Below are 57,671 nucleotides of genomic sequence, written 5' to 3'. Positions count from 1 at the left end.
GAACCGGGTAACACGCCCGGAAACACATACGGCGCGACACGCCGAGCGGGTTGTTCTCCACACTTGTGAAACTCGATTTGTTCCCTCTGAGCAGCACCGATGCAGAGTGTGAGATGCGTTGTCCCCAGGTTGTCCCCAAGGGGTGCACAAGGCCGTCCTCCCATTTCCACAATTCATCCACAGATGTGTGCACAGGCGGATTTGGACGGGGCGTTCCCAGTGCCTAACGTCGAGCGCGCGCGTCCGAAGGACGTGTCGGTGGGGCCGGGTAGAAGTGGTGACGAGCGCGGGTGGACAGGGCCTGTCCCCCGCGAAGGTGCCGAGATGGGGAAGGACGGCGTCGCGTGGCTGTAGTGGACGATCGGGGCCATTCCGAGTACCCGGGACCGCCGGAGGAGCCGGCGGGCGACTTCGGCCGCCAGCCCCCGCAGGACATGGTCGCCGAGCAGTCGGTGCTCGGGGGGATGCTGCTCAGCAAGGACGCCATCGCCGACGTGCTCGAAGTACTGCGGCCCGGCGACTTCTACCGTCCCGCCCACCAGGCGGTGTACGACTCGATCCTCGATCTCTACAGCCGCGGTGAGCCGGCCGACCCCGTCACGGTGTCGGCAGAACTCGACCGGCGCGGAGAGCTCCGCCGCATCGGTGGCGCCGCCTACCTGGTGACACTGACCCAGACCGTGCCTACCGCCGCGAACGCGAGCTACTACGCCGAGATCGTCGCCGAGAAGGCCATCCTGCGCCGCCTCGTCGAGGCCGGCACCCGCATCGTCCAGTACGGGTACGCCGGCTCCGAGGGGCAGGACGTCGCCGAGGTCGTCGACCGCGCCCAGGCCGAGATCTTCGAGGTCTCCGAGCGCCGCACCTCCGAGGACTTCGTCCCGCTCGAAGAGCTGCTGCAGCCCACCATGGACGAGATCGACTCGATCGCCAGCCGCGGCGGCATCTCCCTCGGCGTGCCCACCGGGTTCGCCGAGCTCGACGAGATCACCAACGGTCTCCACGCCGGGCAGATGATCATCGTCGCCGCCCGCCCGGGCGTCGGCAAGGCCCTGGCGCTCGACACCGCCCTGCCCACGCCCGGCGGCTGGACGACCATGGGCGAGGTCGCCGTCGGCGACGAACTCCTCGACGCCCACGGCCGTCCCACCCGGGTGCTGGCCGCCACCGACGTGCTGCACGGCCGCCCCTGCTTCGAGGTGGAGTTCTCCGACGGCACCGTCCTCGTCGCCGACGAACAGCACCAGTGGCTCACCTCCGACGGCGGCCCGTCGCGCGTGCGCACCACCGGGGAGCTCGCGGCCTCGCTCTCCGCCGGCCACATCGTCGGCAACGTCGCGCCGCTGCACCTGCCCGTCGCCGATCTGCCCGTCGCCCCGTTCACTCTCGGCGCCTGGCTCGGTGGGCCGTCGGCCGATCCCCACGTGCACATGCGGGTGCAGGGCGAGGGCGGATTCGCCGAGGAACTCATGACGCTCGGCGCGCACATCCCCGGCGCCTACCAGCGGGCGTCGGAACAGCAGCGGCGCGAACTGCTCGCCGGTCTGCTCGACGCCGGCGGCCACGTCGAGGACGACGGCACCGTGCGATTCGAATCGGACTGCGCCCGCCTGCGGGCCGACGTCGCCGAGCTGCTGACCGGCCTCGGCTACACCTGCACCACCGCCGGCTCGACGGTGCGATTCGCCACCGACGACGACGTGTTCGTCCTCCCCAGCAAGGCCAAGGCGCACAAGCAGACCCGCACGACGGTGCCGCGGCAACGTCGCATCGTCGCCGTCCGTCCGGTCGAGTCCGTGCCGGTGCGGTGCGTCGAGGTCGACGGCGAGCACCTGTATCTCGCCGGGCGGTCGATGGTGCCCACCCACAACTCCACGCTCGGCATGGACTTCCTGCGGTCCTGCTCGGTCAAGCACGGCATGGCTTCCGTCATGTTCTCCCTCGAGATGGGCAAGACCGAGATCGTCATGCGGCTGCTCTCCGCCGAGGCGAAGATCAAGCTCGGCGACATGCGTTCGGGCCGGATGACCGACGACGACTGGACGCGCCTCGCCCGGCGGATGAGCGAGATCAGCGAAGCGCCCCTGTTCATCGACGACTCCCCCAACCTGACCATGATGGAGATCCGCGCAAAAGCGCGGCGCCTCAAGCAGAAACACGACATCCGGCTGATCGTCGTCGACTACCTGCAGCTGATGACCTCCGGTAAGAAGGTCGAGTCCCGTCAACAGGAGGTCTCCGAATTCTCGCGTAGCCTCAAGCTTCTCGCGAAGGAACTCGAGGTCCCGGTGGTCGCGATCTGTCAGCTCAACCGCGGTCCCGAGCAGCGCACCGACAAGAAGCCCATGGTCTCCGACCTGCGTGAGTCGGGATCGCTCGAACAGGATGCCGACATGGTGATTCTGCTGCACCGGCCCGACGCATTCGAACGTGACGACCCGCGTGGCGGTGAGGCGGATCTGATCCTCGGCAAGCACCGCAATGGTCCGACGGCCACGATCACCGTCGCGCACCAGCTGCACCTGTCGCGCTTCGTGGACATGGCGCGGGGCTGAGCGGTCCGCCTCGCGGCCCTGCCGACGTCCGACGGGATTCGCGCGCCGATTCGGAACTTGCCCAAGCAATTCACGCGGCAAGTTCCGAATCGGTGGGCAAGTTTCGAGCGCTACCGCACCGGCCGGCTCGTCGACAGTGCGACGGCGCCGAGTACGCCGACGGCGGCGAAGGCGTAGAAGCCCCACGGGTAGGCGATGCCGGCCTCCAGGAGCGCACCGCCGAGGATCGGACCGCAGATGGCGCCGATACGGCCCACGCCGGCGGACCAGCCGAGCGCCGTGGCGCGTGCCTCGGCGGGGTAGGCCGCGCTGGTGAAGGCGTAGACGAGCACCTGGGAACTGAAGACGAAGCAGCCGGCAAGGAACACCAGCACGTAGACGCCGTAGGCGAGGTTGATGCTGAGCGTCGCGAGGAACAGCGCGGCGAGGGTGAACCACACGAGGCCCGCGGTGCGGGCGCCGATCCGGTCGGCGACGCGGCCGGCGACCAGCAGGCCCGCGACGGCACCCGCGTTGAGCACGAGCAGCAGCGACAGCGACGCTCCGAGGTCGTATCCGGCTTCCCGCATGATCGTCGGCAGCCAGGTGTTGAGGCCGTACACCAGGAGCAGCCCCATGAAGGAAGTGACCCAGATGGACACGCTGGTGCGCAGCAACTGCGGCGAGAACAGGGCCCGCACCGGCGACGCCGGCTTCGCGGTGGCCGGGGTGTGGTCGGCATCCGACGGCACGACATCCGTGGACGGAAGTCCGTAGTCGGCAGCGATGCGCTCGGCTTCGTCGTGCCGGCCTCGCGCGGACAGGTACGCGGGCGACTCCGGCAGATAGCGGAACATCAGGGGGACGAGAACGAACGCCGGCAGCGTGCCCGCGACGAACATCGCACGCCACCCGGAGCTCTCCAGCAGGACGAGAGCGAGCAGCGCGGTCGCCACGGCGCCGACGTGGTAGCCGGTCATGACGGTCGTCGACGCGGATCCCTTCTTGCCGGGCATGAATTCGGCGACGATCGCCAACGCGGTGGGCAGTGCCCCGCCGAGGCCGAGGCCCGCGAGGAAGCGCAGGACGCCGAGCATCTCCGGTGACGTCGCGAACGCGCATGCGAGCGTCAGCACCGAGAAGGCGGTGACGGAGAAGATGAGGGTGCGTCGCCGGCCGAGGACGTCGGTCAGGGTGCCGATGGCCAGGGCTCCGAGTGTCATGCCGACCAGGCCGGCGGTCGAGATGACCGTGAGGCTGCCGGCGTCGACGTCCCAATCCGGGTAGTCCAGCAGCGCCGGGTTCACCGCACCGAGAACGACGAGGTCGAAGCCGTCGAGGAGTACCGCGACCCAGCACAGCGCGATGACGAGTCGCGCGGAGCGGGTCGTGTGTCGGGCCGCCTCGGTGGCGGTCCCGTCCGAGCTTGTTCGCATAGTGCACACCTGTTCGTAACCGAGTGATCGTTCGGATTGTGACTGTGTGCACTGCGGTACGTCAACTCCCCTGCGAGACAAGCTCGATCGGGAAAAACGATCAGGCAGAAGCTATTTCACTCAGTGAAAACGACCATTGTGTCGGCGGTCCCGAGGTGGATCAGACAGGCTCAGCCCGGGGTGCGAGAGTGAAAGACGATCTCCGGAACGACGGGACGGAGCGGAATGCGCTGCAGTGGTGCAGTGCGCGAATCCCGGATGGTGGGCGACGGGCGCGCCCGGACGGCCTCGGATGGTGCGGCTCAGGTGGCGGTGGGATGCCGGAACCGCAGTTCCTGCAGGTGAACTCGTTCGGGTTCGATGAGGGAGACGATCGCCGAGCGCATCGGGAAGTCCGTACCGACGTAGCGGTTGCTCATCCGGTCCATGATCGCGACCGCTTCGTCGCCGTGCAGTTCCTCGACGACCCGGCCCCGGACGAGGACCGACCGATACGGGTTGTGCTCGTCGCAGACGGACACGGCGATGCGCCCGTCACGGCGTAGATTGACGACCTTCTGGTTCTCCCGAGCGGAGAAGATCGCCAAGCGATCACCTTCGACCGCGATCCACACGGGAGAGACGTGCGGAGAGCCGTCGGGCATGAGCGTCGCGACGTGTGCCATGTTCCGCGCCCCGAGCAAGGCCCGCACCTCAGCGGACAGTTCGGCCATGAGCGGCAGCCTACTCGCGTGCGCATCGGTGCACAGGCTGTTGCCGCAGGACAGGCGGCCCGGACGGAGGTGCTGCCCCAGCGGAACGACGCGGGGACAGGGGCCACTCCCGCGATACGGACATGTAACACGACCGAGGCCCCGAGCGACGTTCCGTCCGACGCGTCGACACCGCAACCGGGGTCGTCGACACGGACCGAGATCGGATGGGGTGGGACCATGGCACTCGACTGGGCGGTGCGAAACAAGCGAATTGTCGCGGCTGCGGTGGCACCCGTGGCGCTCGGGGCGGCGGCGGTGGTAGCGATCGCCGTCTCGGAACCGTCGGCCCCGTCGACGGCCCCGACGACGCTGACCGCCTCGGTCACCGAGTGCCACGACATGGTCAGCATCGCGGTCGGCGGGCGCAACGACAGCCCGCGTCCCGGCACGCATGCGATGCTCCTCGACGCCGACGGAAACCCCCTGCCCGCGGCCTCGTCCACCGACTTCAGCAGCCCCTGGGTCGACGAGGTCGTCAACGCCCCGCGCGACGACGTGCCGGAGGGCTCGTACTCCGCCGTGTACGTCGAGTACCCGGCGGACATGTCGTCGTACGACGACGCCGTCGAGACCGGCGTGGACAACGCCCAGACCGTGATGCAGGCGATCCGCGAGGCGTGCCCCGACACGAAGTTCGCCGTCGTCGGGTACAGCGAGGGCGCCGATGTGGCGCGCCGGGTGGCGATGGAGATCGGCAACCAGGAGGCCGCCGAGGACGGGTCGTACGAGATCGTCGATCCGGATTCGGTCGTCGGTGTGGTCATCCTGGCCGACGCCGGTCGTCAGGCGGGCGAGGGACCGTTCCCCGGCGCGGAGGACGAGTTCCGCAACCCGGACGGGTTCGACCTCGCCTACCAGTCGGGCCGCAACAGCGCGTCGGGCAGCGGTTCGCTGCCGGGCACCTCGGGAAGCTTCGGGGCGCTGGACGGCAAGGTGGCGTCGTTCTGCTCGGAGGGCGACCTCACCTGTTCCGCTCCGGAGAACATCGCCCTGCTGCAGCTCGCAGTGAACGTGGGCCGGCAGCTGAACGTCGACGCACTCGAGCGCGACGGCCTCACGCCGCAGACCGCGCTGGACGTCGCCACAGTCCTCGGGCGGATCGCCATGGCCGCCTTCGCCGACATCCAGTCGCAGGAGAACTGGATGCAGAGCGACGAGACGTTCCTCGACGTGCTCATCAAGGTGTCGGATCCGTCCTACGAGCCCGTCACCCGCGATGTCGCCTCGGACGGCACGGACGAGGAGATCACCTCGGGTGAGCTGATCGACCTGGCCTACCTGCCGGCGAAGCTCCGCAACGAGGTCATCGGGTTCCTCGCCGACAACGAGAACACCCTCGAGGTGGCGCTGAGCGACCCGTACCAGCAGACCCTCGCTCCCGACACCGGGCACCACTTCGACTACTGGCGCGATTCCGACCCCGAGAACGGAAAGCCCTTGACCTCGGCGCAGTACGCGGCAGCCTGGCTGACGCACCTGGCGAAGCAGGCCGAGAGCGGCGAGCTCGACAAGGCCGAGGCCGAGTCGACCGCCCCGAAGCTGGTCGTCTCGTCGAAGCCGATCGATCCGGCGCCGATCCCGCCGACGGTGGACGAGGACGCGGAGAAGGCCGCCGCCGAGGCCACCACGACCGCCCCGACGACCACCTCGCGGACCCCGGCCGCGACCACCACGACGGCGGCGTCGCCGACGCCCGTCCAGGCCCCCGCGCCCGCCCAGGCGGCGGCTCCCGCTCCGACGGCGACCACGACGTCCCCGGTTCCGTCCCCTGCAGTGCAGTCCCCGGTCGTCGAGCCGCTGCCGCCCGTCGAGTCCACGACGACGGAGTCGAGTGCCGCCGAGACCACGACGCCGGCGGCCACCACCACCGCGACGACCACCACGCCGGTGCCTCAGCCGTAGGCCGGTCGAAGGCTCGCCTCGCGGATCGTCCTGGCCCTGGTCGTCGACGCGACGACCAGGGCCACCGCGGAGAAGGCGGGCAGTGGATGGCCCAGCAGCACCGCGACGGCCAGATCGGCGGCCACTGCGCCCGTCGCCATCGTGAAGACCCACGGCGGCGCGGTGGGCAGTTTCGCCTTCCCGGCCGTCCACGGGGTACGGGCCCAGGGTTTCGCGACCGACAACCACGCCTGGAAGGCGAGCGCCCCGACCATCAGAGCGGTACCCGCGATCATCGGCTCCGCCGGTCCGGACGCGCCGTCGCGGGTGGCGTCCACCGAACTGTTCAGGCCCGCCGACAGCAGGAAGATCCCGAGGTTCACCTGGACCACGGTGAGGACGAACTTGATCGCGACCCACCAGTAGCGCAGGAAGCCCCACGGCGTCGCCGCCGCGAGCAGGAAGCCCGTGAACGCCGACGCGTTGGCCAGCGGGGCGAGCAGCGAGCTGTCGAGGTGCTGCGCCATCGTCGTGCCGGCCACCCGCACCGCGGGATCCACCGCGGTGCTGCTCAGCGTCAGCAGGACGAGCAGCGCGAGGGCCTGGCTCATCCATCCCACGGACGTGACCACGTGCAGCCACACCGTCGCCTGCCGCCACCGCTGCCCCGGACGCTTCGCCATGGGGTCCACTGTCGTCCGGAGCACGCTGGAGCGGATCCGGGATCACCCGGAGAATCCCCCTGAAATTGTCGTGCCCGGGTTCAGCCGTGCTCGATGTACGACTCGAGCTGGTCGCGTTCGCACTGCAGTTCGTCGATCCGGCTCTTCACGACGTCGCCGATGCTGACGATGCCCACCATGCGGCCGTCCACCACGACGGGCAGGTGCCGGATCCGGCGTTCGGTCATGGTCTCGGCGAGGCTGTCCACCGTGTCGGTGGGCAGGCAGGTGGACACCGTCGTGCTCATGATGTCCCGGACGCGGGCGGCGAGCAGGGCGGGGCCGTGGTGGTGGAGCCGGCGCACGACGTCGCGCTCGGAGACGATGCCGATCACGGCGTCGCCCTCCACCACCACGAGGGCGCCCACGTTGTGGCGGGCGAGCGTACCGATCATCTCCTCGACCGAGCGGTCCGGCTCAATCGTGGCCACCACCGGGCCCTTGTTCCGCAGCACGTCCGCGATCCGCATCCGGGCACCCCGATCCATCCGTTCCCACCCGCCGTGACGGCGATCGATGGTTGTCGATCTTATTCCCGCAGGTCGGCGAAATTCTGGGTGGTTATCCAGTCGTGACTCGTGCTCCGAGTCGCGCCCCGGATCGTTATCCGGTGGCGTCGCCCATCACAGCGCCCTCGCGACGCGGGTCCGCGCCGCCGATCCACCCGGACTCGTCCCGGCGCAGCGCGCTCAGGCCGCTGGACTGGGGGAGCACCGCAACCTGATGACCTCGTGCGCGCAGCTCGGCGACGAGGGGATCGCGGGCCCCGTCGTCGCTGCCGTCGATCGCCGGATGCTCGCCGCCGACCCCGGTGACGGGCGTGTTGGCCGCGCCGAAGGCGACCGCCGACACCGCCTGCTGGGGATCCAGACCCCAGTCGAGCATGCCCACGAGGGTCTTGACCACGAACTGGATGATGACGGAACCACCCGGCGAGCCGACGACGATGCGCACGTCGCCGCGGGTGCCGTCGGGGTTGCGGTCGAACACGAGGGTCGGTGCCATCGAACTGCGCGGCCGCTTGCCCGGTTCGACGCGGTTGGCCACCGGGACCCCGGCCTCGTCCACGGGTTCGGCGGCGAAATCCGTCAGCTGGTTGTTCAGCAGGAAACCGTCGACCATGTGGAACGAGCCGAACGCCGATTCGATCGTCGTGGTCATCGAGGCCACGTTGCCGTATTCGTCCGCGATGGAGATGTGACTGGTGCCGTGTTCGCGATCCTGCGCCGGAACGCCCAGGGGCACCGGTCCGAAGTCGCCGGGCTGTGCCGTGCCCATGCTCCGGCCCGGGTCGATGAGATCCGCCCGGGCGCGCAGGTAGTCGTCGTCGAGCAGGGTCTGCGGCGAATTGCCGGGCAGGGGAACGAAGTCCGAGTCCGCCACGTACTTGTCGCGGTCCGCGTACGCGAGCCGCTCGGCCTCGGAGATCAGGTGCACGGCGTCGGCGGTCGGCTCGCCCCCGTTCTCGTCGACCTCGGTCGGTCCCAGCGCGGACACGTCGAAGTTCTCCAGAATGCCCATCGTCGCCGCGACGGCGATCCCTCCCGAGGACGGGTTCGGCATGCCGCAGATCTCGTGCTCCCGGTAGGGCGTGCACACGGGGGTACGCGTCTTCACCTCGTAGCCGGCGAGGTCGTCGACGGTCATCGTCCCGGGGGTGCGGCCCCCCGTGTCGGTGGCGGTGGCGTCGACGATGTCCTGGGCGAGCGCTCCGGTGTAGAACGCGTCGGCTCCGTCGGACGCGATGGTGCCGAGCGTCTTCGCCATGGCCGGATTGACCAGGACGGTGCCCGCGGTCTTGGGTGTGCCGTCGGGGTTCAGGAAGTACGCCCGTGCCTCGTCGTCGACGGCGAGGTCGGGCGCGGCGTCGGCGATCGCCGCGGCCATCCGGTCGCTGATCACCACCCCGTCTTCGGCGAGGGCGACGGCCGGGTCGAACAACCGGGCCCACTCGGTGCTCCCGTGGTCGCGGTGCACCTCCTCGAGCAGGCGCACCACCCCGGGCACCCCGATCGAGCGGCCGCTGGCACGGGCGTCGGGCCGGGGTTCGGTGCGGTCGGTGTCGCTGATCCAGCGCAGGTAGTTCTCGGTGGCCGACATCGGTGCCGTCTCGCGGCCGTCGTACGCCTGCACCTGCCCGGTCTCCGCGTCGTAGTAGAGCAGGAAGGCGCCGCCGCCGATCCCCGACGACTGGGGCTCGACGAGTCCGAGCACCGTCTGCGCGACGACCAGTGCGTCGGCGACGGTGCCGCCGTCGCGCAGCACCTTGCATGCCGCCTCCGTCGAGACCGGGTTGGCAGTGGACACCGCGTACGTCGCGGTCGTCACGGCCGTCATGTCGTCCCGGTAGCCGGTGGCGACCTCGGGGTTGGTGGCCAGGTCCCGCTCACCTGTGGGCGGTGCCGGCGGCGCGGCGGACAGGGGGGTGCCGTTGGGAACCGAGATGCACTCCGCGGTGACCGCCGGGTCGTCACCGGACGACGTGCAGGCGCCGAGCAACGCGACGGACAGGGTCGCGGCGATCGCGACGCGGATCGGGGAGCCCACCTTCGCCGGCGCTGTCATCCCTCCGACGGTAACAGCGGGCCGCCGGTGCCCGAAGTGCTTCCGACGAAATCCGTTTCGGCCGGGCCGTCGCTCCGGGCCACCGCGTCCAGCGGCGAACCGTCCGGTCATCCGCGTGCGGCACGACCGTTGTCCGTGTCCGATCGGCGCGCGGCTGCGGAGCGTATCCGCTATCCCAGCAGCAGGATTCCCGTGAGGGCGATCGCCGAGACCCACACCGTGGATGCGGCGGCGAGGGCGAAGGGGCGCCAGCCCACTCCCCGCAGTACGTCGAGCCGTACGCCGGTGCCGAGCGCGAACATGGCGGCCGTGAGCAATGCGGTCTGCGTGAGCCGGGCGATGTCCAGGACCGGGTCGGGGAGCAGGCCGGTGGCCCGCAGGGCGACACAGCCGAGGAAGCCGAGGAGGAACAGCGGCACCAGCGGCGGTCGCCGCACTTCGGTCTGCTCGCGGTTGCGGCGGCGCGACACCGCCCCGATCCAGGCGACCACGGGTGCGAGCATTGCGACCCGGGCGAGCTTCACGGTCACGGCCACCGCGAGCGCACTCGCGCCCAGCGCCCCGGCGCTTCCGGTGTCCACGGCTTCGCCCGCGGCGACGACCTGCGCCACCTCGTGGATCGCCGCCCCGGCCCACATGCCGGCCTGGGTGGTGTCGAGCCCCAGCGCGGAGGCCGCGAGCGGAAGGCCGGGAATCATGGCGGTGCCGAAGACGACCACGAGCGCGACGGAGGTGACCACGTGTTGCTTGCGGGCGTCGACGACCCCGTCCACCGCGGCGACGGCGGCGGCGCCGCAGATCGAGAAGCCGCAGGCGACGAGCAGGCGCTGGGTCCAGTCGAGCCCGAGGAGTCTGCCCAGTGCCATCGTCCCGGCGATGCCGCCGGCCACCACGGCCACGACGAGGCCGAGCACGCCCCAGCCGAGGGCGAGCACGTCGGTGACGAGGAGTTGCAGCCCGAGGAGCGCGACCCCGATCCGGAGCAATCGGCGAGAGGCCACGGCCAGGCCGGGGCCGGTGGCCGCCGGGAGGGAGGTCGTGTTGGCCAGGAGTGCGCCGAGGACGATGGCGATCAGCATGGGGCTGATGCCCCCGACGAAGCGGGCGGCGACGAGGGCCACCGCTGTCGCCGCGGCACAGACGGCGAGTCCCGGGAGCGGAGCGCGCAGGCGTGCCGCGGCCGGAGCCGAGAGCGCCTGGAGAGAGGTGGCCATGGTCTCCACCCTGGCGGGTGGCGCGCGTCGCGGATAGACGGTGTTTCGGCATCACCTCATATCGATTCGATATTAGCTGATGCTGCAGTAGGCACGGCCGCGCCGCCGCGAAGCGAAATTCATCGCCGGTGTGCGAGCGCCCGCACCGCGACGTCTCCCGCGGTCTGCAGCGCCTGCACGAGCACGATCAACACCACCACCGCGACCATCAGGACCGGGGTGTTGAAGCGCTGGTACCCGTAGACGATGGCGAAGTCGCCGAGCCCGCCGCCGCCGACGACCCCGGCCATCGCGGAGTACCCGACCAGCAGAACCGCGGTGAGGGTGGAACCCGAGATCAGAGACGAAAGCGATTCGGAAAGAAGTACTTTGGTGACGATCTGCCGGTTCGAGGCCCCCATGGCCCGGGCCGCGTCCACCCGCCCACGCGGAACCTCTCGCAGCGCGCTCTCGACGATGCGGGCAAAGAACGGGATCGCGCCGATCGTCAAGGGGACGAGCGCGGCGGTCGGCCCGATCGCAGTCCCGACCACCAGACGGGTCACACCGATCAGCGCGATCAGCAGGACCAGGAACGGCAGTGAACGGAACACGTTGACCACGGCCCCCAAAACGAGATACAGCGGTCGGATCGGGCGCAGCCCGTCCGGCGCGGTCACGTGCAGCAGAACACCCACGAGCACCCCGCCCACGACGGTGAGGAGGAAGGCGACGCCCACCATGTAGAGGGTGTCGAGCGTGGCGGCCCACACCTCGGGCAGGGCGTCGTACCAGCTGAGTTTGTTCATGCCCCTACTCTCGCCACGGCGCCGGTCGTCCACGCGACGGTGACGTCGGGCAGGGTGGCGAAGAATCGGTCCACCGCGTCGCGATCCACGTCACCGTCGAAACGCACGTGCAGCTTGCCGATGTCGGTACCGGCGACACGGTCGACCCGGCCGCCGACGACCGCGACGTCGACCCCGACGTCGCGGGAGAGCCGGGACAGCCACGGCGTGGCGACGGCGGATCCGCGGGCGGTGACGAGCGCGGTCACGTCACCGTTCTGCTCGCCGACACCCGCCGGCAGCAGCGCATCACCGAGGCGGGACCCGGGGTCGGCTACGAGATCGGCCACGGGACCGGATTCGACGATGCGGCCCCCGTCCAGCAGAGCCGCGGACGTGCAGATCCGGCGCACCACGGACAGCTCGTGGGTGACGACGACGATGGTGACGCCGAGGGTCCGGTTGACGGCCGCGATCAGATCGAGCACCTGCTCCGTGGTGATCGGGTCGAGGGCACTGGTCGCCTCGTCGCACAGCAGTACGTCGGGCTCCGCGGCGAGTGCGCGGGCGACGCCGACGCGCTGCTGCTGCCCGCCGGACAACTGCGAAGGGAAGGCGTCCCGCTTGTCGGTGAGCCCGACGAGCTCGAGCAACATCTCGGCCCGGTCCCGGCGCTCCGTCCTCCGTACGCCGGCGACCTCGAGCGGAAACTCGACGTTCGCGCGGACGGTGCGGGAGTGCAGGAGGTTGAACTGCTGGAAGACGGTGCCGATGCGGCGGCGGGACGCGCGCAGCCGGCCTTCGGACAGGTGCGAGAGGTCCTCGCCGCGCAGGAGGATGCGTCCGCTCGTGGGGCGTTCCAGCAGGTTCAGGCATCGCAGCAGCGTGGACTTGCCGGAACCACTGGGGCCGACGATGCCGAAGACTTCTCCCTCCTCGATCTTCAGGTCGATTCCGCGGAGTGCGTCGATCGTGCCGGTGCTACCCGTTGCAGGGTACGACTTGGTGAGTCCGTCGACGACGATCACGCCCCGACCTCGTGGACGGGTACGACTGCGCCGTCGTAGTTCTCGGCGATCCAGGCAGCGACCTCGGGCGACTCGAGGGCGTCTGCGAGGGCGGTGACGGCGGGATCGGACGCATCCTCCGACCGCACCACGAGGATGTTCTCGAACGGGTTGTTGTCGACGGATTCTCGGACGATGCTGTCGTCCGCAGGGTTGAGCCCCGCTTCGAGCGCGTAGTTCGAGTTGACGACCGAGGCCGTGATCGCCGGATCGTCGACGGTGCGCGCGAGCTGCGCGCGTTCGAGTTCGACGAACCTCAGGTTCTTCGGATTCGAGACGATGTTCGCGGCAGTGACCGTCGCGATGTCCGCTTCGGACAGCGGCTTGTCGAGTTCGAGCAGGCCCGCCGACTCCAGGAGGTAGAGCGCGCGCGCGAAATTGGTCGTGTCCTTCGGCAGCGCGATCGTGTCGCCGTTCTTCAGGTCCGCGACCGCGGCGATCTTGTTCGAGTACAGGCCGAGCGGTTCGAGGTGTACGGCGGCGGCCGACTCGAGGTTGTCCACGCCCTTCTGCTGCTGCCAGTCGGCGAGGTACGGGTGGTGCTGGAAGAAGTTGGCGTCGACGTCACCGGCTTCGAGCAACTCGTTCGGGTCCACCTCGCCGGTTACGGGCTTGATGTCGAGGACGACGTCACCGAGCGCACCGGATTGCCGCACGTGTTCCAGGATTTCGACGTGCGGTGTCGCGGAGGCGGAGATCACGAGCGTGTCCTCGCCGGTCCCGGAGGCGGAGCAGGCGGCCAGTCCGGTGGCGAGGGCGACGGCGGAGACCAAGGACAGGTTGCGGCGCAGAGTCATTCGGAGTGTTCGCTTTCGTCGACATCGCCGGGCCGGCCGGCGATGAGGGGGGAATTCGAGAGGTCGGCGTGATGGCGCTCGGTGACGTTGGGGTGTGCCCGCAGTCGTGACTTGAGTGCGTTGAGCCCGTACACGGCGTGCAAGGCGTCACCGTGCTCGTCCGCACCGACGCCGCGGGCCTCGGCGGCGAGTGCGCCAGGCAGTCGCACATGCGGCAACGCCCGATCCAGTGCGGGATTGAGGAAGAACGGTAGGGATATTCGGTCGGTGCCGGGAGCCGGCGGAAGGACCCGGTGCGTCGTCGCCTTCAGGTAGCCGCCGGTGGCCAGTTCGAGGAGCTCGCCGATGTTGACGATGAAGTGTCCGGGCAGGGGTTCGACGTCGACCCAGGTACCGTCGATCTCCACCTGGAAGCCGGTGCTTCCGGGTTCCGGATAGAGCAACGTGAGAACTCCCACGTCCTTGTGACTGCCCACACCCTGTCCGGTGATCGATCGGTCGTGGCCCGGGTAACGCACGATCTTCAGCAGCGGATCGGGGTCCGTGAACGCACCCTCGAAGAAATCGGCTGGTGCGGAAAGGGATTCGGACCATGCGCGGAGGAGTCTACGGCCGACCGTGCCGGACTGCTCGATCCACTGCAGCGCGAGCGGCCGCAGCTGCGGCACCCGGCTGGGCCACAGGTTCGGACCGTGCAGCACCTCCCACGGCCGATGGGGGTCGAACTGTGCCACCGGAGCCCGTTCGGGGCCGATGTCGAGTTGCTCGCGCCAGTCCACATATCCCTGGGTTCGTTCACCCCCGACGCGGGTGTAGCCGCGGAAATGAGGTGAGTGGGAGTTCTCGATCTCCAGCTTCACGGGGTCGGGCAGGGCGAAGAACGCGCGTGCCGCCGCGATCAGCCGGTCGGCGAGGGCCGGGTCGATGCCGTGGCCGGCCAGGTGGAAGAAGCCGACCTCGTGCGTGACCCGGCGCAGCCGGTCGAGCAGGGCGGCCCGGGTGGCGGCATCGCCGTCGAGGCCTGTGAGGTCGACGACGGGCAGGGTGGTCGAGGGAGGCATCGCGGGGAGTCCTTTCGGGCCACGTCGAGCGCCGGGTGCCCGGGAAACGGGCAACGCGGCACCGGCGGCCGGAGGAGATGTCGGTATCGGGAGACGCGGGTGCGTCCGGTGGGACGGCTGTCAGCGACAACAACACGCCGGGGCGTGCGTGCCCACGACGCATGCGATCACGACCTGCGCGTGACTGGTGCCGACCATCTTTCCTCCGATGGGCCGCGGGCGCGGCCCGTTCGTGGCGGGAATCCGCCCTCGGTGCTGCCGGACGGTCACGCTATCCATTGGACGGGTCTCGGACAACCCACGCCCTTTCGGGCGGGTCCGACCTGCACCGATTTCGGATCACGACGATCGCAATCCTGGTCCGCACCCCGGTGCACGGCTACCGTGACGCCGATGCCGAGACGGCGACGTGTCCGGCCGGGCGCAACGGTTCCGATCACCTCGAGGACAACCCTTCGCGGACGCCCACCGGGACGGCAGACTCTGTAGTTCGTGCGCTTCCAGATACTGGACATCATCTTCAACCCTCCGCATCCGGTCACCGGCGACGTCGTCGCTCCCGCGGACCGCCTGAACCGCGTCGTCGAGATGGCGGTGCTCGCCGAGCAGCTCGGCATCGACAGTTACTCGGTCGGCGAACGTCATGCCGGCGACGTGCTCTCGTCCAGCCCGACCGTCGTCCTCGGTGCCATCGCACAGGCCACCGAGCGGATCCTGTTGTCCACCGGCGTGACCGTGCTGTCGGTGCTCGATCCCGTGCGCGTCGCCGAGGATCTGTGCACCGTCGATCAACTGAGCCGGGGCCGCCTCGAGATCGTCATCGGCAAGGGCAACGAGGTGCTCCAGTACCCCCTGTTCGGCCTCGACATCGGCAGGCAGTACGACTACCTCACCGAGAACTACGAACTGCTGCGCCGGCTGCTGCGGGAGGAACACGTCGACTGGTCGGGTGAGTACCGAGCGGCCCTCGCCGATGTCACGACGCTACCCCGCCCGTTCGACGGGCCGTTCCGCATCTGGCACGGATCCGCCACGTCGGCGCGCGCCGTGGACCTGGCGGCGAAGTGGGGAGACCCGATCGTGACGGCCAACGCCCTGCAACCCCGGGAGAACTACAAGGTCCTGATCGATCGATACCGCGAGCACTACGCCGCACACGGTCACGACCCGGCGAAGGCCTACGTCGGATCGGGTTCGGGCGGGTTGTTCCTCGCGGACACCACGGAGAAGGCGATCGAGGAGTACCGGCCCATCTACGAAGGTGCGGTACGCCAGGCCGACAAGAGGAAACACGGTCCGGGCGCCGTCGGCAAGACCACCAGCTTCCGCACGATCGACGAGGCGGTCGAGCGGGGTCCGGCCCTGGTCGGTTCGCCGGACCGCGTGGCCGAGAAGATCCTCGACTACCACGAATGCTTCGGCCACGTCCTCCAATCCGTATCCGTCAACCACGTGCTCGACTTCGAACGCCAGAAGGACACCCTGCGTCGATTCGCCGAGGAGGTCGTGCCGCTGGTGCGCGCGGAGGTACCGCCGACGACGCTGTGGAGCGAATCCGACACCGAGCGCGCCAGAGGGTTCACCGCCGACTCGCCGGTGGGCAGCCGATAGCGATCCGTCGACCGGCCGGGAACCGGCCAGAAGGGCTCCATCCGTGACCACGTCCCACCCACTCACAGCGAACCCCGGCGCCGGCGCGGATCGGGTGGTCGCTCGCTCCGGTGCTCTCGAACAACGCGATGCTCTCGAACGACGCTTCGGTGCTGCGGATGCGACCGGCCCCTGGAACGCGGTGCTGGCGACTCAGCTGGCGCATCGGTCGGTGCGCCGGTTCCTCGACCGTCCCGTCCCCGAGGACCATCTGCGCGCCGTCGTCGCGGCCGCGTCGTCCGCGGCCAGCTCGAGCAATCTGCAGCTGTGGTCTGTCGTCGCCGTCACCGACCGCGAGCGGATCGATGCGCTCGCCACCCTTGCGGGCGATCAGGATGCGGTCCGCCGCGCGCCGCTCTTCCTGGTCTGGCTCGCAGACTTCGCACGCGCGGAGCGCATCGCTACGGTCCACGGCCGAGAACTCGTCAACGCGGACTTCGCCGAGGGCACCCTGCTAGGCGTGGTCGACGCGGCCCTGGCCGCGCAGAACGCCGTGGTCGCGGCGGAATCGGTCGGCCTGGGCACCGTGTACATCGGTGGCATCCGCAACGAGCCCGAGCGCGTCGCCGACGTCCTGGAACTGCCGCAGCGGGTCTTCCCGGTCGTCGGCCTCTCGGTCGGCTTCCCCGATCCGGCGGAGCGGGCCGAGGTCAAGCCGCGACTCGGTTTCGACGTGGTGTGCCACCGGGACCGTTACCGACTCGAGGCGCAGGACGCGGGTATCGCCCGATACGACACCCGCGCCGAGGACTTCTACCGTCGACAGGGCCTGCCGGGCAGCTGGACCGGGCGAATCGTGGCACGACTGACGGATCCGGGTACTCTGGGATCGCGCCGCCGACTACGAGATGCGTTGCGCGAAAGGGGTTTCCCGACGAACTAGAGGCGCCGGCAACCCCGGCACCGCCTCGGCTGTACCCCGACGAAGACCGTCGGGGACCGCCACGATCGACTGCAGACAGGTGAGGATCGAGCACTATGACCGAAACAGCGTGGAGCCGCAGGCACGTGGACCTGTGCCGCACCCGCTCGTGTCTCTGTGCCTCCTGACCTGAGTACGTGTCTTCCCGATTTCTCCCTCCGTCTCGGTATGTACCTCCTTCAAGGAACGGCTATGTCCCTGTCGATGTCGAATGCCCTCGAATACTCCGCCACCGCCGCATCGGAGCACGCTCCGGGCGTCCGTGGCGACGAATACCGCTCGGCCCTTCGGCGGCACCCAGCCGGGGTCACGATCGTCACTCTCGAATCCGGCTCCGGCCCGGTCGGGTTCACTGCGACGTCCTTCGCTTCGCTCTCCCTCGATCCGCCGCTGGTGTCGTTCAACATCACCGACACGTCGTCGAGCATCGGCGCCGTCCGCTCGGCCGAGTCGTTGGTGATCCACCTGTTGGGCGACCACCAGCAGCATCTCGCGCAGCGCTTCGCGCGTAGCGCGTCGGAGCGGTTCTCCGACGAGTCGCTCTGGACCCGACTCGAATCCGGTGAACCCGTTCTACACGGCACGCCGGTCTGGCTCCGGGTTGTCGTCGACCGGTTGATTCCGCTCGGTGACAGCACTCTGGTCGTCGGTGTCGTGGTTCGTGCGCACGAGGACCCGAATCCGGCGGAGGGCAAGCGTATTCCGTTGCTCTACCACGAGGGCGCCTATCACCGCCCCGTCGCATTGGAGGAGTGAACCATGAGTCACCTGCCGAGTCTCCGGAACGAGTGTCCGAGCTGTCGCCGCACCGCATCGCCCGTCAGCTCGTCGGATCCCCTCCTCGACCGGAGCCTCACATGGAAATCCTCGCCACTCGCAATGACGTAGTCACCGCCGCCGGTGCCGAACTCGTTCTCGTCCTGCGACTGCCCGACATCGGAACACACTCCTCGCGTGACCTGGCGGCGCTGGCCGACGCCCTTCGCGAGGCCGCCCAGGATCTGGTTCCGGGCGTGAGCACCCATACGGTGCTCAGCCCGACCCCCATCCCGTTGATCATCGACCTTCCCGCCCGCGACGTCCTACTCGACGGCCGGCGAGTGCTGCTCAGCCACAGCGAGTTCGAGATCCTCGCCTATCTCGTCCGCAACCCGAGGACCGTGGTGTCCCGGGCCGTCCTGCGCGACCTCGGCACCGGGGTGCGGGAGGTGGACAGTCGCGGCCGGAACGTCGATGTCCACGTCTCCCGGATCAGGACCAAATTGCAGCAGTTCGGCAGCATCATCTCGACGGTCCGCGGCAGCGGATACCGCTTCGACCCGCACCCGGCCGTTCACATCACGGAACTGCTGACGAGGCGGTGCGCATGACGCCCGAGCACGATGATCTCCCCGCAGGTCGCCCTTCGGCGGCCGCCCCCGAATCGGAGACGCCAGGTCTACTGCGGCGGCTGTTCGCCGAGGTCCGGTGGCCGGACGTCGCCACCACCCGCGCGGTGATAGAGCTGTGCACATGGTGAGCGCGGTCCGACCAGAACCTCCCGGCAGCGCACCGCGTCGGGATATCCCGAATGTATGTGGAAAGGCCCCTGCGTGAAGTCCACCGTCGTCGCCGGCAACCCCAAGCCCGGCTCCCGCACCCTCGACGCCGCCACCCTCCTGGCCACCGAACTCACCGGCTCCGCACCCGACCACGTCGTCGACGTGATCACCCTCGGACCCGGCCTGCTCGGCTGGGGCGACGACGCCGTCAAGGCCGCGGTGGACACCGTCGCCGCCTCGGACCTCGTGGTCTTCGCCAGCCCCACCTTCAAGGCCACCTACACCGGCATCCTCGAGCTGTTCCTCGACCAGTTCGCCACCGGCGACGGCCTGCGCGACGTCACCGCCGTGCCGCTCATGCTCGGCGCCGGCCCGGCCCACGCCCTGGCCCCGGACCTGCTGCTCGAGCCGGTGCTCGTCGAACTCGGCGCCACCACCCCGGCGTCGGGGCTGTACCTGCTCGATTCCACCTACACCACCGACACGCGGATCGCGGACTACGCCCAGCGCTGGGCGCCTGTCCTGCGATCCGCGTGGCGGTGAGCGGGCCGGGTCAGACGACCACGGGCTCGAGGTCGTCCTGATCGGCGGCCTCGAGTTCGCGCACGAGCGGCAGCACCTTCTCGCCGAAGTACTCGATCTCCTCCTGGAAGTGGAGGAAGCCGGACAGGATGAGATCGACTCCGCGCCGGCGGTATTCGACGATGCGGTGGGCGATCTGCTCGGGCGTGCCGATGAGCTGGGTGCGGAAGCCGTCGTTGTACTGGACCAGGTCCTCGAATGCCGAGTCGGCCCACATGCCCTTCTTGTCCCCGGTGGACGCACCGGCCTGCTGCACGGCGCCGCGGAAGCCCTCGACCGCCGGGCGGTTCGCCTTCTCGATGATCTCGCGGAGAGTGTCGCGCGCTTCCTTCTCGGTGTCGCGGGCGATGATGAACCCATTGAGGCCGACCTTGACCTCGCGCTGGTGCTCGCGGGCGACGGCGCGCAGGTCGGCGATCTGCTCGCTGATGCCGTCGTAGTCCTTGCCGTTGCTGAAGTACCAGTCCGCGAAGCGCCCACCGTTGGCGATCGCGGCGGTGGAGTTACCGCCCTGGAACAGTTCGGGATTGGGTCGCTCGGGCGTGTTGGCCGGCTTGGGCTTGAGGGTGAAGTCGTGGATGCGGTAGAAATCGCCGCGGAAGTCGACATCGTCCTCGGTCCAGATCTTGCGCAGCACCTGCAGGAACTCGGCACTGCGGCGGTAGCGTTCGTCGTGCTCGAGCCACGGCTCGCCGAGGTGGGTGAACTCGTCCTTGAACCAGCCGCTGACGACGTTGACAGCGAACCGGCCGCCGGAGAGCTGGTCGGCGGTGGTACCCAGTTTGGCGAGCACCGCGGGCTGCCACAGTCCGGGATGGACGGCGGCAATCACCTTCAGGCGCTCGGTGGCCAGCAGGAGAGCGAGGGAGAAGCTGGTGGACTCGTGCTGGAACTCCGCGCCGTAGCTGGCCTCGTACCGTACCTGGCTGAGTGCGTACTCGAAGCCGTTGTTCTCGGCGGTGCGGGCGAGCCGGACGTTGTAGTCGTAGTCCCAGCTGGTGCGCTGTTCGATGTTCGAGGTGACCAGGCCGCCGCTGACGTTGGGCACCCAGTAGGCGAACTTGATCTCGGGGGTGATGTGTTCGGTCGACATGGGCACCAATTCAAGCGTTCGTGCGGTCGGCGCCCAATCGTTGGAATCAACGCGATCCCAACCGTCGCGAGCGGTCGCGACGGTCGGGACCGAGTCGTCGTCAGGCGGGCTGGACCGCCGCACCGGCGAGCGGCGACGCGCTGAAGCCGCCACTCGGCTGGAACCGCGCCAGCACGTCCTCGGCCGGCTCGCCGGCATGCGCGGTGATGAATGCCAGCACGTCGTCGCGGGTGTCGATGCCGAGCAGCGTGCCGGGTTCGGACAGGAACCCGAACAGCGCGGCGGCCACCGGCTCGCTCACGGTCGCCGCAGGGAAGAGCAACTCCGCGTGCACGGCGTACTTCGGATCGCCGAGGAACAACCGGGTCACCTCCGCGGCGGCGTGACCGCGGGTGTCCCAGTGCTTTTCGAACTGCTCCGTGAGCCAGTCGGCGGTGAACTCGCCTTCGTGGCCGCGTGCCGCCTCGATCAGCGCCGCCACCTGCACCACGGTGTTCTGTGCGCCCTGGCCGGCGATGGGGTCGAACGCGATGGCGGTGTCGCCGATCGCGGCGACGACGTGGCCCCCGGCCGTGCGGCCCACCGCCCGCCGCACCGTCGGGGTGACGGACCCGCGCAGCCAGGAGTGCGGATCGGCCTCGATGACCTCGAGCTTCTCCACCTCGGGGGCGTCCTGCGGGAAGTAGTCGTGGTACAGCTCGACGACGGTGCGACGGGCGCTGTGGACGTCGGTGACCGCCTCGAACCGCTCGACCCACGGGCTGCCCGGCTTGGCGAAGCCGAGGAAGCTCCACGTCGGACCCGCGTCCTTGTGCAGGTACGGGCCGAGCCAGGCCTCGCCGTACTCGGTGTGCAGGTTGAACAGGTTGTGGGCGCCCCCCGCCTCGGAGCGGTAACCCCACGTGTCCGGGCCGTGCCCGAGTCCCCGGAGCGTCACCAGCAGCAGGTTGCGCTGGGGCTCGCGGTAGACGGTGCGCTCGGCGTCGACGGGGAACAGCGACGACAGGCCGCCCTTGCCGGTCGCGACGAGCGTCAGGTCGTGCTCGGCGGCGATCGCATCGAGACTCTCCGGCGTCACCGCGCGCACCTCGAACCGGCCACCCCGGTCGAGGAAACGGCCCAGCCGGTCGTCCGCCCGCAGCCGGACGTCGACGCCCTGCGCGACGTACCGGAAATCCGGGTCGAACTCGAGGACCTCGGCGCGGGTGTCGCCGTCGCCCGAATACAGGCGCGTGCTCATGCCGGTCGAATGGGGTCCGTCGGCGTACAGATCCTCGATGATCCGGGCGTCGGACTCGCGGGACTTGCCGAAGTAGACGGCCGTTCCGGTCGCCGGCACGTCGTTGCGCAGCGACTCGCGATCCCGGTCGCTGAAGACGGTGACGTCGAATCCGGCATCGAGGAAGCCGAGCGCGGCCGTGGTCCCGGCCAGTCCGGCGCCGACGACGGCGACGGAACGTCGAGTGGTGGTCATGGAATCTCCTCGTGATGGGCGGTGATGGATCAGCCGACGTAGGCGCGGTAGCGGTCGGTCACGGTCGAGAGGGACGCGCCGAGCCGGTAACGGGCGCCCCGATGCTCGTCGGGGAGACGGTCGCCCTTGCCGAAGAGCTTGTGGCGCAGCGTTCCCTCGGTGTAGGTCGTCGGGTAGGCACCGCGCTCCTGGAGGACGGGGACGACGTGGGTGATCACGTCCTCGAACGAGCCGGGCGTGACGGCATAGGCGAGGTTGAACCCGTCGACGTCGGTTTCGGCTACCCACTCCTGCAATTGGGTGGCGACGGACTCGCCGGAGCCGACGAAGCGGGGGCCCAGTCCGCCGATGCTCGCCCACTCGGCGATGTCGCGGACCCGCCATTCGCGGCCGTCGTCGTCGGCCTCCTGGAAGGCCGCGACCGCGGAGCGGATGGCGTTGCTCTCGACGTTGCCGATCGGCTCGTCGAGGTCGTAGCGGGACAGGTCGATACCCATCCAGCCGGAGGTGAACACCAGCGCGCCTTCGAGGCTGGCATACCGCTTGTACTCCTCGTGTTTGGCCGCGGCAGCCTCGTCGGTGGCGTCCGTGACGATCGTGGCGAGGGCGTAGATCCGCGCGGAGTACGGATCGCGGCCGGCGTCGACGAGCGCGGCCCGGATGCGGGCCACGGTGTCGCGCAGGACCCGCTTGGACGGCGGCCCGACGAAGATCGCCTCCGCGTTCTCCGCCGCGAAGCGCACGCCGCGCGGCGACGCCCCGGCCTGATAGATCACCGGGGACCGCTGCGGTGACGGTTCGGACAGGTGAATGCCGGGCACCGTGAAATGCGGACCGCGATGCCCGATGTGGTGCACCTTCTCCGGGTCGATGTAGATGCCGCGCTCGGCGTCCCGGACGACGGCGTCGTCCTCCCAGGAGCCCTCCCACAGCTTGTAGAGCACCTCGAGGTACTCGTCGGCGTGGTCGTAGCGGGTGTCGTGATCGAGCTGGTCGGCTTCGCCGAAGTTGCGAGCCGCGGACGGCAGGTATCCGGTGACGACGTTCCATCCGATGCGGCCGCGGGTGAGGTGGTCGAGGGTCGAGAGCCGCCGCGCGAACGGGTAGGGATGCTCGAATCCTGTTCCGGTGGTGATGCCGAAGCCGAGATGCTCGGTCGCCGCGGCCATCGCGGAGACGAGCAGGAGCGGATCGGCCACCGGGATCTGCGCCCCCTGCCGCAGCGCCGCCTCGTCGGTACCGCCGTAGACGTCGTACGTGCCGAGCACATCGGCGATGAACAGGCCGTCGAACAGGCCGCGTTCGAGGAGCCGGGCAAGCTCGGTCCAGTACCCGAGGTCGGTGTAGCGGTGCGACCGGTCCGCGGGGTGGCGCCACAGTCCGGGGGACTGGTGGGCCACGCAGTTCATGTCGAACGCGTTGAAGCGGATGTGCCGTGTCACGCGATGACTCCGGGGCGACGGCCCGCGCTCCAGGCGTAGGGGAGCGGATCCCCGTTGAGCACATGGGCGCCGACGGCCTGCTGCTTGTAGATCAAGGGGTTGTGCGCCGCGACGGTACGTGCGTTGCGCCAGTGCCGGTCCAGGGCCGCCTCCGACGAGGTGATGGACGCGCCGCCGACCTCGAACAGCTGCGTCGTCGCGTCGAGGACGAGCCCGATCACCACCGACTGGGCGCGGGCGGCGGAAGCCTCGGCGCGGTCGAGCAGCTCGGGGTCGTCGGCGCCCGCGTCGAGAAGGACGTCGAGGTCGTCGGCGACGGTGAGCACGGCGGCGCGGGCACCGAAGGCCGCGGCCGACAGCTTCCCGATCACCTGCTGGACCAGCGGGTCGTGCCGTGGCAGATCGGCCACGGCATGGGTGAACGTGCGGGTGCGTGCCCGAACCCAGTCGACGGCGTCGGCCTCGGCGCGCCGGGCGATGCCGGCGAGCACCGCGAGCTGCACCAGCTGCAGGTAGGCGGTCGCGTAGGTGCGGCCCGGGGCGCCGTAGCCGGGCCCGAGGATGCGGTCCTCCGGCACCACGACTCCCGTGAAGGTGGTGGTACCGCTCGCGGTGAGCCGCTGGCCGAAACCGTCCCAGTCGTCGGTCTGCTCGACGCCTGCCTGCTGCGCGTCCACCAGTACCGAGACCCGCTCACCGTCGCGGTCCGCGGCGACGAGGATGTGGTCGGCGTACAGGCTTCCGGTGCTGTAGTACTTGATTCCGTCGAGAACCCAGTCGCCACCCTTGCGGGTGAGGGTCGTGCGGTAGCGGTCGGCGGCACCCACGCCCGGTTCGGTGATGGCGTTGCCGACGAGCGTGCCGTCCGCGGCGGCCGCGAGCCAGTGGCGGGCGCGTTCGTCACCCGCGAGCCTCTGGTCCTCGACGAAGCTCCAGTGCACGCGCAGCGCCTGTGGCAGGTTCGACTCGGCGGCAGCGAGGTCGATCAGCAGGTCGAACAGCTGACGGACCGTGGCACCGAAGCCGCCGAACTCGACCGGTACCCGAAGGGCGCCGAAACGGGCCTCCCGCAGCCACTGCACCTCGTGGAACGGCAGCCGGCGCTCGTGCTCGCGCTGGACGGCTCCCTCGGCGATCCGGTCGAAGATCGGCCGGAAGCGCTCCCGGAGTTCGTTGTCGGTCACGGCCGGCGTCTGGATCGTTGAACTGCTCACCTGTCATGCTCCTCGGTGTGGCGTCGATGTCGACACAACGATGGACAATCGGGCCCGCGATGGCACCGGTTGCGATCGGCCGGAGTTCAATACTGGCGCCGGGAACGGGCGTGTGGCCGCCTCAGATCACCCCGTGCCGCGGTGGAGATGTCCCGTCCAGCGTCCAACGGCCGATGTGCTGCAGCTTCCAGCGCGTCGCGTCGTGCAGGGTGTGGGTGCGTGCGTCGCGCCAGTAGCGGGACAGGTTGGCCGCGCCGGATGCGCTTCGGGTGCCGCCCAGTTCGAACACCGCGTTCGCGGCGTCGAGCGCGGCGCGGGTTGCCGCGACCTTCGCGGTGGCGACGTCGATCGATGCCGCCGCGGCGGTGTCGGCGTCGAGGTCGGCGCGGGCGGAGTCCACCGAGCGGGCCGCGACGGTCAGCAGGGCTTGGGCTGCCCGCACCGTGATCGTCACCTCGCCGGCGAGCTGAGCCAGTAACGGATCGTCCACCGCGCGGTCGACTCCCGCCTCGAAGTGGGGACGGGCGCGGCCGGCCTGCACGACCGCCTCGCGAAGGGCGCCGGTCGCGATCCCCACGTCGATCGCGGCGTGCAGGATCTGTGCCTGTGCCCCGTAGGTGGTGGGCCCGTCGAACAACCCCGAGTACGGGACGATCGACGAGGCGGGCACCGTCACGCCGTCGAGGGTGACGGTGCCACTGGCGGTGGTGCGTTGCCCCATGCCGTCCCAGTCGTCGACGACGGTGAGCCCGACGGCGTCGCGGGGCACGAACGCCACGGCCTTCGGAGTGCCGCGGCCCGGGGTGCCGCCGTCGCCGACCACACTGGCGCGCACGGCGATCCAGTCCGCGAACAGGGCGCCCGTGCTGTAGAACTTGCGGCCCGAGAGGGTGAAATCCGCACCGGACGGGACGAGCACCGTGGTGTCCACGTCGACGGGTTGGGGGCCCCGTTCGCTCTGCGCGTTCGCGAAGAGGGCTCCGGACCGCACCTCACCGTAGAAGAACTCCTGCTGATCCGGGGTTCCCTGCGACCGGAGCAGTTCGAGGAAGGTGAAGTGGGACTGGGGGATCTGCGCGATACTCGGATCCGCCTCGGCGAGGAGCCGGAAGATCTCCACGAGGATCTCGGCGGGCAGGTCGATCCCGCCGTACGCGCGGGGCACCGTCACCGCGCCGAGGCCCGATCCGGCGAACTCGCGGATCTGGGTGTGCGGCAGTTCGCGGTTGGCGTCGCGGAGCGTGGCGTTCTCGGCGAATCGCCGGCCCAGCGCCGTGGCCGTCTCGAGCGCGTGGTCGCCGTCGACGATCCCGGATGTGACGTCGGCAGTGCCCATCTCAGCGGACCCCGGCGGGAAGGAAGGGAACGCTTCCGGACACGGCGCCGCCGGCGCCACCGGTGAACAAGCCGCGTTCGCGCAGGACCGGTAGCACTCCCTCGCCGAACCAGTACAACTCCTCGAGGTGCGGGTATCCCGAGAGGACGAACTCGTCGATGCCCAGCGCGGCGTATTCGGCGATCCGGTCGGCGACTTCGGTATGGCTGCCCACCAGCGCCGTCCCGGCCCCGCCGCGCACGAGACCCACCCCGGTCCACAGGTTCGGCGCCACCTCCAGGTTACGGGCGTCGCGCCAGTCTCCGCTGCGCCGGTTGTTCTCGTGCAGGGCGAGCATGCGGCGTTGTCCTTCGGACTCGCTGCGTGCGAGACCCGCCTGTGCCGCGGTCACCGTTTCGGGGCCGAGGGCCGCGATCAGCCGGTCGGCCTGAGCCCATGCATCGGCGGCGGTGTCCCGGGTGATGACGTGCAGGCGGATGCCGAACCGGATGGTGCGTCCGCGCCGGGAGGCGAGTTCGCGGATCCATGCGATCTTTTCGGCGACGGCCGCCGGCGGCTCACCCCAGGTGAGGTAGACGTCGGCGTGCTCGGTGGCCACCGGGCCCGCGGCGGCGGACGATCCACCGAAGTAGAGCGGGGGGACAGGGCTCGGGAGTGTGGCCAGCGCGGCTTCCGAGACGTTCAGGTGCGTGCCGGAGTGGGTGACGGTCTCGCCGGCCCACAGTCGTCGGACGATCGAGAGGAACTCGTCCGCTCGGGCGTACCGCTCGTCCTTGCCGAGGTGGTCGCCGTACGCGCGCTGCTCGTGGGCCTCGCCGCCGACTACCACGTTGAGCAGGATCCGCCCTGGGGCGTGCAGTGAGAACGTCGCCGCCATCTGCGCGGCGAGGGTGGGGCTGATCAGTCCCGGACGGAACGCCACGAGGAAGGCGAGTCGCTCGGATTCGCGCGCCACCATTGCCGTGGTGAGGAAGGCGTCCTCGCACCATGCGCCGGTAGGGGTGAGTGCGCCGACGAATCCGAACTCCTCGGCGGCGCGGGCGATCGACGCCAGGTACCCGACGGTGGCGCGCCGATCACCGCGGGCCGCCCCGGCGGGCGTTCCGTGGCCGCCGCCGATGATCAGGCGGCTGTCGCCGTAGGTGGGAAGAAACCAGTGGAATGCGAGGGACATTGTTGCGAGGTTAAGGGCGGGGCGGAGCGCGGGCCACGGTTGAAATCGGTCCGATTCGAATTCTGGTGCTCGTCGGATGCCGCCTGCCGAGTGGGACGCGCGGACGGGACGACGAAAGGCGGGGCGAGAGAAGAAACTCTCGCCCCGCGTCTCGAACGACGGTCAGGAAGCTCGGATGAGACGGCGGTCCCCGGTGCCGAAGCGGCGCAGGACCTCCACCACAGCGGGCGACGGCGTTGCCAGGCCACGTGATTCGAGCCACGGCAGGGTACCGTCGATGATGTGCTCGATCGTGAACTCGGCACCGAGTGGGAGCAGCGTCACGCCGTCGGCCACGCGGGTGGTGTGGATGTCGGCGATCAATCCGGCGAGACCGTGCGGGGTGCCGATGTACGACAGGGTGTCTGCGCGACGACGGCCGTCGAGCAGCGCATACTGCTTGCGAGCGCTGCGGGCCTCCTCGGCGACGAGCACCTCGAGATCGACCAGGACGCTGATGCCGTCGGGATCGCGACCGTCGGCGCGGGCTTCGGAGCGTGCCCGATCGCGGAGCTTCGCGCTCTCCCTCAGGTCGGCGGCGCGGATCCGGACCACGTTCGACGGCGAGGCGCTCAGGTCGAGCGTCGGTTCGTCGGCGCGTCCGGTGGTCAGGTCGGCCCAGTAGTGCGGGCCCTCGGGCTCGGCAAGCTCGACGGCGATCCGCAGAGGGCGATCGAGTGAGCGGGTAGTGTTGTGCGACAAGGTTTTCTCCTGGAACATGCGCCGCACCGGTGGTACTCCGGCGCGACGTGGCGGAAGGGGCTGTGAGCGGTCAGCCCGTACAGATGCCCGAGGAGGTCCGGCCCAGATCGACGTGACGACGGCACCAGCGGGCGACGACGGTCGCAGCGGTCTCGGGTGCCATGGGCGATATCCTACACAATCGGTCGGGAATGCTCGATTCGGTGGTGAACCCGCTGTGGGGGTGGGTTCACCACCGGGGTCAGGCCGCGCGGAGCGCGGCGAGCCCCCACTCGCGCGCCAGCAATTCGTACGAACGCAACCGGTCCTCGTGCCGGTGTGTCACCGACGTGACCACGAGCTCGTCCGCCCCGGTGACGCGCTGCAGCGACTCGAGCCGCTCCGCCACGGTGGCGGGAGCGCCGACGAACTGGGTGATCAGCCGGTCGTCGACGAGGCTGCGCTCCTCGTCGGTCAGCGGTGCCGACGTGGCCGGGTCCGGGTACGGGACGGCCCCGTGGCCGGACCGGATGCTGTGCGTCCAGTGCCCGTACGTGGCCGCCAGGTCACGCGCGGAGGCGTCGTCGTCGGCGACGACCGCGTCGGCGGACACCACCACGTACGGCCGGTCGAGGAAGCGGGACGGGCGGAACGCCGCGCGGTACGCCTCGACCGCCTCGACGGTGGTCCCGGGACTGACGTGGTAGTTCGCACCGAACGGCAGGCCCAGCCGTCCGGCCAGCGACGCCGACGGCCCCGCACTGGTCCCGAAGACCCACAGCTCGACGTCCGCGCCCTCGCCGGGGCTGGCGTGCAGCTCGATCCCGTCCTCGGTGCGATAGGTCCCCTCCAGCAGAGCGAGGATGTCGTCCACCTGCCCGTCGAAGTCCGGGGCCTGTGCCCCCGGTTGCTGCAACGCGGCGAACCCGGCGGCCAGGCGCGGGGAGGACAACAACGGACCGGGCTGGTACGGCGGCGGAATGACCAGGCCGTCGCGCACCTCGGTGGCGCGGTGCGATTCCTGTGCGGCGGCCCCGGACCGGTCGGCCGCGAGCGCTTCCGCCCGGCGCTGTCCCGACCGGCCGAGTCCCAGGTCGATCCTGCCCGGATACAGCGCGTCCAGCGTGCCGAACGCCTCGACCACACCGGCCGCGGTGTTGTGGCCGAGCTGAACCGCGGCGGCGCCGACGCGGATCGTGCTGGTGGCGGCGGCGATTGCGCCGATCAGCACGGCCGGCGACGACGACGCGACGGCGACGAAGTGGTGCTCGGCCACCCAATACCGGCGGTACCCCCAGCCTTCCGTCCTCCGGGCCAGGTCGACGGTGTTGTGCACCGCCTGCGCCGTGGTGGATCCCTCGCTGACGGGGGAGAGGTCGAGGACCGAGAGCGGCACCGGATTCGATGCGGTCGTCGTCACCGGGCCTCCTCGTCGCGCGGAGTGCGTTCGCCGGCCTCGACGGCGAACGGCAGCCGGTTCTCCGCCGGGGCGACGGGGCACGTCGCCGCGTCGGTGAACGCACACGGCAGGTTGGCGGCCCGGGTGAAGTCGAGCGTGACCGAGCCGTCGGCGGTCGGCGCGGCGACCTCGAGGATCCGCGCGGCCGGGTAGGTCGTCACGCCGCTGGTCCCGTCGGTGAACAGCACGCGCAGCGGGCCCGAGCCGTCACCGAACGCGACGAGGCGGTGCTCGGCGCCGTCGTGGGTGAAGCGGATCAGCCCGGCCGCGCTGTGGTGGTGCTCGAGGCCGTCGACGACGGCGCCGGTGGTGACGGTCCGCACTTCGTCGAAGGCATCGAAGCGGCCCTGCAGCACCCACTCCGGCGCAGGCTCGTACGCGGGGATTCCGGTGAAGGCCGCCAGAGCCGGCGACTTCGGGTCGTGGATGCGGACGGCGAACCGGCCGGTGCGGCGGATGATCTCGGCGTAGCCGTCGCCGGCCGCGACCCGGACACCGGGTGCGCCCTCGATCGGCTCGTGCACCTCGGTTCCGCCGTCGGATTCGAGGAGCACACGCTCGCCGTCCACCCGCCACGATCCGGGCACCTCGTCGAGGATCGTCGGCTCGGTGTCCAGCCAGTACAGCCCGGTCAGGCTGAGCCAGCCGTCCGGGCAGCGCAGCGCCTCCTCGCGGGCTGCGTGCCAGCTCCGCCAGTCCTCGGTGAACGTCTCTCGGTCGAGTGTGGTGGTCACGATGCCTGAACTCCTTCGTCGATCTCGTGCGGGTGGCGCAGGTCGAGGTGACTGCGCAGGGTGGTGCCCTCGTACTCGGTGCGGAAACTGCCGCGTTCCTGCAGCAGCGGCACGACCTTGTCGACGAATTCGTCGAGGCCGCCGGGGGTGAGGTGCGGAACCAGGATGAAGCCGTCGCTCGCGTCGGTCTGCACATAGCGGTCGATCTCGGCGGCGATGTGTTCGGGGGTGCCGACGAACTGCTGCCGCGCGGTGACCTCGATGATCAGTTCGCGGATGCTGAGCTTCTCGGCCTCGGCCTTCTCCCGCCAGGCCAGCGCGACGGCGCGCGGATCCTTGGCGTGGCGGACACGGCCGCGCGTGATGTTCAGGTTGTCCTCCGGTTCGACGTCCGGAAGCGGGCCCTCGGGGTCGTACCCGGACAGGTCGCGGCCCCACACCTGCTCGAGGAACGCGATCGCGGTCTGCGGGCTCACCTGTTGCAGCCGGATGTGGCGGGCCCGCTCGGCCGCGTCCTCCGCGGAGTCGCCGAGGACGAACGTCGCGGCCGGCAGGATCTTCAGGTCGGCGTGGCTGCGCCCGTATTTCGCGAGGCGACCCTTGACGTCGGCGTAGAAGGCGTGGCCCTCCTCGAGGGTGCCGTGGCCGGTGAAGATGGCGTCGGCCTTGGCGGCGCCGAATTCGCGGCCCTCGTCCGAGTCGCCGGCCTGCAGGAGCACCGGGTGTCCCTGCGGGCTGCGCGGCACCTCGAACCGCCCGGAGATGTCGAACTGGGTGGTGTGGATGTCGAACGGAGCGATGTCGGAATCCGCCGCGAAGATGCCGTTTTCGCGGTCGACGACCGGTGCTCCGGGTCGCCAGCCGTCCCACAGCCGCCGGGTGACGTCGACGATCTCGTGGGCGCGGACATAGCGCTGCGAGTGGTCGAGATAGCCGCCGCGACGGAAGTTCTCGCCGGTGAAGGCGTCGGAGGAGGTGACGAGGTTCCACGCGGCGCGGCCGTCGGACAGATGGTCGAGGGTGGCGAACTGCTTGGCCAGTTCGTACGGCTCGTTGAAGGTGGTGTTGATCGTGCCCGCGAGCCCGAGGTGGGTCGTCGCACCGGCGAGGGCCTCGAGAACCGTGAGGGTGTCGGGCCGGCCGACGACGTCGAGATCGTGGATGCGGCCGCGGTGCTCGCGCAGCCGCAGTCCCTCGGCCAGGAAGAAGAAGTCGAACAGTCCGCGTTCTGCGGTCCGAACCAGGTGCAGGAAGGACTCGAAGTCGATCTGGCTCTTCGATTCGGGATCCGCCCACACGGTCGTGTTGTTGACGCCCGGGAAGTGCGCGGCCAGGTGGACTTGCTTTCGAACGGTGTTCTGCGACATGGTGATCGGCCTCCTCAGGCGGTGGCGTAGCGGTTGGCGGGGCGCGGCAGGCCGAGACGGTCCCGCAGGGTTCCGGTGGACGTCGGGACCTGCGGCCGCAACACCGGCAGGACCCGTTCGGTGAGCGCCGCGACCGTGCCGGCGAGGGCCAGCGGACGTAGCACCACGCCGTCCAGGCCGTCCACGTCCCCGAGGAGTGCGAGCAGCCCGGCCGGGCCGCCGCGGTAGAACAGCGACTCCGGGGTGTAGGCAGCGCCGGCCCAGTTCTCGAGCTGGGCCAGGTCCGCGGCGGCGGTGGCGTCGTCAGCGGCGAGCAGCACGTCGATGTCGAGCAGCACCGCCGGTCGCCGATCACCGGCCTGCGCGCGCAGGCGTTCGGCCAGGTTCGCGGCGGACCCGAGGTCGGCGGCCTCGATACGCACGAGATCGGCGCGTTCCGCGGCGAAGTCGAACGACTGCTCGTCCGCTACCGCAACCGCGACGAGGGGCCGCCCCTGGGGTGACCGGGGCGTGATCGACGGACCTTTGACGGAGAAGTGCTCGCCGACGAAGTCGATGTAGTGCAGCTTGTCCCGGTCGACGAACCGGCCGGTGGCGACGTCGCGGATCTCGGCGTCGTCCTCCCAGCTGTCCCACAGGCGGGCCGCGACCTCGGCGGCTTCGGCGGCCTCGGCCCACAGTGAGCCGGTGTCCTGGGTGCCCTTGCGGCCGAACAGGGCGGCCCGGTCCTCGCCCTCGGAGACAGCGACCTGCCACCCCGCACGACCGGCCGTGGTGTGGTCGAGGGTTTGTACGGCCTTGGCCACGTGGAACGGTTCGGTGTGGGTCACCGTCGCGGTGGGGATCAACCCGATCCGCGCGGTGACGGCGGACAGGCGCGCGGCGACGCCGACCGCTTCGAGCCGGCCGCGCACGGTGTCTGCGCCGGAGTCGATACCGAACGAGTCCGGGATGAAGGCCAGGTCGACGCCGGCACGGTCCGCACGGCCCACGAAATCCGCCCAGTAGCGGGCGGTGAACACGTCCTCCGCGCGTGAATCCGTGCGACGCCACGAATGCGGATGCGTGCCGGTTCCGCGGAATTCGAGGGCGAGCAACAACTGTGAACTATCGGGCATGCCGAACCTTCCCTGGAATGGCATCGAGCAGCAGTTTCGTGTACTCGTGCTGTGGTCTTTCGAAAATCTCTGCGGTGGTTCCCGATTCGACGATTTCGCCGGACCGCATCACCGCGACGGTGTCGCTGATCTGCCGGACCACGGCAAGATCGTGGGAGATGAACAGGTAGCTCAGCCTCAGCTCGTCCTGCAGGCGGGCGAGCAGGTCGAGGATCTGCGCCTGGACCGACACGTCGAGCGCGGAGACGGGCTCGTCGAGCACGAGGAGTTCCGGGTGCAGCGCGAGCGCACGGGCGATCGCAACGCGCTGTCGTTGTCCGCCGGACAGTTCCGCGGGTCTGCGCTCGAGGTGTGCCGTGCTCAGCGCCACCTGCTCGAGCAGCTCCGCAACACGTTCGGCGCGCTCGCTTTTCGTGCCTATGCCGAAGGCTTCGAGCGGTTCGGCCACGACGTCGCGGATGCGGAGCTTGGGATTGAGGGCCGCATAGGGGTTCTGGTGGACGATCTGCACCCGGCGGCGGAGCTCGCGCAGGTCCCGGCCGCGCAGCGCGGTGATGTCCCGCCCGTCGAACCGGACCTGCCCGGACGTGGCGGATTCCAGTCGGATCGCGATGCGGGACACCGTGGACTTGCCGGAACCGGACTCGCCGACCAGGGACAGGGTGCGACCGCGCGGAACCGAGAAGGAGACGGCGCGCACCGCCTCGAGCGACGTGCGCCGGTCGATGCGGAAGGTCTTCGAGACCCCGGATACGGTGAGCAGGGGTTCCGCGGGTCCGCGGCCGGGCCGGGCCGCGGCGCCGGCGAGGCTCGGTGCGGCGGCGACGAGCGCCCGGGTGTACTCGTGCCGGGGGTTCTCGAGGATCTGCCGGGCCGGCCCGGCCTCGACGATCCGGCCCTGGCTCATCACGACGATGCGGTCGGCGCGGTCGGCGGCGACGCCGAGGTCGTGGGTGATGAGAAGGACCGCGGTACCGGTCTCGGCGATGCGGCTGTCGAGGTGGTCGAGGATGCGCCGCTGCACGGTGACGTCGAGGGCGCTGGTCGGCTCGTCGGCGATGACGAGGTCCGGCCGGCATGCGAGCGCGATGCCTATGAGCACGCGCTGCCGCTGCCCGCCGGACAGGTCCTGCGGGTACTGCCTGGCACGGAGTTCGGGATCATCGAGCCCGGCTTCCGCGAGGATGCGCCGCGCGTCGGTCTTCGCGGTGCGCCGGTCGGCGAGACCGTGGATACGCAGGACCTCGGCGACCTGGTCACCGATGCGGACGACCGGGTTCAGGGACGTGGTGGGGTCCTGTGGCACGAGTCCGATGCGGGCACCGCGCACCTTCTCGAAGGCGCGTTCGGGCAGGGAGTCCAGTCGCTGCCCGTCGAACGTGACGGTACCGCCGGTGATCCGGCCGCTACCCGACAGCAGGCCGAGGATCGCATGTGCGGTCGTCGACTTGCCGGAACCGGACTCGCCGACCACCGCGACGACCTCACCCCGGGAAAGCGTGAAGCCGACCCCGTCCACCGCGGTGACCGGGTCGCGACGGCTGCCGTACTCGACCCGCAGGTCGCGAACGTCCAGCAGGGGCGCGGTCATCGAGTGCTCCGTTCTTCGATGGCGTGACCGAGGTGGTGCGCCGACAGGACGACCGCCACGATGACCAGGCCGGGCAGTGTCGTCATCCACCAGGCAGTGGCCAGGTAGTTCCGGCCTTCGGAGATCAACGATCCCCATTCCGGGGTGGGCGGCACCGCGCCGAAGCCGAGGAAGCTCAGCGACGACACGGCGAGCACGGCCATGCCGAATTCGACCGCCGCGAGCGCGACGACGGGGGCGTACGAGTTGCGCAGCACGTGCCGGCGCAGGACGGTGTGCCAGCGGGCACCGCATGCGAACGCCGCCTCGACGTACAGGGCGCGGCGCACGCGCAGGACCTCCGACCGCATGACGCGGGCGAAGTTCGCGACGAGCCCGACGCCGACCGCGATCGCCACGTTCATGGTGCCGAATCCGAGGGCGGTGACGAGCGCCAGGGACAGCAGCAGGGCGGGGATGGACAGCAGAACATCGACGACCCGCATGAGTAGCCCGTCGACCACTCCACCGACCGCACCGGAGAGCAACCCGACGAGCGAGCCGACGACGAGAGCGATTCCGACGGCGACGAGCGTCGCGGTCAGGGACAGGCCCGCACCGTGCACGACCCGGGTGTACACATCGCGCCCGATGTTGTCGGTGCCGAACCAGTGCGCCGCGGACGGCCCCTGCAACTTGTCGGCCGGGACGCCCTGCAGCGGATCACCGGACGCGAAGACCGAGGGGAACAGAGCGAAGCCGACGGCGAGGAACAGCACAGTAGTCGAGACCACGAGAACCCCGTAGCGGCGCAGGGCGCTCGTCGCCCCCCGGAGCCGGGACGGTCCGTGTGGCCCGGCCGCGGTCTGCGCGGATGCGGCGACCGGTTCCCGGATCAGGACGTCAGACATGAGCCTTCCTCTCCTCCTCCACCGCGAAGCCGGTGAGTTCGGTGGTCACCTCGGCGGGCGTCGGATGCGAGGGCGAACCGCCGCCGCGACGGCCGTCGACGATGCGCGGATCGATGAGCGGATAGACCAGGTCCACCGCGAGGTTGACGAGCACGAAGATCACCGCACTGAAGACCACGATGCCCTGGACGACGGGAATATCCTGCGCCAGAACAGAAGTCTGGGTCAGCCGACCGACACCGGCGCGGGAGAACACCGTCTCGACGACCACGGACCCCGCCAACAGGTTGCCGACCGTCACCCCGGCGATGGTGAATGCGGGGATGCTGGACAGCCGCAGTGTGTGCCGGGTCTGGATGCGCCACCGGGACGCGCCCTTGGCGCGAGCTGCTTCGACGAACGGTTGCCGCCATGTGGTCTGCAGGCTCGCGGCGAGGACCTGCGCGATCACCGCCCCGGTGGGGAGCGCGAGGGTGATCGCGGGCAGCACCAGATGCTCGATGCCCTGGTCGCCGAATGCCGGAAGCAGCTTCATACGGAACGAGAAGAGCTGGAGCAGAAGCAGTCCCACCCAGAAGGTCGGAACCGCGACACCGAGCGGCGGCAGCGAGAACAGCGTGCTGCGCAGCCACCGGGCGCGCGTGTACGTGGCGACGAACGCGATCGAGGTGCCGAGGAGCACGGCGAGCGCCAGGGCGACCGCGGCCAGGGCCAGGGTGCTGGGTACGGCGGCGGCGATCGCTTCGGTCACGGGTTGTCCCGTGACGATCGAGATACCGAAGTCACCCCGGACGGCGTTGCTCAGCGCAGTGAGGTACTGCCCCGACAACGGACGGTCGAGCCCGTACCGCTCCTGCAGTTGCGCGACAGCGGCCGCATCCACCGGTGTGCCGCTGCCGGCGCCGTCGACCGCGATGCTCACCGGGTCGGACGGCAGCAGGTACAGCACGCCGAACGAGACGGTGAACGCCGCCCACAGCACCAGCAGCGCCTGCACGAGCCGGGAACCGAGATACCGGGCCATGGTCTACGCGCTCAGCCAGGTGTCGAAGAACTGCAACCGGGCGGAGGCCTCGAACTTCAGGTCCTGCACCGCCCCCGCCGCACCGATGGCCTGGGACAGCTCCACGGTCGGCAGCCACAGGCCGTTGTCGAGGACGAGCTGCTGTGCCTGCTCGCTCAGCTCGCCGCGTTCGGCCGGGTCGGTGGTGCGCAGCTGCGCAGACAGGACCTCGTCCAGTGCCGGGATCGGGCCGCGGTTGTTGAGGTTGCGCCCGTCGAGTCCGAACGTGGTGCGCAGGATGTCGCCGTCGGCGCGCGTGCTGTTGTAGTAGGTGGCGTCGAAGTCCTTCGCACCCTGCCGGGCAGTGGCTTCCGGGGTGGAGACCAGGTCGAGCTGCAGGTCGATACCGACCTCGCGCAGCTGCTGCTGCACGAGCTCGAGGATCGCCTGGTTGCCGGCGAACACCGAACTGAACAACACCGAGAAGGACAGGCGGTTGCCGTCCTTGACACGGATGCCGTCCGGGCCGGGAACCCAGCCGGCGGCGTCGAGGATCGACTTCGCCTTCTCCGGGTCGTAGGCGACGTCGTCGAGCGCGACGTAGCCAGGGGTGCGGGAGGCGAGGGTGCTGGTCGCGGGCCGGAAATCGGGGCCGAGGACGGTGTCGACGAGTTCCTGGCGGTCGAGGGCCGGCACGAGCGCGGCGCGCACCGCCGGATCGGTCAGGACGCCACGGGTGACGTTCGGCTGGAAACCGAACGGAACACCCGGGTTCGGTGTGGTGAGGATCCGTCCGCCGCTGCCTTCGATCTGGGAAGCGTCCTGCGGCAGCGCATCGCTGATCGCGTCGAGCTGGCCGGATGCGAGGCTGCCGGTGCGTACACCGGACTCCGGGACGATCGTGAACTCGATGCGATCGAGGTAGGCCTCGCCGTCGTGCGCGAACACGTCGGATCCCCACGCGTATCCGGTGCGCTTGACCAGCGTGGCGGACTTGTCCTGCTGGTAGTCCTCGTAGACGAAGGGACCGGTGCCGGACAGGTCGCCGGCGCAGCGTTCCTCCGCGGACTTCGCGACGTCCCTGTCGGACAGGAAGCCGAGCTGCAGCGTCGACGACGCCTGCAGGAACTGCGCGTTCGGACCGGCGAAGGACACCTGGGCGGTGAGCGGATCGAGCACCGTGGTGCCGGTGTACCCCGACAGGTAGCTCGCCGCCAGCGCTGCCTTGGCGCCGGTGAGGGTCTGGACGATCGCGTCGAAGTTCTTCTTCACCGACTCCGCGGTGAACGGGGTGCCGTCACTGAATGTCACGCCGTCCTTCAGCCGGAACGTGAACGCCGAGGCGTTCCCGTTCACCTCCCAGCTTTCGGCGAGCCACGGCTTCAGTTCACCGGTCCCGGGGTCCTGATCGGTGAGCGAGTCGACGATTTGACGGGCGACGTAGATGGTCTGGTTGCTGCCGGCCTGCGCGGGATCGGCACACGTGGGGGCCTGGGACAGGCCGTAGCGCAGGGTGCCGCCGGGCTGCGGGGTGCCGCCACCGGAGGAGGTGCCCGCCGTGTCGGTGCCGCACGCGGCGAGCCCACCGGCGAGGATTGCGGCGGTGGCGCCCGCGACGGCGCGACGTCGGGCGGCAGAGGTGAACGGAACAGGCACCGGGGAACTCCATGATCTCGTGAGGCGCCGGTGGCACCGCGCTTCGCGATGCCATCGGCCGGGCAGACGGTCGTAGTTCTTCGACTGGAAGGCGCCGCTCAGGCGCGACAGGACCGTGGGAGACAGAGGCCCGAGCACTGACGGCACAGGTCGACGTGCAGGCGCGCCCACGCGCCCACGAACCCCTCGCCTGCCATGCCTTCTCCTCCATCGTTCCCGGCGGTAGCACCCTCACCTGCGGCGGCAGGGGGTTGCTGCGACGTCGTCGAGCCGGGTCTCTCGGTCGCTCTGGATGGTTCCCGGTGACCGTACGCGTTGCGAACGAGTTCGGAGAACCCTTTCGCTCACCGTGATCGAAACCCGGCGCCGGCACGACGGCGCCGGTCGGCGAGCGCACAGAGCAGCGACACCGAGAGCAGGGCAGCGCACACCGCGAGGCCGGCCGACGCGGCACCGGCGAAGTCGTCCCCGTCCGTCGCCAGCGCCGACAGATACAGGCCGGACACCGCGGCGAGGGCGACCGTCGCGGACAACCGTTGTGACAGCTGCAGGAACCCGGCCGCGACACCGTGACCGCCCTCCGGTGACGACTCGAGTGTCAGCGCCCGGTTGGGTGCATCCACGAATCCACCCGAGAGGCCCGACAGAGCGGCCAGCACCACGAACACCGGCATCGTGGCCTCGTGCTGCACAGCGGCGGCGTAGCCACCGACGACGGCGATCTCGGCTGCCACCACCACGACGACCGTCACCCGGCCGTATCGCGCGACGACCCGCCACCCCACGGCCGAGGCGACGGCCATCGCGGCGGCGGCGACGGACAGCACGGCGGCCGCCTGGACAGCGGCATAGCCGCGCCCCTCGATGAGATACAGGCTCACGACGGTGTTCAGGGACAGCACCGCACCGAACCAGAACAGTGCGACCAAGGTGCCTAGGACGTATCCGCCGGATCCGGTCAGTTCGGGAAGCAGCACGGGCCTGCCGCCGCGCGCGGCGACACGGCGTTCCCACCACAGGAAGGTGGCGAGTGACACCGCCGCTCCCCCGACGGCGAACACCGCACCCACCGGACCCGGATCGGAGACCACGGGCAGCATCACCAGCGTCGTGGCCGCCGCGAGGAGTGCGAGGCCCCCGGCATCGACCCCGCTGCGGGCCGACGGTCGTCCCCGATCGGGTGGCAGGCGGCGGGCAGCCAGCACGAGTGTGACGAGTGCGCACGGCACGTTGAGAATCAGCAGAACGCGCCATCCGTACTCCCCGGGCGCAGCGCCGAGCACCAGCCCCCCGACGAGCGGACCGCACAGCCCGGCGAGGCCCCCGGCGGTGCTGTAGGCGGCCAGGGCCCGAGCGCGCGCCGGGCCGGTGTAGTTCTCGGCCAGGATCCCGAGCACCTGCGCGCTGATCAGGCCGGCCCCGACCCCCTGACCGGCCCGTGCGGCGACGACCGTCCAGGGGTCGGACGCGACAGCTCCGCACACTCCCATGACCGCGAAGAGGGTCATGCCCGCGAGGAACAGCCGCCGCCGGCCGGCCACATCGCCGAGCCGGCCCGCCGGGACCAGCGCAAGACCGAAGCTGAGCGAGTATGCGGCCAGGATCCACTGCACCTGCGAAACGCCCGCGTCGAGACCGGTCCGCAGGGCGGGGAGGCCGATGTTCAGCACCGACGAATCGAGCAGGGTGGTGAAGCCGGCGGCCGCACAGACCGGCACCACCGACGTCGTCTGCCGGGGCGTCTGCGCCCGATCGGTGAGTGTCACGCGGGAGGGGGGCTAACCGCCGACCGACACCGGATCGGCCGGTACCCGCAGCCCGAGGTTGTGCCGCAGCGTGGTTCCGGTGTACTCGGCGCGGAGGACACCACGGTCCTGCAGCAGGGGCACCACCTCGTCGACGAAGGCGTCGAGTCCCCAGGGCACGAGGTGCGATCCGAGGATGAACCCGTCCGAGCCGTCGTTCTGCACGAAGGCGTCGATCTGCTCGGCGATCCGTGCCGCGGTACCGACGAGCGGTCCGCGCTCGAACTGGTCGATCACGACCTCTCGCAGGGTCAGCTTCTTCTCCTCCGCGATCGCGCGGAGCCGTGCGACGGTCTCGAACCGGTCCTGGTGGACGAAGGCCCGTCCCTGGATGATCGGCTCGGCGTCGAGGTCGGGATCGATGTCCGGCAGCGGGCCCTCCGGATCGAATTCGGACAGATCCCGATTCCAGATCTGCTCGAGCAGGATCAGTGCGGTCTGCCCGGTGACCTGCTGGTTACGGATCTCGTGGTACTTCTCGACGGCCTCGGCCTCGGTGTCCCCGATCACGAAGCTCGCCGACGGCAGGATCTTGATGTCGTCGGCGGAGCGGCCGGCAGCGATCGCCCGGGCCTTGACATCTCGGTAGAAATCCGTGGCCTCGGGCAGTTTCCCGTACGGGGAGAAGATGGCATCGGCGTTCGCGGCAGCGAAGTCCCGGCCCTGCGGGGACACCCCGGCCTGGAGGATCACCGGGCGTCCCTGGGGGCTGCGCGGAACCGTGAACCTGCCGTGGACGTCGAAGTGGTTGCCGTGGTATGCGAAGGTGCCGGCATCGGGTCGACGCAGGAACCGGCCGCCGGCCTTGTCGGCGACGATGTCGTCACTACGCCACGAATCCCAGAGCTGACGGATGAGCGTCAGGTTCTCCTCCGCGCGCTCGTACCGTTGGGAGCGATCCAGGAAGCCGCCGCGGCGGAAGTTGCGCCCGGTGAAGGCATCGAAGGAGGTGACCACGTTCCACGCGGCCCGGCCGCCGGAGAGGTGATCGAGAGAGGCGATCTGCCGAGCCAGCTCGTACGGCTCGTTGAACGTCGCGTTTATGGTGGCGGCCAGGCCGAGGTGGTCCGTGACGGCGGCCAGCGACGCTAGGACCGTGAAGGTGTCGGGCCGGCCGATGATGTCCTGATCGAAAATCCGGCCCGCACGCTCGCGCAGCACGAGGCCCTCGGCAAGGAAGAAGAAGTCGAACCTGCCGCGCTCGGCGGTACGGGCGGTGTGCTCGAAGGTCGAGAACTCGATCTGGCTGCCTGCCCGGGGATCCCACCATGCGGTGTGGTGATTGACACCGCCGAGGTAGGCCCCGAGGATGACCTGCTTGCGTGTGCTCATCGGTCGTGTCCTTCGGTTCCGGCCGTGGTGACGGCGTAGCGGTTGGGAACGTCGGTCGGCAGATCCAGAAGTCCGCGCAGGGACGTGCCGGGGTATTCGGAGCGGAACAACTCGCGCTGTTGCAGGATCGGGACGAGCACGTCGACGATGACGTCGAGATCGTCGACTGCCACCCCGGGTCGGAGCCGGAAGCCGTCGATACCCTGTCGACGCCACTCACCGATCCGGTCGGCGAGTTCGGCCGCCGACCCGGTGAACACGAGTGCATGCGAGTCGAAGGCGCTGCCCGCGAGTGCGTCGAGACGCCGGAGCCGCTCGGCTCCGCTCTCGCGCGGAGTGTCGAGGAACACCACGAGGTCCGCATACACCCGCAGCGGTTCACCGACCCGCCCGACCCGCACGCCCGCCGCCGTGACCTCGTCGACGAGGTCACGCACACGGCGGGTGTCCGACGGGGTGACGAACACCAGATCTGCCTGCCGCGAAGCCAGTTCGTACGGAAGGTCGCGGTGGGCCAGCAGTGCGACCACCGGCTGTCCCTGCGGCGGTCGGGGTGTGATCGACGGCCCCCGAACGTGGAAGAACCGGCCTTCGAAGTCGATGTAGTGCAGCTTGTCGCGGTCGATGAACCGTCGCGTCCTCACGTCGCGGAGCTCCGCATCGTCCTCCCAGCTGTCCCACAGCCGCCGAACGACCTCGACGGCGTCGGCGGCCTCGTCGAACAGGTCGTGGACGAACTCGGGCAGGCGATTCTCGGCGAGCGCCTGCCGGTCGCGCTTGTCGAGTCCGGGGATGTCGCGCCGGCCGAAGTGTGCGGCCTCCTGCGCGGAGGAGGACACCTTGACCTGCCAGCCGGCGCGGCCGTGCGATGTGTAGTCGAGGGTGGCCAGCGCCTTGGACACGTGGAACGGTTCGGTGTGCGTGGTGGTGATCGTCGGGATCAGCCCGATGTGCCGGGTCGACGGTGCAACCCGCGCGGCGATCAGGTGCGCATCGAGCCGGACCCGTACCCGGTCCACCGCGTCGGGGTCCTCGCTCGTGTACGGGTTCGACGGTACGGCAAGGGAATCCTCGATCGTGACGAAGTCCAGCAGTCCACGCTCTGCCGTGGTGACGAGATCGGTCCAGTATGCGGACGAGCTCAATTCGTCGGGACGGGAATTCTCTTCACGCCAGGCGGCGGGATGCCAGCCGGCGCCGTCGAGAGCGACGGCGAGGTGGACGGGTGTTGTCGAGGTCATCGGCGAGACTCCTGGTCGGTGTGCGGCGGGGATCGGTGGCGTCACACGGGTGTCCGGCCGCGGGGCGCACCGGCAGCACCGCGGGCTCGCGATGCTGCCGGGTCTGGTGGGAGGATTTCGGGCCGGGGACCGAGCCGCGGCCGATCAGGGTTTCTCGGTCGCTCTTGATGGTTCCCGCCGAGGATAGGACGCACGGCCCCGGTTCCTGAACCGTTGCACTCACCGTGAACGAAAAGACTTGCGGCGGAGGAGACCGCGCCGCAGCCAACCGCACGAGAATCGGACGTCCACACCCGTCGCGACGGCTGTGGACGTCCGATTCGTGCACTGCCTCGAGCCGCTCGGCGCGGTTCAGCCCGTCCGCAACCGGATCAGCATCTTTTCGAAGGGGTGCGGCCCGATCTCCTCGGCCGGTCGGCCGGGATCGAACAGGGCGGTGTATCCCGCGGCCAGGTACAGCGCGACTGCCTCGGGTTGACGCCACCCGGTGGTCAGGTAGATGCGGGCGTACCCCCTCCGGGCCGCCTCGGCCTCGAGTTTCTCCAGCACGAGTCTGCCGAGTCCGCGCCGCCGGTGCTTTTTCGACGTCCAAATGCGCTTGAGCTCAGCGGTGGTCGCGTCGTAGCGCCGGAACGCGCCTCCGGCGACAGGTTCGCCGTCCTCGACGAGCACCAGCAACGTGCCGTCGGGTCCGGCGAACTCGTCGGCCGGGTGGGTGGTGAGGGTATGGATCTGCTCGTCGAGCGGACGTTCGTAGCGGGTGCTGTATTCGACGGCGAGTTCGGCGAGCAGCGGGGCGGCCAGCGGGTCGTCCTGCCGCACGGTGCAGACCTGGATGTGGCGGGCGGTGGTCATCGCGCGGTCACCGCCTCGCGGGTGCCGAACCGGAACGGCTCCGGTGCGACGGTCGTGCCCTCGACGAGACCTGCGATCAGCTCGCCGATCGCGGGGGCGAACTTGAAGCCGTGCCCGGAGAAGCCTGCGGCTACGACGACGGCGCCGATGCGGTCCACGACGAAATTGCTGTCGGGTGTGCTGGTGTACAGGCAGGTGTCGGCCACGGCGCTGCCCGGGTCGACGCCGGGCAGCCACCGGGCAGCGTAGGCGGCGAGCCGCGCGACGCCGGCGGGGTCGGCCCGGAAGGTTCTTGTCTCGGGCGTCACTTCGGGTCCGGTGCCGTGCTCGCCGATCTTGATGCCGTCCTCGGCGCCCAGCCCGTAGATGCCGGCTGTCGTGAGCAACGCGCCGGGGTGATGCACGAAGCTCGGCCAGTCGGGCCCTGTGACGGGAACGAAGTGTGCGGGCTGCTCCTGCGTGGTGCGCATCGCCGGGAGGAGGGGCGCCGGATCCGAAGCCCGGGTGAGCAACCGGTGCGACCACGCGCCGGCCGCCACGACGACGTGCCGGGCGCGCACCACCGCGTCCGGGGTGACCACGTCGACGCCGTTTCCGTGACTGTGCAGGCTTTCGACCACGGTCCCGTGCCGCACGTCGGCCCCGGCCTGCGCCGCGGCATCCTGGAACGCGGCGACCGCGCGGTCGGCGTGCAGCCGTCCCGCCTCGGGATGATGCACGACGGTTGTGTCGAACCGTATTCCGGGCCAACGACGTTCCGCGGCACGCGGCTCGAGGACCTCGTGCCGGACGCCGAGGGCGGCCAGCGACCGGGCACGTGCCTCGACGACGGCGGGCAGTCCGTGGTCGACCGCGCCGGTGAGGGTCAGTACCTCCGTGCCCGTGGTGTCCTGCAGGTGCCGCCAGAGCGGCAGGGCACGGCCGGCGAGGGCCGTGTAGAACTCGCCGTCGTAGGCTTGCCGGTAGATGCGGGAACTGCCGTGCGAGGCGCCGCGACGGTGACCCGGCTCGAACTGTTCGAGCAGGATCACCACCTTCCCGCGGGCGGCCAGGCGCCACGCCGCCGCCGACCCGATGACGCCGCCCCCGACGATCACGATGTCGGCCCGGAGCTCCACCTGACTCATTGCTGTCCCTCCCCTGGCTGTCGTCCGGCTACTGCTTCTTCGGCAGGCCCGGAGGATTGATCACCGAGGTCGCGACAGCCTCGTTCGCGATACCCCATCGGTCGAGCACCTGCTGGTAGGTGCCGTTCTCGATGACGTGGTTGAGTGCCGCGTTGATCGCCTCGATCAGGCCGTTGTCCTTCTTGGTCAGGACCGCGATCTCGCCCTGCAGGTCCGCACCCGCGCCGGAGAACGTGCCGGCGATCTCGGTCTCCCCGGCCTGGATGACGTGGAACGACGCGGACGGATTGGGCCCGAAGTAGGCGTCGATGCGGCCGGAGCCGAGCGCGAGGTAGTAGTCGGTGGCGTTCTGGAAGTAGAGGATTTCGGTGGGCTCGAGGCCCGCGGCGACGTTCTGCTCGTTCCACTCGACGAGGAGCGCCTCCTGGTTGGTGCCGGAGCTCACGCCGACTTTCAGACCCGCGACATCCTTCGGATCCTTCACCTCGATCCCGCTGTCCTTCTTCACCTCGAAGGCGAGGTTGTCGAGACGGTAGGTGGAGAAGTCGTACTTCTCCTTGCGTTCCTCCGTGACGGTGACATTGGAGATGAACACGTCCGCTTCACCGGAGTCGACGCGCACGAAGTTCTGTGCCCAGTCCGCGGCGGTGAGCTCGACGTCGAGGTCGAGAACGTCGCCGAGGAGATGTGCGAAGTCGGTCTCGGACCCGATGATGGTCTTGTCGTCGTCGGCATAGAACCGCAGCGGGGGTGCGGTGCCGGCGGACCCTGTGACGATGAGGGTGCCGCGGTCGCGGATGGGCTGCGGGACCTTGGCGGCGATTTCGGGTACGGAGTCGGTGGTGATGCGGTTCTGGTCGGCGGTGAGGTTGTAGCCGGAAGAGGTGGCCGCGTCGGGCTCGTCGGTGCCGCTGCCGGAGCTGCAGGCGGCGACCGACAGCAGGGCGACGGCGGTCAGGGCCGAGGCGACCAGCCTCGTGCGTCGGGTGAACGCGGACATCATTGCCTTTCGGGAGGACTTCAGAGGACTTTGGACAGGAAGGCGCGGGTGCGTTCCTGGGTGGGTCGGTCGAGAACCTGCGCGGGCGGCCCCTGTTCGACGACGACGCCGCCGTCCATGAACACGACGGTGTCGGCAACCTCACGCGCGAAGCCGATCTCGTGGGTGACGATCACGAGGGTCGCGCCGTCGCGGGCCAGGTCGCGGATCACCTCGAGCACCTCGCCGACCAGTTCGGGGTCGAGCGCGGAGGTCGGCTCGTCGAACAGGATCACGGCCGGGCGCAGCGCGAGTGCGCGGGCGATGGCGACGCGCTGCTGCTGCCCACCGGACAGCTGTTTGGGGTAGTCGTGGATCTTGTCGCCGACACCGACCCGGTCGAGCAGTTCCCGGGCGAGCGTCTCGACCTCGGTGCGGTCGCGGCGCTGCGCGGAGATCGGCGCCTCGACCACGTTCTCGAGCACGGTCAGGTGCGGGAAGAGGTTGAAGTTCTGGAACACGAATCCGATGCGTGACCGTTGACGGAGGATGTCCTTCTCGCGCAACTCGTGCAGCTTGTTGCCCCGGCGGCGGTAGCCGACGAGTTCGCCGTCGATACGGACCGTGCCGCGGTCGACCTTCTCGAGGTGGTTGAGGGTGCGCAGCAGGGTGGACTTGCCGGAGCCGGAGGGGCCGAGGATCACCGTGACCTCGCCCTTGCGGACTTTCAGGTCCACACCCCTCAGGACCTCGAGCGATCCGAACGACTTGTGCACGCCCCGGACGTCGACGGCATACGTGGTGGGGTCGACCGGCGTGGTCATCGGGTGGCTCCCCGGGGTGCGGCAATACCCGAGTCACGGATCTCGCGGAACTTGCCGACGGTCTTCTGCCAGGGGGTGAGCGGGAGGGCGCGGGACGAGCCGCGCGCGTAGTGCCGCTCCACGTAGTACTGGACGATCGACAATGCGGTGGTGAGCACGATGTACCAGACGGTGGCCACCATGAGCAGGGGCACGACCCGGCCGTTGCGGCCGAAGACGACCTGCACCTGGTAGAACAGCTCGGCGATCGCCATCGTGGAGACGATCGAGGTGCCCTTGAACAGGCTGATGACCTCGTTGGCGGCGTTGGGCAGAATCGATCGCATGGCCTGCGGCAGAATAATCTTGAAGAACTGCCGGCGACGAGGGATGCCCAGGGCCTGCGACGCTTCGATCTGGCCGTGGTCCACGGAGATGACGCCGGCGCGGATGATCTCCGCCGAGTAGGCGGCCTGATGCAGGGCCAGGCCGATCACCGCGGCGGTGAAGCCGGAGATCACGCCGGTGACCTCGAACTCGAAGAACGACGGTCCGAACGGGACACCCAGCGACAGCGTTCGGTACAGGTACGCGATATTGAACCAGAACAGCAGCTGCACGATGAGCGGGATGGATCGGAATGCCCAGATGTACACCCAGGAGATCACCTGCAGGACGGGATTCCTCGACAGCCTGCCGACGGCGAGCAGCACGCCGAGCCCGAATCCGAGAACCGTTCCCCACACGGTGAGTTCGATGGTCACCACCAGGGCCGAGAGCACGGACTGTGCGGTGAAGTACCGAGCGAACGTCGCCCAGTCCCAGCCCGGGTTGGTAGCCAGGCCGTGCACGAACTGCGCCACCAGGACGAGGGCGAGGGCGGCGACCAGCCAGCGCAGCGGGTGGCGGGCGGGGGCGACGATCAACCCTGCGTCGTCGGGCTCCGCGGTGCTCGCCGGCGCAGGACGGATCCCGGTCGGCGCGCTCACGCCGACCCACCGGGGAAAGCGTTCATCGGGTAGTACCTTTCACGGATCTCGGGTGAGTGATCGGCGTGCACACCGGGAGGGCGGGACGCGTGGACACCACTCTCGCCCGGCGGGGTCCTGCTCGTCACGGATTCCGATCCGGTTGATTCGAACCCGGCTCCGGGCCTGAGCAGTCCGCGGGGATACTGCACCCCTGAATGGCCGAATGTCACACGGGTTCGATCTACTCGAACCCGTGTGACATTCGGTCGTGTGCAGCAGCGGTGCGCGGGCGTGGGGCTAGCCGATCGGCACCCGCGTCGTCTCAGGCAGCGCCGGTTCCTCGGTCGCGCGTGCATAGACGGTCTCGCCGGGTGCGAGACCGAGAGCGCGTGCGTCACCGCGGGTGACCTGCGCGGTGAAGTCCTCACCGGTTGCGGCGTTGCGCAGCTCGACGCGGACCTCGAACCCGAGGTGCACGACCCGCTCCACCGTCGCGCGGGTGACACCCACGGACCCGGTGGCGCCCGCGTCCCGGGCCGAATCGAATTCGCGGCCGAGACGGATGTCGTGCGGCCGCACCAGCTTTCCGTTCAGCTTGGAGACATTGCCCAGGAACGACATCACGAAATCGTTCGCGGGCCGGTCGTACAGGTCCTGCGGGGTTCCGACCTGCTCGATGCGGCCCCGGTTCATCACGGCGATCCGGTCGGCGACGTCGAGCGCTTCCTCCTGATCATGGGTGACCAGCACGGTGGTCACGTGCACCTCGTCGTGCAAGCGCCGCAGCCACGTGCGCAGGTCGGCGCGCACCTTGGCGTCGAGTGCGCCGAACGGTTCGTCGAGCAGCAGCACCTTGGGATCGACGGCGAGGGCGCGGGCCAGGGCCATGCGCTGGCGCTGGCCGCCGGACAGCTGTGCCGGATAGCGTTGCTGGAACCCGTCGAGCCCGACGATGCCGAGCAGTTCGTCGACGCGACGGCTGATTTCGGTCTTGGGCCGCTTACGGATCTTCAATCCGAACGCGACGTTCTCGCGGACGGTCATGTGCTTGAACGCCGCGTAGTGCTGGAAGACGAAACCGATGTCCCGCTTCTGCGGGGTCACGCCGGTCACGTCGTCGCCGCCGATGCGCACGATGCCGTCATCGAGGGTTTCCAGTCCGGCGATGGACCGCAGCAGCGTCGACTTACCCGAGCCGGAGGGTCCGAGCAGCGCGGTGAGCGATCCGGACGGGATCTCGATGTCGACGTCGTCGAGGGCCGCGAAGTCGCCGTAGTTCTTTCGTGCGCCCGTGACGGTGATCATCTGGTACTCCTCTTGCGGTCGAGCAGGGTCATCAGCAGCAGCACGATCACGGCGATGGCCATGAGCAGGGTCGCGGCGCAGTAGGCGCCGAAGGTGTTGTGGTCGTCGATGTAGCGGGAGTGCACCAGCAACGTCAGGGTCTGGGACACACCGGGGAAGCCGGACGAGACCATGATGACGGCCCCGAACTCGCCGAGCGCGCGGGCGACAGTGAGGACCACGCCGTACGTCAGGCCCCACCGGATCGAGGGCAGGGTGATGCGCCGGAACGTCTGCCAGCCGTTCGCGCCGAGTGTCGCAGCGGCCTGCTCCTGTTCCTGGCCGATCTCGTGGAGCACCGGTTCGACCTCGCGCACGACGAACGGCAAGGTGACGAAGATCGTCGCGATCACCATGCCGGGTAGCCCGAATATTACCTTGAATCCGAGGGATTCGACACCTCCGAACCACCCGCCGGCACCCCACAGCATGATCAGGGCGACACCGACGACGATCGGTGAGACGGCGAACGGCAGGTCCACCACGGCTTGCAGCAGCCCGCGACCGCGGAATCGGCCGCGTACGAGTGCAAGTGCGACGACGACACCGAACACGACGTTGACGGGCACCACGATGGCGACGATCAGCAGCGACAGGTTCAACGCCGAGATCGCCGCGGGCGTGCTGATCGACTGGAGGAACGCACCCACGCCGTTCTCGAATGTGCGGTAGAGGATCACCCCGATCGGAACGAGCAACAGGACCAACAGGTAGCCGAGTGCGATTGTCCGCAGCGAGATTCGCGTCCACGGGGAGACCTTCATCGGTCCTCATCCTCCCGGCGCAGGCGGCGTCCGGCTGCCAGGCGCAGCACGAACAGCACGACGAAGGCGATGAGCAGCAGTGCCACGGACACCGCGGCAGCGTTCACCGGGCGGTCGATCTCGATCTGCTGCTGGATGTACTGCGACGCCACCTGGGTCTCGTACGGGATGTTGCCGCCGATGAGCACGATCGATCCGTATTCGCCGAGGGCGCGGGCGAACGCGAGCCCGGCACCGCTGACGACAGCCGGGGTCAGCGCGGGCAGTACCACGGACCGGAAGACGGTCAGGTTGTTCGCGCCGAGGGACGCCGCGGCCTCTTCCACCTCCCGGTCCGCTTCGAGGAGCACCGGCTGCACCGAACGCACCACGAACGGCAGCGTCACGAATGCCAGCGCGACGACGAGCCCCGGCTGGGAGGCGTTGAGATGGATACCGATCGGGCTCTCCGGCCCGTACAGCGCCAGCAGCACGATGCTCGCCACGATGGTGGGCAGCGCGAAGGGCAGGTCGATCAGGGCATTGACGAACTTCTTTCCCGGGAACTCGTCGCGCACCAGTACCCACGCGATGAGGGTGCCCATGACCACGTTGACGACCGCGACGATCGCGGAGACGACCACGGTGATCCGCAGCGTCGCCAGCGCGGCCGGGGCGGTGACTGCGTTCCAGAAGCCACTCAGCCCGTCGGCGAACGCCTCCGCGGTCAGCGCCGCGAGCGGCAACAGAACGATGACGGACAGCCACAGCACGGACACTCCGATGCCGAGCGGTCCGACCGTACCGGTGGCTGCGCGCAGCGGAGTGCGGCGGCGCGCCGCCGGGGCGGGAGCCGGACTCGGTCCCACCCCGGTGACGCTGTCGGTGATACTCACTGTCCGGGCTCTACTTCGTGGCGTTGTCGTAGATCACGGCGATCGAGCCGGTCTCGGCCTTGAACAACTGCTCGTCGACAGCCTTCCAGCCGCCCAGGTCCGCGATCGTCCACAGCTTCGCCGGCTGCGGGAAGTCGGCCGCGAACTCCTCCGCCACCGCAGGGTCGACGGGCCGGAAGCCCGCCTCCGCCCACAGACGCTGCGCCTGCGGGGTGTAGAGGAAGTCCGCGAACGCCCGTGCCTTCTCGGCGTTCTTCGAATTCGTGAGCACCGCAGCCGGATTCTCGATCTTGAAGGTCGTGGGCGGGGTGACGTGCTCGACCGGGTCGCCGTTGCGCTCGATGAACAGCGCCTCGTTCTCGTAGCTGAGCAGCACGTCGCCGGAGCCCTGCAGGAACGCCTCGGTGGCCTCGCGACCGGACTTGGGCTGGATCTTGACGTGCTCGTTCACGAGTGTGGTGACGTAGTCCAGACCCGCCTGCGGGTTCGCGCCGCCGTCGCTCTTCGCCGCGTAGGGGGCGAGCAGGTTCCACTTGGCCGAGCCGGAACTGAACGAGTTGGGCGTGACGACCTCGAGGCCGGGCTGCAGCAGGTCGTCCCAGTCGGTGATGTTCTTGGGGTTGCCCTCGCGCACCACGATCGTCACCACCGAACCGAAGGGAATTCCGTTGTACGGACCGGAGTTCCAATCGGCCTCGACGAGCCCGGCGTCGACGAGACGGGTGATGTCCGGCTCGACGGAGAAGTTGACGAAGTCCGCCTCGGCGCCGTCCTTGACCTTCCGGGACTGATCGCCGGAGGCGCCGTAGGACTGCTGGAACTCGACGTCCGCACCCTCCTCGGTGGCCTGGAAGGCGGGGATCAGCTTGTCGAATCCGGGCTTCGGCACGGCGTACGCGTACAGGTTGATCGTGCCGCCGGAGCCGTCGCCGCTGCTCTCACCTCCGCCCACGGTGTCGCTGGATCCGCCGGAGCACGCGGTCAGCACGGTCGCGCCGAGGGCGGCGAGGGCGGTGACGAACAGACCCGAACGTCTCTTCATGAGGTGATGCCTTTCCTGCAGGAGTGTCTCTGTGCGAGACCGGGGGAGGACCCGGACACACCGGTTCGAGGAGACGCACCGCAGGACGGACGAAGGTGGTGGAGACGTGGACCCGAACGAGTCGGGCCGACGAATGTCACGCCGGACGGGGCGACGCGACTCCTCGGCAACCGGGGGGCGGCAACGATGCCGCAAGGGTTGGTGACGGGAGTCAGCGACGACAGTCGACGTCGGCGACCGCGCGCACGCCGACAGCGATCAGCGCCAGTTCATGGCGGACGCGAGGCACGGCGGTAGCGGACACGCGGCAGACTCTAGCAGAGACGCTCGGCCTGTCCGACTGTGTCGTCCGGAAGCGCGCGCAGTCCGATGACGCGACCGCTGCTCCCGCCGCCCACCGCGTCCACGGCCTCGCCGAGGAGGAGGCAGCCGGCGAACACGACACCGCCGACGGTGAGCACGGTGGCGTACATCTTGTCGATCACGATCTGCCTCCCGGCGGGTTCGGTGGGGTCGCGAGTGGTCGTGCTCCAGCGTGAAGTGGGGTCGGCGCTCCGAACTGTCCGGATTCTGGACAGTGCCGGTGTCAGGGCGTCGTCCGCGCCCCCGGGGAGCCCTCGCCGCCCTCGGCCGCGGCGACCCCGAGCATCAGCCGCGTGATCTCCTCCCGGTCCGCCGCGCCGGGCAGACCCCAGCCGGGCTGGTAGCCGTACATTTCCGCGAGGGTGATCGCGCGCCGGTTGCCGTCCGCCACCTCGACGTCGGTCGGGGTGATCAGACCGGGATGCGCGACGCCGCACGCCTCGGCCAGCTTGAACACGTCCCGGCGCAGCGCCCGGATGTAGTTTGCGGCGCGCACCGACTTCAAGTCGACGTCGAGACCCCGTTCGAGCCAAGGGTTCTGGGTGGCGACGCCCGTCGGGCACCGGTCGGTGTGGCACTTCTGGGCCTGGATGCAGCCGATCGCGAGCATCGGCTCCCGCGCAACGTTGACCATGTCGCAGCCCAGGGCCATCGCCACCACCGCATTGTCGGGCAGTCCGAGCTTGCCGGCACCGATGAACGTCACGTCGTCGCTGAGACCGGCCTCCGCGAACAGCTTGTAGACCCGGGCGAAGCCGCTGCGGAAGGGCAGCGAGACCGCGTCGGTGAACACGAGCGGCGCCGCACCCGTGCCGCCCTCGCCGCCGTCGATCGTCACGAAGTCGACACCGCGGTCCGAGTTGCACATCGCGTCGACGAGGTTCTGCCAGAACGCCATGTCGCCGACCGCCGACTTGATGCCGACCGGCAGCCCGGTCTCGTGAGCGAGCAGCTCGATCCAGTCGAGCATGCTGTCGACGTCGTGGAACGTGGCGTGCCGCGACGGGCTGACACAGTCGCGGCCCTCGGGGATACCGCGGATCTCGGCGATCTCGGGCGTCACTTTCGCTCCGGGCAGCAGGCCGCCGAGGCCCGGCTTGGCGCCCTGGCTCAGTTTGATCTCGATCGCCCGCACCGGCGCCGATTCGACGACGGCCTTCAACCGGGCCAGGTCGAACCGGCCCTCCTCGTCGCGGCAACCGAAGTAGGCGGTGCCGATCTGGAAGATCAGATCCGCGCCGTTGCGGTGGTAGCGCGACAGTCCGCCCTCACCGGTGTTGTGCAGGCACCCGCTGGCGGCGGCACCGCGGTTGAGGGCCGTGACGGCGGCTCCGCTCAGCGATCCGAAGCTCATCGCCGAGACGTTGACGATCGACTGCGGCCGGAACGCCTTCGCCCGCCCGCGGGGTCCGCCGAGGATCTTCGCCGACGGGATCTGCAGCTCCTCCCCGGCATGCGGGGCCGCCGACGGCGGGGTCTCGGAGAACGTGCGGTGCTTGATGATCGTGTAACCGTCGGTGTATTCGACGTCGTTGTCGGTGCCGAAACCGAAGGTGTTGTTCAGGAGCTTCGACGACGTGTACACCCAGCGGCGCTGATCGCGCGTGAAGGGACGCTCCTCGTCGTTCCCGGTGGTGATGTACTGCCGCAACTCGGGACCGACCGCTTCGAGCAGGTAGCGGCCGTGCCCGACGACGGGGAAGTTGCGCAGCAGCGCGTGACGTCGCTGCAGCAGGTCGTACGAGGCGACCGCGGCCATCGCCGCGGCGGGGAGTCCGAGGGCTTTCGACCACTTCATGAGGCCACCGTACGACGCTGCCGCGAGGCCTGCCGACCTTCGGGAATCCGGCTTCGCGGGCATAGCGACGAGTGCCCGGCAGGCGCGCATTGGGGCACCCTCGGATCGGACGCGCAAGACCTCCCCGGACCCCGAATATCTGTCCTGAGACCCGTTCAGCCGCGGGTGCGGGGGGCGGCGGTGCGCGAGTGACCGGCGCGGAACGCCGCCGGTGACGCCCCGTAGCGCCGGGTGAACGCCTGCCGCAGCGTCTCGGTGGTGCCGAATCCGCAGCGCGCCGCGATCGCCGTGACGGGCAGCGACGTGGTGGTGAGCAGGACCGCGGCGGCCTCGAGCCGGACCCGGCGGACGTAGCGGCCCGGGGTGTCGTGCACGTGGTGCAGGAACACCCGGGTGAGATGCCGTTCGCTCATCCCGGCCCGCGCGGCGAGGGCCGCGGCCGACAGATCGCCGCCGAGATGGGTGGTGATGTGGTCGACGAGGCGCCGCATGCCGCGGTCCTCCGGTTCGGGCACCGTGGTGAACAGGCTCATCTGGGCCTGGTTGCCCGGCCGCTGCAGGTAGGTGACGAGGGCGCGGGAGACGTGGCGGGCGAGGTCGGGGCCGTGGTCCTCCTCGACGAACGCGAGGGTGAGGTCCAGGGCGCTGGTCACCCCGGCGGCGGTCGCGACGTGGCCGTCGCGCACGAAGATCGGTGTCGGATCCACCTGCACCTGCGGGTAGCGCGCGGCGAGGTGGGCGGCGAACGCCCAGTGGGTGGTGGCGCGGCGGCCGTCCAGCAGGCCGGTGGCCGCGAGGACGGAGGCGCCCGTGCACACGGACGCCACCCGGCGGCTGTCCCGCGCCAGGCGGCGCACGTGGCCGACGAACCGGGCGTCGTCGGCCACGTCGACGTGCCCGAAGCCGCCGGAGATCACGAGGGTGTCGAGTGCTCCGACGAGCCGTTCGAGCCGTCGTTGCCCGGCCACCACCAGCCCGGTGTCGCAGGTGATCGCGGCCCCGCCGGGGGTGGCCAGCTCGACCCGGTACGGCGGGGCGGCACCGAACCGGTTCGCCGCCGCGAACGTCGTCGTCACGCAGGCGATGTCGAGCAGTTCCGCCCCGTCGTAGCCGACGACCACCACGAGTCGTTCGTCCACACCGTCGACCGTAACCCCGGCCCGGGCCGACCGCGGCGTGTCCGGCGGACAGGGATCCCAAATTTCCGGACGTGTCCGACGTCGGGCCTCGCCCGGCCGGGTGCGGCCGCCGATCGTGGAGGCATCCGCCCCCACTGCTCCCGGGAGACCTCATGGATACGACGACGGTCGTGGACTCGGCCAACCTCGCCTCGCGGCCTTCAGCTGGTCCGGCCCTGCTCCTGCAGCGCTGGCCGACGATCGCGGCGCTGGCGTTCGCGCTGTTCGGCACGCCCGCCGAAGCGAGCGTCGACGTGCTCACCGAGATGATGATGCTGCTGCCGTTCCTGTATCTCGTGACGGCCGTGCTGGGCCGTCCGCGTGCGGTGTGGGTGGTGTTCCCGGTCTCGTACGCGGCGTGGTTCGTGCTGCGGGCGCTGGATGTCGTGCCGTCGACGGTGCTGATCGGCGCCGCGGCAGCGGTCGTGGTCGTCGTGGGTGCGGTGCGCGGACGGCTGCGCGATCGCCGGTTCCTCGTCCAGGTGGCCGGCATGGCCGCGTTCGGGGTGCTCGGCCTGGTGGCGCTCGCGGTCGATCCGGATCTCGCCCGGTACCTCGTCGCGGCGGGATGGTTCCTGCACGGCGTGTGGGATCTCGTCCACCATCGGTTGCGCAGCACGGTGGACCGGTCGTTCGCCGAGTTCTGTGCCGTCCTCGATTTCGCGGTTGCCGTCGCGCTGGTCCTCGTGTGAGCCACCGGCTGTGAGGTCACTGTGCAACTGCTCCACCCTCGTCGCGATCGACGTCAGCCTGCGGCGGCGCAAACGAGATCCACAGCCGAACTCACCGAGCCGTAGATCCAGCTCGATCACCGTCGGTCGACCGTGGACGGGCGCCCGCCCTGGAACGGGATTGCCGCCTGCAAGTTCGAGCGGCACTCGTTTCGCTGGGTCCGCAGAAGACTGCGTGCCGGAGTCGTATGCCTCCGTCGGCAGCTGATTCACCGGCCAGGTCGTGGTAGGCGCCGCGGTGCTCTCGGTGGCGACTGTGGTCACGCCGGCTGAGCCCACCCGGCGGGTCGGTGTTCTGAAACTGGCGCTGGGAGTCGTGTCGGTCCATCCGGCCGCCCCGAAGTGGTGTGCCCGGCCGCAGCCCGGGAAGAAGTCCGCCTTGCTGGGTGGATGACGGCCGCACAGCCCAAGATCGTTCGACGAGCTCGAGCGCGGGAGTTGTACTTGCGATCGCGAATCCGAAGATTCTCGCTCTGGTCGAAACCGGCGAAATGGCGATCGCGGACGCGATTGCGCGCGTGCCCAACAGGTGGAGGCGATGATCGTTCTCGCGATCGTGGCGGGTCTGGGCGTGCCTGCCCGGTCTCGGTTTGCGGCGTGCTCGCCGATTGTGCCGGGCGGGCGCTCGCGGTCGCCGACGAACGGATGGCGTGCCCCCGTGCAGCGATCATGGCGCACAATCATCCCTCAAACCTGTTGTTGAACTATGGAGTCCGGCCATGACGGTACCTGAGCGGTAGGCCGATCGAAGTCACTGGCTTGTTCGTGTCACAGGGACGCTCCCACCCGGGAAAAGCAGCGTGTCCCCGGGGCATGGCGTCGAGCAACTCGTCGCGGTGATTCGCCCCGCATTGCTCGGCTCCAGGGGCTGACCGTTGCCCAGCGTCGGCGACTGTTAGAGCATGCAGTGTCTGGAGCGTCGGTAGAGCGCTCCGGGATCCGGAATGCACCGTGCCGCGACGATCGGAACGAAGGATGTCGGATGTCCTCCCGACGAGCGGTGCCCTCCGGCAACGACGACCGTCCTCTTCGGCACATCTCGCACGCCGGGCGCCGACAAGGACGCCACTTCCTGTCCGATGACGGTGATCACGTCCGATCTCGACCATGATTCAAACCTCTTCGGAGCATCTCAGCGTGAACACGGTTCGTAACGTACAAACGATCGTTTGTTGATCGTAATGTAGACCATGGCGAGCCTCGGTACAAGAGGGCCTCGGGTGGAAACCGATGTGTGCCGACCGAAAGTGGCGCAGGAATCTTTCTCGCGCAATGTTATCGAGTAACTCTCTGTCCGGATATGGCTGATACGAAATGCTCCGGCGGCAGCGCCACTGGGGATGCAATCCCGTCGGGATTGCGGCCACGGATCCACCCACCGATTGGTGTGAGGGTTGACACAGCCGAGACGGACGCCTAATACTTACAAGCGTACGTACGTTTTATTCCGTAAGGGACTGCGAGTAGGGCGCGCAGCTCGGCATTCCTGACAAGGAACCCATCGAGACGGCCTCACCAGTGGTCGGGAAAGACAACGGCACAAGGAGCTTTCGGTTCCTGAATCCGTCTCGTCCCACCAACGCCACACGAAGTCCTGTAGCTCGTTGACAGGCATCGACACGGCGAACGCCGGGTCCCGCTGTCCTGCAGACCGTGGGCCGCTGTACGGCCCTCATGTCGAGGATCAGTCAACTGACGCCTGCAAGACCCTATCTGTCACAAAGGAGTTGTCACGCATGTTGTTCGACACCATCAAGCTGGGCTCGATCGAGCTGCAGAACCGGGTTGTCATGGCGCCGATGACGCGCGTACGCGCATCCGAGACCGGACTGCCGTCGCCAAGCGCCGCACGCTACTACGCGCAGCGTGCATCCGCGGGGTTGATTGTCAGCGAGGGCATCTCGCCGTCCAAGCAGGGACAGTCCGAGCCCAACATCCCCGGACTCTATAACGACGCACAGGAGACCGCCTGGCGCCCGATCACCCAGGCGGTCCGCGATGCAGGCGGACGGATCTTCGCACAGCTCATGCACGGTGGCCGGGTCGGCCATCCCGAGATCAACGGAATGCAGCCGCTGGGTGCGTCACCGATTGCAGCGCGGGGCACGATCTTCAATTCGGGCGGCCGACTCGCGTTCGTGACGCCGATCGAGATGACCGTCCAGCAGATCCAGGAGCAGGTCCAGGTCTTCGTCGATGCGGCCGAGCGAGCTGTCGCCGCGGGCTTCGACGGTGTGGAGATCCACGGCGCCAATGGCTACTTGATCCAGCAATTCCTCTCGGACAACAGCAACCAGCGCACCGACCGGTACGGTGGCTCGCACGAGAACCGAGCCCGGTTCGCAGTCGAGGTCGCGACAGCGGTCAGCGAAGCGATCGGCGCCGGCCGGGTCGGCATCCGGTTCTCGCCCGGCGGGAAGTTCCACGACATGAACGAGAGCGATCCTGCCGGCCTGTACACGACTCTGGTCGAAGCCCTCAACCCTCTCGGACTGGCGTACCTGCATATCCTCGAGACGGCGTCTGATGAGCTCAACGACAAGCTACGGGAGCTGTGGACCGGCCCCCTGATCGTCAATCCCGCTCAGGTCGGTAGCTCGACGTTCGTCGACAAGGCGGACGCAGATCGATGGCTCGCACGCGGCGCCGATCTGATCGCTTTCGGCCGCTACTTCATCTCCAACCCCGACCTCGTGCG

Annotated in this window: 51 protein-coding genes and 1 riboswitch (1 of these 52 running past the window's edge); of the genes, 10 read left to right on the top strand and 41 right to left on the bottom strand. The window is 69.5% G+C overall.

The window, feature by feature from the left end; genetic code table 11:
- Nucleotides 1-344 precede the first annotated feature (344 nt).
- Nucleotides 345-2,555 carry a replicative DNA helicase gene (gene dnaB, locus QYS60_RS06860; RefSeq protein WP_371382748.1) on the top strand — a complete coding sequence of 737 codons (2,211 nt, stop codon included), beginning with the start codon at nt 345-347 and terminating at the stop codon, nt 2,553-2,555.
- Nucleotides 2,556-2,665: 110 nt separating this feature from the next.
- On the opposite strand, the gene QYS60_RS06855 is transcribed toward dnaB, so the two are convergent.
- Nucleotides 2,666-3,970, bottom strand: a complete 1,305-nt coding sequence (locus QYS60_RS06855; protein ID WP_371382747.1) for an MFS transporter — start codon at nt 3,968-3,970, stop codon at nt 2,666-2,668.
- A 302-nt stretch (nt 3,971-4,272) separates the two neighbouring features.
- Nucleotides 4,273-4,683 (bottom strand): PPOX class F420-dependent oxidoreductase, encoded by a 411-nt coding sequence (locus tag QYS60_RS06850; protein ID WP_371382746.1) that lies wholly within the window; start codon nt 4,681-4,683, stop codon nt 4,273-4,275.
- A gap of 219 nt (nt 4,684-4,902) precedes the next feature.
- Here QYS60_RS06850 and QYS60_RS06845 point away from each other — a divergent pair, with 219 nt between their 5' ends.
- Nucleotides 4,903-6,627, top strand: coding sequence for a cutinase family protein (locus QYS60_RS06845; RefSeq protein ID WP_371382745.1), 1,725 nt, complete (start codon nt 4,903-4,905; stop codon nt 6,625-6,627).
- Here QYS60_RS06845 and QYS60_RS06840 read toward each other — a convergent pair.
- From QYS60_RS06840 to QYS60_RS06805, 8 genes are all read right to left on the bottom strand, one after another.
- Nucleotides 6,618-7,289, bottom strand: coding sequence for a hypothetical protein (locus QYS60_RS06840; protein ID WP_371382744.1), 672 nt, complete (start codon nt 7,287-7,289; stop codon nt 6,618-6,620). The two genes, QYS60_RS06845 and QYS60_RS06840, sit on opposite strands and share 10 nt — an antisense overlap.
- An 80-nt stretch (nt 7,290-7,369) precedes the next feature.
- Nucleotides 7,370-7,798, bottom strand: coding sequence for a CBS domain-containing protein (locus QYS60_RS06835; RefSeq protein ID WP_003938628.1), 429 nt, complete (start codon nt 7,796-7,798; stop codon nt 7,370-7,372).
- A gap of 133 nt (nt 7,799-7,931) precedes the next feature.
- The gene (gene ggt / locus QYS60_RS06830; RefSeq protein WP_289378385.1) at nt 7,932-9,893 is read right to left on the bottom strand and encodes a gamma-glutamyltransferase; all 1,962 of its coding nucleotides are present in this window, start codon (nt 9,891-9,893) and stop codon (nt 7,932-7,934) included.
- Nucleotides 9,894-10,063: 170 nt separating this feature from the next.
- Entirely contained in the window at nt 10,064-11,107 is a 1,044-nt protein-coding gene (locus QYS60_RS06825; RefSeq protein ID WP_371382743.1) for a YeiH family protein, read from the bottom strand.
- A 119-nt stretch (nt 11,108-11,226) separates the two neighbouring features.
- The gene (locus tag QYS60_RS06820) at nt 11,227-11,895 is read right to left on the bottom strand and encodes a methionine ABC transporter permease (protein ID WP_010596241.1); all 669 of its coding nucleotides are present in this window, start codon (nt 11,893-11,895) and stop codon (nt 11,227-11,229) included.
- Nucleotides 11,892-12,902: a methionine ABC transporter ATP-binding protein gene (locus tag QYS60_RS06815; RefSeq protein WP_010596240.1), complete on the bottom strand. Its 1,011-nt coding sequence runs from the start codon at nt 12,900-12,902 to the stop codon at nt 11,892-11,894. Before QYS60_RS06815 ends, QYS60_RS06820 begins: the two co-directional genes overlap by 4 nt.
- On the bottom strand, nt 12,899-13,738 hold the full coding sequence (locus QYS60_RS06810; protein WP_371382742.1) for a MetQ/NlpA family ABC transporter substrate-binding protein: 840 nt from the start codon (nt 13,736-13,738) through the stop codon (nt 12,899-12,901). Before QYS60_RS06810 ends, QYS60_RS06815 begins: the two co-directional genes overlap by 4 nt.
- Nucleotides 13,735-14,799, bottom strand: coding sequence for an isopenicillin N synthase family dioxygenase (locus tag QYS60_RS06805; protein WP_371382741.1), 1,065 nt, complete (start codon nt 14,797-14,799; stop codon nt 13,735-13,737). The genes QYS60_RS06810 and QYS60_RS06805 overlap by 4 nt, the downstream gene beginning before the upstream one ends.
- Before the next feature lie 492 nt (nt 14,800-15,291).
- Here QYS60_RS06805 and QYS60_RS06800 point away from each other — a divergent pair, with 492 nt between their 5' ends.
- From QYS60_RS06800 to QYS60_RS06775, 6 genes are all read left to right on the top strand, one after another.
- A complete protein-coding gene (locus QYS60_RS06800) occupies nt 15,292-16,410 on the top strand; it encodes an LLM class flavin-dependent oxidoreductase (protein ID WP_371382740.1) in 1,119 nt (372 codons plus the stop codon).
- A gap of 94 nt (nt 16,411-16,504) precedes the next feature.
- Nucleotides 16,505-17,332 (top strand): NADPH-dependent oxidoreductase, encoded by an 828-nt coding sequence (locus QYS60_RS06795; protein ID WP_289378400.1) that lies wholly within the window; start codon nt 16,505-16,507, stop codon nt 17,330-17,332.
- A gap of 95 nt (nt 17,333-17,427) precedes the next feature.
- A complete protein-coding gene (locus QYS60_RS06790; RefSeq protein WP_353852504.1) occupies nt 17,428-17,499 on the top strand; it encodes a putative leader peptide in 72 nt (23 codons plus the stop codon).
- Nucleotides 17,500-17,563: 64 nt separating this feature from the next.
- Nucleotides 17,564-18,127, top strand: a complete 564-nt coding sequence (locus QYS60_RS06785) for a flavin reductase family protein (RefSeq protein WP_371382739.1) — start codon at nt 17,564-17,566, stop codon at nt 18,125-18,127.
- A 101-nt stretch (nt 18,128-18,228) separates the two neighbouring features.
- Entirely contained in the window at nt 18,229-18,741 is a 513-nt protein-coding gene (locus QYS60_RS06780; protein ID WP_054371808.1) for a winged helix-turn-helix domain-containing protein, read from the top strand.
- A 222-nt stretch (nt 18,742-18,963) separates the two neighbouring features.
- Nucleotides 18,964-19,455, top strand: a complete 492-nt coding sequence (locus QYS60_RS06775) for an NAD(P)H-dependent oxidoreductase (protein ID WP_371382738.1) — start codon at nt 18,964-18,966, stop codon at nt 19,453-19,455.
- A 10-nt stretch (nt 19,456-19,465) separates the two neighbouring features.
- On the opposite strand, the gene sfnG is transcribed toward QYS60_RS06775, so the two are convergent.
- The 31 genes from sfnG to QYS60_RS06620 form a co-directional block, all read right to left on the bottom strand.
- Nucleotides 19,466-20,587, bottom strand: coding sequence for a dimethylsulfone monooxygenase SfnG (gene sfnG / locus QYS60_RS06770; protein WP_371382737.1), 1,122 nt, complete (start codon nt 20,585-20,587; stop codon nt 19,466-19,468).
- Nucleotides 20,588-20,687: 100 nt separating this feature from the next.
- A complete protein-coding gene (locus QYS60_RS06765; protein ID WP_289378372.1) occupies nt 20,688-22,061 on the bottom strand; it encodes a styrene monooxygenase/indole monooxygenase family protein in 1,374 nt (457 codons plus the stop codon).
- Nucleotides 22,062-22,090: 29 nt separating this feature from the next.
- On the bottom strand, nt 22,091-23,503 hold the full coding sequence (locus QYS60_RS06760) for an LLM class flavin-dependent oxidoreductase (RefSeq protein WP_289378370.1): 1,413 nt from the start codon (nt 23,501-23,503) through the stop codon (nt 22,091-22,093).
- Nucleotides 23,500-24,717: an acyl-CoA dehydrogenase family protein gene (locus QYS60_RS06755; RefSeq protein ID WP_371382736.1), complete on the bottom strand. Its 1,218-nt coding sequence runs from the start codon at nt 24,715-24,717 to the stop codon at nt 23,500-23,502. Before QYS60_RS06755 ends, QYS60_RS06760 begins: the two co-directional genes overlap by 4 nt.
- Nucleotides 24,718-24,838: 121 nt before the next feature.
- Nucleotides 24,839-26,053 (bottom strand): SfnB family sulfur acquisition oxidoreductase, encoded by a 1,215-nt coding sequence (locus tag QYS60_RS06750; RefSeq protein ID WP_371382735.1) that lies wholly within the window; start codon nt 26,051-26,053, stop codon nt 24,839-24,841.
- A 1-nt stretch (nt 26,054) separates the two neighbouring features.
- Entirely contained in the window at nt 26,055-27,227 is a 1,173-nt protein-coding gene (locus QYS60_RS06745; protein ID WP_371382734.1) for an LLM class flavin-dependent oxidoreductase, read from the bottom strand.
- A gap of 162 nt (nt 27,228-27,389) precedes the next feature.
- The gene (locus QYS60_RS06740; protein WP_371382733.1) at nt 27,390-27,968 is read right to left on the bottom strand and encodes a hypothetical protein; all 579 of its coding nucleotides are present in this window, start codon (nt 27,966-27,968) and stop codon (nt 27,390-27,392) included.
- 241 nt (nt 27,969-28,209) lie between these two features.
- Complete coding sequence (locus tag QYS60_RS06735; RefSeq protein WP_371382731.1) at nt 28,210-29,367, bottom strand: LLM class flavin-dependent oxidoreductase; 1,158 nt, start codon at nt 29,365-29,367, stop codon at nt 28,210-28,212.
- Complete coding sequence (locus QYS60_RS06730; protein WP_289378364.1) at nt 29,364-30,140, bottom strand: DUF1684 domain-containing protein; 777 nt, start codon at nt 30,138-30,140, stop codon at nt 29,364-29,366. The genes QYS60_RS06735 and QYS60_RS06730 overlap by 4 nt, the downstream gene beginning before the upstream one ends.
- Nucleotides 30,137-31,507 carry an NtaA/DmoA family FMN-dependent monooxygenase gene (locus tag QYS60_RS06725; RefSeq protein ID WP_371382730.1) on the bottom strand — a complete coding sequence of 457 codons (1,371 nt, stop codon included), beginning with the start codon at nt 31,505-31,507 and terminating at the stop codon, nt 30,137-30,139. The genes QYS60_RS06730 and QYS60_RS06725 overlap by 4 nt, the downstream gene beginning before the upstream one ends.
- Before the next feature lie 14 nt (nt 31,508-31,521).
- The gene (locus tag QYS60_RS06720) at nt 31,522-32,625 is read right to left on the bottom strand and encodes an LLM class flavin-dependent oxidoreductase (RefSeq protein WP_371382729.1); all 1,104 of its coding nucleotides are present in this window, start codon (nt 32,623-32,625) and stop codon (nt 31,522-31,524) included.
- A complete protein-coding gene (locus QYS60_RS06715; RefSeq protein WP_371382728.1) occupies nt 32,615-34,216 on the bottom strand; it encodes a dipeptide ABC transporter ATP-binding protein in 1,602 nt (533 codons plus the stop codon). Before QYS60_RS06715 ends, QYS60_RS06720 begins: the two co-directional genes overlap by 11 nt.
- The gene (locus QYS60_RS06710) at nt 34,213-35,106 is read right to left on the bottom strand and encodes an ABC transporter permease (RefSeq protein ID WP_371382727.1); all 894 of its coding nucleotides are present in this window, start codon (nt 35,104-35,106) and stop codon (nt 34,213-34,215) included. The genes QYS60_RS06715 and QYS60_RS06710 overlap by 4 nt, the downstream gene beginning before the upstream one ends.
- Complete coding sequence (locus tag QYS60_RS06705; protein WP_371382726.1) at nt 35,099-36,130, bottom strand: ABC transporter permease; 1,032 nt, start codon at nt 36,128-36,130, stop codon at nt 35,099-35,101. Before QYS60_RS06705 ends, QYS60_RS06710 begins: the two co-directional genes overlap by 8 nt.
- A 3-nt stretch (nt 36,131-36,133) precedes the next feature.
- Nucleotides 36,134-37,765 carry an ABC transporter substrate-binding protein gene (locus tag QYS60_RS06700; RefSeq protein WP_371382725.1) on the bottom strand — a complete coding sequence of 544 codons (1,632 nt, stop codon included), beginning with the start codon at nt 37,763-37,765 and terminating at the stop codon, nt 36,134-36,136.
- A 204-nt stretch (nt 37,766-37,969) separates the two neighbouring features.
- Nucleotides 37,970-38,064: riboswitch (SAM riboswitch) on the bottom strand.
- Between the two features lie 45 nt (nt 38,065-38,109).
- Complete coding sequence (locus QYS60_RS06695; protein WP_289378356.1) at nt 38,110-39,531, bottom strand: MFS transporter; 1,422 nt, start codon at nt 39,529-39,531, stop codon at nt 38,110-38,112.
- 12 nt (nt 39,532-39,543) lie between these two features.
- Nucleotides 39,544-40,902, bottom strand: a complete 1,359-nt coding sequence (locus QYS60_RS06690) for an NtaA/DmoA family FMN-dependent monooxygenase (protein ID WP_371382724.1) — start codon at nt 40,900-40,902, stop codon at nt 39,544-39,546.
- A complete protein-coding gene (locus QYS60_RS06685) occupies nt 40,899-42,143 on the bottom strand; it encodes an LLM class flavin-dependent oxidoreductase (RefSeq protein ID WP_371382723.1) in 1,245 nt (414 codons plus the stop codon). Before QYS60_RS06685 ends, QYS60_RS06690 begins: the two co-directional genes overlap by 4 nt.
- Nucleotides 42,144-42,494: 351 nt before the next feature.
- Nucleotides 42,495-42,998, bottom strand: coding sequence for a GNAT family N-acetyltransferase (locus tag QYS60_RS06680; RefSeq protein WP_371382722.1), 504 nt, complete (start codon nt 42,996-42,998; stop codon nt 42,495-42,497).
- Nucleotides 42,995-44,125, bottom strand: a complete 1,131-nt coding sequence (locus QYS60_RS06675; protein WP_140189046.1) for an FAD-dependent oxidoreductase — start codon at nt 44,123-44,125, stop codon at nt 42,995-42,997. Before QYS60_RS06675 ends, QYS60_RS06680 begins: the two co-directional genes overlap by 4 nt.
- Before the next feature lie 28 nt (nt 44,126-44,153).
- Complete coding sequence (locus QYS60_RS06670) at nt 44,154-45,128, bottom strand: ABC transporter substrate-binding protein (protein WP_119700192.1); 975 nt, start codon at nt 45,126-45,128, stop codon at nt 44,154-44,156.
- 17 nt (nt 45,129-45,145) lie between these two features.
- Nucleotides 45,146-45,928, bottom strand: coding sequence for an amino acid ABC transporter ATP-binding protein (locus QYS60_RS06665; protein WP_059174738.1), 783 nt, complete (start codon nt 45,926-45,928; stop codon nt 45,146-45,148).
- A complete protein-coding gene (locus QYS60_RS06660) occupies nt 45,925-46,896 on the bottom strand; it encodes an amino acid ABC transporter permease (protein WP_119700191.1) in 972 nt (323 codons plus the stop codon). Before QYS60_RS06660 ends, QYS60_RS06665 begins: the two co-directional genes overlap by 4 nt.
- Before the next feature lie 279 nt (nt 46,897-47,175).
- Nucleotides 47,176-48,183: a sulfate/molybdate ABC transporter ATP-binding protein gene (locus QYS60_RS06655; protein ID WP_140189043.1), complete on the bottom strand. Its 1,008-nt coding sequence runs from the start codon at nt 48,181-48,183 to the stop codon at nt 47,176-47,178.
- Nucleotides 48,180-48,986: a sulfate ABC transporter permease subunit CysW gene (gene cysW / locus QYS60_RS06650; protein ID WP_010594194.1), complete on the bottom strand. Its 807-nt coding sequence runs from the start codon at nt 48,984-48,986 to the stop codon at nt 48,180-48,182. The genes QYS60_RS06655 and cysW overlap by 4 nt, the downstream gene beginning before the upstream one ends.
- Nucleotides 48,983-49,834 carry a sulfate ABC transporter permease subunit CysT gene (gene cysT / locus QYS60_RS06645; RefSeq protein WP_371382798.1) on the bottom strand — a complete coding sequence of 284 codons (852 nt, stop codon included), beginning with the start codon at nt 49,832-49,834 and terminating at the stop codon, nt 48,983-48,985. Before cysT ends, cysW begins: the two co-directional genes overlap by 4 nt.
- A 37-nt stretch (nt 49,835-49,871) precedes the next feature.
- Nucleotides 49,872-50,903, bottom strand: coding sequence for a sulfate ABC transporter substrate-binding protein (locus QYS60_RS06640; RefSeq protein WP_371382721.1), 1,032 nt, complete (start codon nt 50,901-50,903; stop codon nt 49,872-49,874).
- 211 nt (nt 50,904-51,114) lie between these two features.
- Nucleotides 51,115-51,207, bottom strand: coding sequence for an Ms4533A family Cys-rich leader peptide (locus QYS60_RS06635; RefSeq protein ID WP_312026504.1), 93 nt, complete (start codon nt 51,205-51,207; stop codon nt 51,115-51,117).
- Between the two features lie 10 nt (nt 51,208-51,217).
- Complete coding sequence (locus QYS60_RS06630; RefSeq protein ID WP_371382720.1) at nt 51,218-51,388, bottom strand: hypothetical protein; 171 nt, start codon at nt 51,386-51,388, stop codon at nt 51,218-51,220.
- 101 nt (nt 51,389-51,489) lie between these two features.
- Nucleotides 51,490-53,064 carry an FMN-binding glutamate synthase family protein gene (locus tag QYS60_RS06625; RefSeq protein ID WP_371382719.1) on the bottom strand — a complete coding sequence of 525 codons (1,575 nt, stop codon included), beginning with the start codon at nt 53,062-53,064 and terminating at the stop codon, nt 51,490-51,492.
- 155 nt (nt 53,065-53,219) lie between these two features.
- Nucleotides 53,220-54,203: a GlxA family transcriptional regulator gene (locus QYS60_RS06620; protein WP_371382718.1), complete on the bottom strand. Its 984-nt coding sequence runs from the start codon at nt 54,201-54,203 to the stop codon at nt 53,220-53,222.
- Nucleotides 54,204-54,355: 152 nt separating this feature from the next.
- Between QYS60_RS06620 and QYS60_RS06615 the strand changes: the two genes are divergently transcribed.
- The gene (locus QYS60_RS06615; RefSeq protein ID WP_371382717.1) at nt 54,356-54,934 is read left to right on the top strand and encodes a hypothetical protein; all 579 of its coding nucleotides are present in this window, start codon (nt 54,356-54,358) and stop codon (nt 54,932-54,934) included.
- A gap of 1,775 nt (nt 54,935-56,709) precedes the next feature.
- A protein-coding gene (locus QYS60_RS06610) for an alkene reductase (protein ID WP_371382797.1) crosses the window boundary here: on the top strand, nt 56,710-57,671 show its 5' portion. It continues 112 nt past the right edge of the window; the window shows 962 of its 1,074 coding nt (coding positions 1-962); its start codon is at nt 56,710-56,712; the stop codon falls past the right edge of the window.

Source organism: Rhodococcus sp. GXMU-t2271, assembly GCF_041414735.1.
Lineage (GTDB): Bacteria > Actinomycetota > Actinomycetes > Mycobacteriales > Mycobacteriaceae > Rhodococcus > Rhodococcus indonesiensis.
Note: the sequence above shows the minus strand (reverse complement) of the source record. Positions and strands in the feature narration are given on the sequence as shown.

What these genes read in the sequence shown, in the direction of transcription:
- QYS60_RS06855 (WP_371382747.1), bottom strand. Translation starts at nt 3,970, where the DNA reads ATGCGAACAAGCTCGGACGGGACCGCCACCGAGGCGGCCCGACACACG.
- QYS60_RS06850 (WP_371382746.1), bottom strand. Translation starts at nt 4,683, where the DNA reads ATGGCCGAACTGTCCGCTGAGGTGCGGGCCTTGCTCGGGGCGCGGAAC.
- QYS60_RS06845 (WP_371382745.1), top strand. Translation starts at nt 4,903, where the DNA reads ATGGCACTCGACTGGGCGGTGCGAAACAAGCGAATTGTCGCGGCTGCG.
- QYS60_RS06840 (WP_371382744.1), bottom strand. Translation starts at nt 7,289, where the DNA reads ATGGCGAAGCGTCCGGGGCAGCGGTGGCGGCAGGCGACGGTGTGGCTG.
- QYS60_RS06835 (WP_003938628.1), bottom strand. Translation starts at nt 7,798, where the DNA reads ATGCGGATCGCGGACGTGCTGCGGAACAAGGGCCCGGTGGTGGCCACG.
- ggt (WP_289378385.1), bottom strand. Translation starts at nt 9,893, where the DNA reads ATGACAGCGCCGGCGAAGGTGGGCTCCCCGATCCGCGTCGCGATCGCC.
- QYS60_RS06825 (WP_371382743.1), bottom strand. Translation starts at nt 11,107, where the DNA reads ATGGCCACCTCTCTCCAGGCGCTCTCGGCTCCGGCCGCGGCACGCCTG.
- QYS60_RS06820 (WP_010596241.1), bottom strand. Translation starts at nt 11,895, where the DNA reads ATGAACAAACTCAGCTGGTACGACGCCCTGCCCGAGGTGTGGGCCGCC.
- QYS60_RS06810 (WP_371382742.1), bottom strand. Translation starts at nt 13,738, where the DNA reads ATGACTCTGCGCCGCAACCTGTCCTTGGTCTCCGCCGTCGCCCTCGCC.
- QYS60_RS06805 (WP_371382741.1), bottom strand. Translation starts at nt 14,799, where the DNA reads ATGCCTCCCTCGACCACCCTGCCCGTCGTCGACCTCACAGGCCTCGAC.
- QYS60_RS06785 (WP_371382739.1), top strand. Translation starts at nt 17,564, where the DNA reads ATGTCCCTGTCGATGTCGAATGCCCTCGAATACTCCGCCACCGCCGCA.
- QYS60_RS06780 (WP_054371808.1), top strand. Translation starts at nt 18,229, where the DNA reads ATGGAAATCCTCGCCACTCGCAATGACGTAGTCACCGCCGCCGGTGCC.
- sfnG (WP_371382737.1), bottom strand. Translation starts at nt 20,587, where the DNA reads ATGTCGACCGAACACATCACCCCCGAGATCAAGTTCGCCTACTGGGTG.
- QYS60_RS06765 (WP_289378372.1), bottom strand. Translation starts at nt 22,061, where the DNA reads ATGACCACCACTCGACGTTCCGTCGCCGTCGTCGGCGCCGGACTGGCC.
- QYS60_RS06750 (WP_371382735.1), bottom strand. Translation starts at nt 26,053, where the DNA reads ATGGGCACTGCCGACGTCACATCCGGGATCGTCGACGGCGACCACGCG.
- QYS60_RS06745 (WP_371382734.1), bottom strand. Translation starts at nt 27,227, where the DNA reads ATGTCCCTCGCATTCCACTGGTTTCTTCCCACCTACGGCGACAGCCGC.
- QYS60_RS06725 (WP_371382730.1), bottom strand. Translation starts at nt 31,507, where the DNA reads ATGTCGCAGAACACCGTTCGAAAGCAAGTCCACCTGGCCGCGCACTTC.
- QYS60_RS06720 (WP_371382729.1), bottom strand. Translation starts at nt 32,625, where the DNA reads ATGCCCGATAGTTCACAGTTGTTGCTCGCCCTCGAATTCCGCGGAACC.
- QYS60_RS06715 (WP_371382728.1), bottom strand. Translation starts at nt 34,216, where the DNA reads ATGACCGCGCCCCTGCTGGACGTTCGCGACCTGCGGGTCGAGTACGGC.
- QYS60_RS06710 (WP_371382727.1), bottom strand. Translation starts at nt 35,106, where the DNA reads ATGTCTGACGTCCTGATCCGGGAACCGGTCGCCGCATCCGCGCAGACC.
- QYS60_RS06705 (WP_371382726.1), bottom strand. Translation starts at nt 36,130, where the DNA reads ATGGCCCGGTATCTCGGTTCCCGGCTCGTGCAGGCGCTGCTGGTGCTG.
- QYS60_RS06690 (WP_371382724.1), bottom strand. Translation starts at nt 40,902, where the DNA reads ATGAGCACACGCAAGCAGGTCATCCTCGGGGCCTACCTCGGCGGTGTC.
- QYS60_RS06685 (WP_371382723.1), bottom strand. Translation starts at nt 42,143, where the DNA reads ATGACCTCGACAACACCCGTCCACCTCGCCGTCGCTCTCGACGGCGCC.
- QYS60_RS06680 (WP_371382722.1), bottom strand. Translation starts at nt 42,998, where the DNA reads ATGACCACCGCCCGCCACATCCAGGTCTGCACCGTGCGGCAGGACGAC.
- QYS60_RS06675 (WP_140189046.1), bottom strand. Translation starts at nt 44,125, where the DNA reads ATGAGTCAGGTGGAGCTCCGGGCCGACATCGTGATCGTCGGGGGCGGC.
- QYS60_RS06670 (WP_119700192.1), bottom strand. Translation starts at nt 45,128, where the DNA reads ATGATGTCCGCGTTCACCCGACGCACGAGGCTGGTCGCCTCGGCCCTG.
- QYS60_RS06665 (WP_059174738.1), bottom strand. Translation starts at nt 45,928, where the DNA reads ATGACCACGCCGGTCGACCCCACCACGTATGCCGTCGACGTCCGGGGC.
- QYS60_RS06655 (WP_140189043.1), bottom strand. Translation starts at nt 48,183, where the DNA reads ATGATCACCGTCACGGGCGCACGAAAGAACTACGGCGACTTCGCGGCC.
- cysW (WP_010594194.1), bottom strand. Translation starts at nt 48,986, where the DNA reads ATGAAGGTCTCCCCGTGGACGCGAATCTCGCTGCGGACAATCGCACTC.
- QYS60_RS06640 (WP_371382721.1), bottom strand. Translation starts at nt 50,903, where the DNA reads ATGAAGAGACGTTCGGGTCTGTTCGTCACCGCCCTCGCCGCCCTCGGC.
- QYS60_RS06625 (WP_371382719.1), bottom strand. Translation starts at nt 53,064, where the DNA reads ATGAAGTGGTCGAAAGCCCTCGGACTCCCCGCCGCGGCGATGGCCGCG.
- QYS60_RS06615 (WP_371382717.1), top strand. Translation starts at nt 54,356, where the DNA reads ATGGATACGACGACGGTCGTGGACTCGGCCAACCTCGCCTCGCGGCCT.